The sequence below is a fragment of the Halomonas hibernica genome, assembly GCF_013183775.1.
GTDB lineage: Bacteria > Pseudomonadota > Gammaproteobacteria > Pseudomonadales > Halomonadaceae > Vreelandella > Vreelandella citrativorans.
On the sequence record NZ_VIFN01000001.1, the window covers coordinates 513,529 to 570,985 of the forward strand.

Here is a 57,457-nt window from a genome sequence, read left to right on the forward strand (position 1 = left end):
TCTGCTTTATTAGGAGCTCTTACATGAAGCGCTTGGTTCTTCCTTCCGCATTATGGCTATGCATGGCCACATTATTGATGATAGGCCAAAATGCCTATGCCTATAATTTACCCGATTTCACAGAGTTAGTTGAAGAGGCCGCGCCAGGCGTTGTCAATATTTCAACCAGCCGTACCGTGCAACGCAGTAGTGGCCCTTCAATGGGTGGGTTCGGTGGGCAAGAGATACCTGAGATTTTCCGGCATTTTTTCGGCGATAGTTTTCCAACCCCGCCAGGTAGTGGCGGACAAGGGCGTGGTGAAGAGCGTCAGTCGCTGGGGTCTGGGTTCGTGATTAGCGATGATGGCTATATCATGACTAACGCCCACGTTGTCCAGGATGCTGACGAGATATTGGTGCGCTTGAATGATCATCGAGAGCTTTCCGCTGAGTTGATCGGTAGCGATGCTCAGACCGACGTTGCACTTTTAAAAATTGATGCTTCTGAATTACCGGTCTTGAATCTTGGCAATTCTGACGATCTTAAAGTGGGTGAGTGGGTAGCTGCGATTGGCTCTCCGTTCGGGTTTGATCATTCCGTCACTGCAGGCATTATCAGCGCGATTAATCGCACATTGCCGCGTGATGCCTACGTTCCTTTTATTCAAACGGATGTGGCGATCAACCCAGGTAATTCCGGTGGGCCGCTGTTTAATCTTGACGGAGAAGTCGTTGGGATTAACTCGCAAATCTTTACCCGTAGCGGCGGCTTTATGGGGCTTTCGTTTGCGATACCCATTAATGTCGCCATGGACGTTGCTGATCAACTGCGTGAAGAGGGGCGCGTTGATCGCGGTTGGCTAGGCGTCATGATTCAACCTGTATCTCAGGATTTGGCCGAATCCTTTGGTATGGAAAACGCAAGTGGGGCGCTCATTGCTGACCTTGACCCGGAAGGTCCTGCAGCGCAAGGCGGCTTGCGTGCTGGCGACGTGATTACTGGCGTCAATGGCGAAGAGGTTGATCGCTCAAGCACGCTGCCGCGCTTAATTGGCCGTGTTACGCCTGGAAGTGATGTGGAGCTTACCTTAATGCGCGATGGCGAAGAGGTAACGGAGACGGTAGCGCTGGGGCATTGGCCCGATTCCGAAGCAGCCACACAGGGTGATGAAAGCAACAATCAGGTGCGTTTGGGCATTTCGGTTGCCGAGTTGGATGACGCGATGCGTGAGCGCCTAAATATTGAGGGGGGCGTTGCAGTGCGTCAGATTGAGCCGGATAGCGTTGCCGCTCAAGCGGGCCTCCATGTTGGCGATGTACTGGTAAGTGTTGATCACCGCAGCGTGTCTTCTCCGGATGAGTTGTTAGACATTGTTGAACAGCTACCCAGTGATCGGGCAATTCCAGTACGTGTTTACCGTGAGGGGCGCTCACTGTTTTTAGCTTTACGCCTGGAATAAGACCTTCTCTGCCTACCCAGTCCGGCGGTTCTCGCCGGACTGCTGTTCCTATCCCGCACATATCGCTACAATAGCGCTTATCTTTTTAACGGAAATAGGCAAAGTGGCCAACATGCCAGCTGTTTTCGGGCTTTAAACTCTCGAGGCGGCTGGTAATAAAGCCGCTTACGTACCACTAAGGCAGACCACTCTCGATGTCCCACGACGTTTCTAGCAGTAATTTAAAGAACATAAGAAACTTCTCAATTATCGCTCATATCGATCACGGGAAATCAACGCTCTCTGATCGCTTGATCCAAACCTGCGGTGGATTGACCCAGCGTGAGCTTAAAGAGCAAGTGCTCGACTCCATGGACATTGAGCGCGAGCGTGGTATCACCATTAAAGCGCAATCGGTGACGCTCGATTACACTGCGGCCGATGGCGAGGTGTATCAGCTTAATTTCATCGATACGCCAGGCCACGTGGATTTCTCCTATGAAGTATCGCGCTCACTGTATGCCTGCGAAGGGGCGCTGCTGGTCGTAGATGCGGGCCAAGGGGTTGAGGCGCAGTCGGTGGCTAACTGCTATACCGCCATCGAGCAGGGCCTGGAAGTATTGCCGGTCCTCAATAAAATCGATTTACCCCAGGCCGACCCGGACAAGGTGGCGCAAGAGGTTGAGGAAATCATTGGTCTCGACGCCACAGACGCTTGTCAGGTGTCCGCCAAAAGCGGTATCGGCATTGAAGGACTGCTTGAACGTTTGGTGCGTGATATTCCGCCGCCCAAAGGTGACCGGAATGCCCCCCTGCAAGCATTGATCATTGACTCCTGGTTTGATAACTATCTGGGCGTAGTCTCGCTGGTGCGCTTGTTTGATGGCACGCTGCGCAAGGGCGACAAGATCCGTATCAAGTCAACGGGCCGCGACTGGAACGCCACTGAAGTGGGCATTTTTACTCCGTTGCGCAAAGAGACCAATATCCTGCGCGCGGGTGAGGTGGGCTTTATTGTCGCAGGCATTAAAGAGATTCACGGTGCGCCGGTGGGTGACACTATCACGCATACCAAAACGCCCGACGTGCCGCGTCTGCCTGGTTTTCAGAAGGTGAAACCTCAGGTGTATGCCGGGATGTTCCCCGTCAGTGCTGATGACTACGAAGACTTCCGGGATGCGCTTGAAAAGCTCGCGCTTAACGATGCCTCTTTAGAGTATGAACCGGAAAACTCGGATGCTCTGGGCTTTGGTTTTCGCGTCGGTTTCCTGGGCACGCTCCACATGGAGATTATCCAGGAGCGGCTTGAGCGCGAATACAATATTGACCTGATTACCACGGCACCTACCGTGGTATACGAGCTTGCGATGAAGAATGGTGATGTCACTTACATCTCCAACCCCTCCAAACTGCCGGATATGGCAGACGTGGATGAGATGCGTGAGCCCATCGTGAGGGCCAGTATTCTGGTGCCTCAGGAGTTTGTGGGTAACGTCATTACCGAGTGTGAGCAGCGCCGCGGTACCCAGAAAGACATGCAGTTCCTGGGTAACCAGATTCAGTTAGCCTATGAGTTGCCGATGTCGGAAGTGGTCATGGATTTCTTCGACCGCCTGAAATCCATCTCACGCGGTTACGCGTCGCTTGAGTACAATTTCGAGCGTTTCGAAGCGGCCAAGTTGGTGCGCCTGGACGTGCTGATCAATAGCGAAAAGGTAGATGCCCTCGCGGTGATTATTCACCGTGATCATGCCCATAGCCGCGGCCGGCTGCTGGTCGAAAAAATGAAAGAGCTGATTCCGCGCCAGATGTTTGACGTGGCCATTCAGGCCGCTATCGGTGGTCAGGTAGTGGCGCGCTCTACCGTAAAAGCCCTGCGTAAAAACGTAACGGCAAAATGTTATGGCGGTGATGTAAGCCGTAAGAAAAAACTGCTGGAAAAACAGAAAGCCGGTAAAAAACGGATGAAGCAGGTGGGGCGCGTTGAAATTCCCCAGGATGCCTTCCTCGCTGTGCTCAAGGTTAACGACTAGGGAAGGTTTCCTTTATGGATTTTTCATTACTGCTGGTACTGGCCGTTGTAATTTCAGGGGTCGTTTATTTTATCGATGTGATTTGGCTGCGGCCTAAGCGTCGTGAGCGGTTGGCGAAAGCAGAGGAAGCCGCTGCTGGGAACATCGATGCACCAACACAGGAAAAACTTTTAAAAGAGCCTTGGCCGGTCGATTATGCGCGCTCTTTTTTCCCGGTACTTCTGGTGGTATTGGTAGTACGCAGTTTTATTGTCGAACCGTTTCAAATTCCATCGGGTTCAATGCGGCCTACGCTGGAAGTAGGCGATTTTATCCTGGTGAACAAGTTTGCCTACGGCTTGCGTTTGCCGGTGGTTCACAACCGTATTTTGGAGGTTGGTGAGCCTGAGCGTGGCGATGTGATGGTGTTTCGCTTCCCGGATGAGCCATCGGTCAACTTTATCAAACGGGTGGTAGGCCTTCCGGGCGACCGTATTCGCTACGAAGATAAACAGCTTTATGTGAACGGCGAACTGGTCACTAAAACGTTATTGGAAGAAGGCCCCGATGCCTCGCCACAAGAGCTATTATTAGAAGAGCAGTTGGGTAGCGTGCGCCATACTATCTACAACAACCCCCGCGACCCAGGACCGCAAATGCGCGAAGTTGAAGTGCCTGAAGGTCACTACTTCATGATGGGCGATAATCGCGATCACTCCAACGATAGCCGTTACTGGGGGTTTGTGCCGGAAGAGAATATCGTGGGTCGTGCATTTGCTGTTTGGATGCATTGGGACGGCGGGTTGCCCAGCTTTAATACGGTGCGACGCATTGAATGAATAAGTTTATGTCAGCCCTGGTTAGTCATGTCACTAATAGTTAACGTCAATGACGTAGGAGCCTTGTGAGTAATCCTTTAAACGCTTTTTGCCGACGAATCGGCCATACCTTTGGCGACGAGACGCTCTTGGAACTGGCCATGACGCACCGAAGCTACGGTGGTCGTAACAATGAGCGCCTGGAGTTTCTGGGTGATTCAATTGTTAATTTCGTTATCGCAGAAGCCTTGTTTCAACGTTTCCCTCAAGCGCGGGAAGGGCAGTTATCGCGCCTTCGCGCGCGTTTGGTGAAAGGCCAAACACTTGCTGAGCTCGCCCGTGAAATGACCTTTGGAGAATGCTTGCGCTTGGGGTCGGGGGAAATGAAAAGCGGAGGGCATCGCCGTGAGTCGATTCTCGCCGATGCGGTTGAAGCGATAATTGGTGCCATTTACCTGGACGCCGGCATGGATGTTGTCCGGGAGCGCGTGCTTTCCTGGTACGCCGAGCGTCTAGAGAATATCTCGTTACAAGATACCCAGAAAGACCCTAAAACACGCTTACAAGAGTTTTTGCAGTCGCGTCAGTCAGCGCTGCCGCGCTATGAAGTGGTCTCTGTAAAGGGCGAGGCGCATGCCCAGACCTTTACCGTGGAGTGCTACATTGAGCTACTAAGCAAGCATACCACCGGTAAAGGCCCTAGTCGCCGCCATGCTGAACAGCAAGCGGCAGAAGAAGCGCTTTCGTACCTTGAGAAAAAACCAGGAGACAAATCATGAGCCAATCCTGCGGCTTTGTGGCCATTGTTGGACGGCCTAACGTAGGCAAATCAACCCTCATGAATCGTATTCTGGGGCAAAAAATCTCGATTACCTCTCGGCGTCCGCAAACCACGCGCCATCAGGTAATGGGTATTAAAACGGTTGAAGATACGCAGTTTATTTACGTGGATACACCGGGCATGCACATCATGTCCAAAGACCGTAATAAAGCCATCAACCGCTTTATGAACCAGGCGGCTACCCAAGCACTTCGTGATGTTGACTGTGTGGTATTTATTATTGATCGTACCCGCTGGACTGACGAAGACCAGGCCGTGCTCAAGCGTCTTGAGCATGTTAAGGCACCGGTTATTCTGGCCGTCAATAAGGTGGATCGTCTACAGGATAAGGGCGACTTACTACCCTGGCTTGCTGAAGTGGGCGCGCGGCGTGAGTTTGCAGCCGTTGTACCTATTTCAGCCAAGCACGGCACCCAGGTAGAAACGCTGGAAGAGGAAGTGGCTAAACACCTGCCAGAAAGCGTGCACTTCTTTCCGGAAGACCAGATTACCGACAAGAGCCTGCGCTTTATGGCCGCTGAGCTGGTGCGTGAAAAAGTCATGCGTCAGTTGGGTGACGAGTTGCCCTACCAGATGACCGTTGAGATTGAAGAGTTCCGCGAAGCCGGGCGCGTCACGCATATCAGTGCGCTGATTCTGGTGGAACGCCAAGGGCAGAAAGTCATCCTGATCGGCGAAAACGGTGACCGGATCAAGAGCATCGGCCGCGAGGCGCGCCTGGATATGGAGCGCGTGCTGGGTACCAAGGTCATGCTTAATATGTGGGTCAAGGTGAAGCGCGGTTGGTCTGATGACGAGCGTGCCTTGAAAAGCCTGGGTTACGACCTCGATTGAGTGTCGCAATGTCAGCGGAGCCCGCTTTTTTACTGCATCGTAAACCCTACCGTGAAACCAGCGCGTTAGTCGATTTACTGACGCTTAATAATGGCCGTATTCGCGCTGTTGCCCACGGAGGGCAGCGGCCGGGGTCCAAGTCGCGTCAACGACTACAGCCGTTTACGCCGCTGTTTGTTAGCTGGCGCGGCGAACGCGATTTGAAACGCCTCACGTTGATGGAGTCGCGTGGACAAACGGCATTACTGGCAGGAGAGGGGCTCCTATGCGGTCTTTACGCGAATGAAATCGCCACCCGGCTGCTGCCCCTGGAACTTGCTGCGCCCGATGTTTTTGCCTTCTATACGGCGCTGCTTGAAGCGCTGCCAATGCCTTCCAAGCGCGCTCTTGCCTTGCGGCGGTATGAGTGGGCATTGCTGGATGCGCTTGAAGCTACCCCGCGTTTTTGTACGCCAGATAATAATGTGCTGGACCCGCAAGCCCGCTATCGGTTTGATGCACAAAGCCGTGCTTTTCTTCCCGCAGAGCAGGGGCTTGAAGGGCGTGCATTGCGTTATATTGAGCAGGGTGACTGGCAACATGCGGGGCTAGCAAGCGTTCTTAAGTCAGTCATGCGGGCGGCACTAGCACCGCATTTGGGGTCTGCTGCGCTGCGCTCTCGGGAGCTAATGATGGCACTGGCCCGCCGGCGTCAGCCATAGTTCATGCTTATGACTTTTTTGGAATGGAGATAGTTATGCATCCTCCGCGTATTCTACTGGGCGTTAATATCGACCATATCGCCACGCTGCGTCAGGCACGTGGTACCCGCTACCCGGACCCGGTACAGGCTGCTTTGTTGGCTGAAGAAGCGGGCGCAGATGGCATTACGGTGCATTTACGCGAAGACCGCCGCCATATACAGCTTCGCGATGTCAGGCTGTTGGCGGACGTGTTGAATACCCGTATGAATTTAGAGATGGCAGTGACCGAAGAGATGCTCGCGTTGGCTGAAGAGGTGCGCCCTGCACACGTATGCCTGGTACCTGAAAAACGCGAAGAACTTACCACAGAGGGCGGTCTGGATGTGGTCGGTAGTTTTGATGCGGTTGCCAAAGCGTGCGAGCGGCTGAAAAACGCAGGCTGTGACGTATCGCTGTTTATTGATCCTGATGAAGCGCAAATTGATGCGGCTCATCGCGCTGGTGCCCCAACGATTGAACTGCACACCGGTGCTTATGCAGAAGAGAAGCTGGGGAGTGACGCCGCAAATGCTGAGTATCAGCGTTTAACCGCAGCAGCGACTCAGGCCGTTTCCTTGGGGCTGGTGGTTAACGCTGGGCATGGCCTTCATTACCATAATGCAGAAGCGATAGCCGCACTACCTGGGGTGAATGAGCTGAATATCGGGCACGCCATTATTGCTCGCGCGCTGTTTGTTGGCCTCAAAGAGGCTGTTCAGGAAATGAAGCGGCTTATTATTGCAGGCCAGGAAGCGGGGTTGATGGCGGCTTTAGATGCTCACGATCATGAACATAGCCATGAGCATGCAGATGAGCATACGCATGGTCATCATGACTGCTGTGGTCACTAACAGATGATTGTGGGGATTGGTTCCGATATTGCCCGGGTGGCGCGTTTTACCCGGGCAGTTGAGCGTCATGGGCCACGTTTTGCTCAGCGTATTTTGGGAGCTGACGAATACGCGATATGGCAGCAAAAAGGCGAACCGGTGGCTTACTTGGCGAAAAGATTTGCCGCTAAAGAAGCGTTTGTAAAAGCACTAGGGCTTGGCCTTCGAGGCGGCATGCAGTGGGGGGACATCCAAGTGGTTAATGACCCCTTGGGGAAGCCCTTTTTGCAGTTGAGCCATGAGGCCAAGCGGCTAATGCAGGCATCCGGCGCGACGACCAGCCATATCACGCTAAGTGATGAAGCGGAGTACGCGGTTGCCTTTGTCATTCTGGAGCGTTAGACCCATCGGCCAGCCTGCTTCGATGAGTACGCAAGCGTGCCATTGCGGTGTACAACGCTTCCAGGAGGCTCTCCACATGACTGAGCCCGCTGGTGCGTAACCGCGTCTCAAGGGTTTCTACCAATAGGGCTAGCTCAGGTGCGCCGCAGTAACGGCTTGCTCCATTGAGCCCATGCACCCAGTCCAGCAGCATCGCCAGGTTTTTCTGGGCATAGGCGGCACGCATTTGCGTTTCTGTTTCATCCAGGCTGTCAATCAGGCGTATAAGCTGTGCATAGGCAACGCTCTCTTTGCCGCCCGCAAGCTGTGTGCCCATGGTTAAATCGACGGCCGCGAGTGCTTCACTGGCAAATTCAGTAGTGTCTTTTCGTTGCAAGGTTGCCGTTGATGTCACGGTAGGCAGAGAAGGGGGTACGGCCAAAAAACGCAGCAACAGCTGTTGTAGCTGCGCCTCATCAACAGGCTTTATCAGTACATCATCCAGCCCAGCCGCCAGCCACTGCTGACGTTCACTGTTTAAAGCATGAGCGGTTACCGCAATAATAGGGCAGCGTGACCAGTGATTATTGATACGGCGCAGTGCCTGACTGGTTTCAACGCCGTCCATACCCGGCATACGAATATCCATTAGCACCATGTCAGCCGTGTAATTAACTGCCAAGGCAAGCGCTTCATGCCCGCTATCGGCAAGCGTAATACGCAGTTGATCCGTTTCAAGCAGCGCCTTAAGCAGCTCACGGTTGGAGGCATTGTCGTCAACAATCAAAATATCAATGACGGAAGGGTCCGTAGGCGGAGGCGCTTTTGATTGAGCGGACGCTATTTCTTTATCTGCAGGCTGCAGTAAATGGCGCAATGTCGTGACCAGCTGAGCGCGAGTGAAAGGTTTGCAGAGCATTTCCCCGCCATGAGGAAGCTCCCAAGGCGGTAAGTCATAGCTGGTGGTGTTTGCCAGAATCAATACGGGGCAGGCGGCTTGCTCAATCAAATCTCGCCAGTAGTCTCTCCTCTCTATTTCGAACTCATCTTGATCCAGGCATAACATCAGTAGGTCTTCGGGCTCATTAGCGGTAAAGGCGACGGGAATAGCCCCCCAGCGCTCTAGCAAGTACTCAAGCGTATTGCGAGTAGGCGTATGGGTTTCATAAAGACGTACGACCGGGCTTTTCAGAGTAAGCTCTGCGGGGCGTTCGCCGCTTTGGTTAGCCAGTAGTGGAAGAGTAAATGAGAACGTTGAGCCGTGGCCTACCTCGCTTTCCACGCTGATAGTGCCGCCCATTCGCTCAATCAACTGGCGGCAAATCGATAAGCCCAGCCCGCTACCGCCAAATTGGCGTGAATGGCTGGGTTTTGCCTGGGAAAAAGCGCTAAAAAGCTGTTTTTGATGCTCTTCGCTCAAACCAATGCCGGTATCACTAACACTGATACGCAGTACCACGTGCTGGCCTTCCTGGGTGTCGAGCATCACACGAACAATAACGTCGCCTTCGTGGGTAAACTTGAGTGCATTGCCGACCAGGTTACTAAGCACCTGATGAATACGCAGCGGGTCGCCGCTAAGCGGCGTAGGCACATCATCGTAAATCATTGCCACCAAGTGCAGATGTTTACGTTGCGCCTCAGGCGCATGCAGGCCAATTACTTCATCCAAAAGCGATACAATATCAATGTCGACTTCTTCAAGTGTGAGGCGATTTGCTTCAAGCTTGGAAAAATCGAGCACGTCATTGACGAGCATTAGCAGGTTGTCGCAGGCACGGTGAACGTGCTCTAACCACCCCTGTTGGCGGTTATCCAACCTGGAGCGGCTCAGTAACCGGCAAAAACCGATAATGCCATTGAGTGGCGTGCGTATCTCATGGCTCATATTGGCTAAAAATTCGGATTTAACGGCATTCGCACGGAGCGCGCTGCGGTGGGCCAGGTCGAGCTTGATATTTTGCTCTTCAATGGTTTCCATTGATTCCTGCAATTCGCTGGTCGCCTGCTCAATCTGGGTCTGCATATCGCGCTGCGACTGCTGAAAGTGCTCAGCCAGGCTATTCACATGAACGGCTAGTTGGCGAAGTTCGCTTGGCCGTGCAGGCGTTAATTGCAGCCGATAGTCGCCACGAGATAAGCGATATAAGGCCTGGTTAGCTTCCTCAATAGGCCGGGAAATATACCGACTGACAGCAAAGGCACCCAGAAACAGCAGTAGCCCTAATAGCATGCCGCCCAGGCTTAAACTGGCCAACAGTTTGTAGCGTTCAAGCGTCAAAGGGCGGGCGTTTGCCTCGGCTTCAAGCCAGCCCACCCCGGTCGGGTTTATGTTGGGGAGCACGCTATCAAGAGGGACTAGAAGTCGCCAAATATGCTCTTCTTCTTCTATCAGGGGAGCGCTGGGCGCTGTTAAACGTAGCTGAGGCGGGGTGGAGCGGCCTAACACGAACAAACGGTTACCTTGCTCATCGAAGAGGCTGACAGAACTAAGCCCATAGCGGTCCAACAGCCGTCGAGAAAGCCTTTCCATACGCTGAAAGTCTGCGTCTGCCATGGCAAGCTGGAAACTGGGGGTTAATAGCTCACCGGCATCTTTAAGTCGCTCGTGAAGCGCCGCACGTTCAGCCGTATCACTTTGCACCATGAGCAAAATAGCCATCATGGCGTACACCAGAAGCGGAAAGCCAAGTAGCGCGAACAGCAAACGCGTGTTTAAAGACATGGAAGAAACTCGTTGATTCAATGTGGTTGCCTGTCCAGCGTACGACAGCACCGATATAATGCAGCATAACGGTAATGATAAGGAACGTGTGATGAATTATCCCATGCTAGAGGATGTGGTTGGCAACACTCCCTTGGTGCGTTTGAAGCGGATCACTGCTGGGCGCAACAATACGCTGTTGGCGAAGCTTGAAGGCAACAATCCCGCTGGTTCGGTAAAGGATCGTCCCGCGCTTTCGATGTTGAATGAAGCGGAAGCGCGTGGAGAAATAAAGCCAGGCGATACCCTGATCGAGGCAACCTCGGGAAATACCGGTATTGCGCTCGCCATGGCGGCGGCTATCAAAGGCTACACCATGGTCCTGGTGATGCCTGAAAATGCCTCCGAGGAGCGTAAGCAGGCCATGGTGGCTTACGGCGCCACGCTGATTTCTGCCAGTAAGGCCGGTGGTATGGAGGAGGCCCGGGATATTGCCGATGCCATGATTGAACGGGGCGAAGGCAAGCCGCTGAACCAGTTTTCCAATCCAGACAACCCCTTGGCGCACTACCGTACAACGGGGCCTGAAATATGGCAGCAAACCCAGGGGGAGGTTACCCATTTTGTAAGCTCCATGGGCACCACCGGCACTATCATGGGCGTATCTCGCTACCTTAAAGAGCAGAACGACGCTATTCAGATTGTCGGCTTGCAGCCCTCCGATGGCGCCAGCATTCCCGGTATTCGCCGTTGGCCGCAGGCGTACCTGCCCGAGATTTTTGAAGCTCCGCGAGTAGATATTACGCTGGATATTAGCCAGCAAGAGGCTGAAAGCAACATGCGCCGTTTGGCCCGTGAAGAGGGCATTCTAGCGGGTGTTTCATCGGGCGGCAGCCTGGCGGGTGCGTTGCGTATTGCGGAACAGGTCGAAAACGCGGTCATCGTGTTTGTTGTGTGTGATCGGGGGGATCGTTACCTCTCAATGGGCCTATTCGGCCCGGAGCTATAAATGGCCATGCTGGGTAAGCGGCGCCCATCGCGCGCTGCATCAGGCAAATCAGGGCTGGTACGCAAGCCCGCTGCTAAGTCAACAAGCGCTTCTGACACGAGTGATGCGCTGGTGGTTGAGCGATTGGCGCATGATGGCCGGGGAGTTGCGCATGACGCCACAGGTAAAACCGTGTTTATTGACCGGGCGCTTCCCGGCGAGCGTGTTGACGCTGCCGTGCATGTCAACCGCAAACGTTTTGATGAAGCGCATGTAAAAGCGCTACTGCACCGTTCGCAGCAGCGCGTTGAGCCCCCCTGCGTTTATTTTGGCCAGTGCGGTGGTTGCCAATTGCAACATATGGCGATTGAGGCACAGCGCACGCATAAACAAGACGTACTGTGCGAGCTGTTTGCTCGCCAGGGTATTGAGCTTGGCACTCCCCATCTGCTTCATGGCAGTACAGAGCACTATCGCCGCCGGGCGCGACTCGGCGTCAAAATAGATGGGCAGGGTAACGTGTTGCTGGGGTTTCGCGCAGCCCATAGTCATCGGTTAGTCGATATTCATCAGTGCCACGTATTGGTGGAGCCCTTGCAAGCGCTTTTGCCTCCCTTGAGGGCCTTGTTAGCAACGCTTGAGGCGCCGCGTCTGGTGGGCCACATCGAACTCTTGGCGACCGCGTCGGAATGCGTGCTGTTGGTTCGCCAGTTGAAAGCACATGCGCTGGATGCCGAGCGCTGGCAGGCGTTTGCCAGGCAGCAAGGGGTTGCGCTTGGCGCGTGGCTGGGTCGCGAGTCTGCCAGTCTACACTGGTACAGCGCTGAACCGGTGCTGGAAGAGACCCTGCAGATAGAAGGCCAACCACCGCTCACGCTCACCTTTGCTCCCGGTGATTTTTTACAGGTCAATGCTGACGTCAATCAACAAATGGTGGCGCACGTGGTGAAATGGCTGGCTCCTGCGCCTGGCCAGCATGTTATGGACCTGTTTGCCGGAATGGGCAACTTTAGCCTGCCCATCGCCTCGAGCGGTGCCAGGGTACATGCCGTTGAAGGCAGCGCTTCAATGGTGGCGCGCATCAGCAGCAATGCAGCGCGTAACCGGCTAGAGGTAAGTGCTCAACAGGCTGATTTAAGCGATAGCGCAGCGGTTGAAGCCTTGTTGAAAACTCAGCAGCACTTGGACGCACTGGTGCTGGACCCACCGCGTAACGGTGCAGAAACAGTGTGCAAGGCACTGGGCCGTTACCCCGTGCCCAGGCTTGCGTATGTGTCGTGTGACCCGGCAACGCTTGCTCGTGATGCGGCGCATCTGGTTCGTGCAGGCTATCGTATTAAGCAAGTAGCAGTGGCGGATATGTTCCTGCACACTGCACATATGGAATCGCTTATGCTTTTCGAGTACGAAGGCTAGTCCGCCTATCGCATCAAGCCACGGTATTCGCCGTCAAGATGAATACCCTGAAGGGATGAGTAAGAGTCATGGTGAAAGTGCGTGAAGACCAGCCGCTAATGGATAGCGGCAGGGTAGACATACAACAATGGTTAACGCGCCTGCAAGAAGATGTGCGTCTAAGTGATCCTGAGCGCCTTATTGAAGCCTGCGAACTGGCAGAGCAACTCGAACGTGAGGCGCCTCGTACTCATCGTGAATGGTTATCTCCTGGTTCAAGCTTTCGTATGGGGCTTGAAATGGCAGACATTTTGGCAGACCTAACGCTTGACCAGGCGACCCTGGAAGCGGCAGTGCTCTATCGCGCCGTGCGCGAAGGTCTGTTGAGTCTGGAGGCCGTCTCCAAGCGGTTTGGCAGTGAAGTTGCCAGGTTAATTGATGGCGTCCTGCAAATGGCCGCCATCAGCTATCCACTCGCGCCCAACCACGGTATGGCACAGCATAACCAGCAGGAAAACCTGCGTAAAATGCTGGTCAACATGGTGAGCGATGTTCGCGTTGCGCTTATTAAAATCGCCGAGCGCACCTGTGCGCTGCGTCAGGTCAAGGATGCTCCGCTTGAAAAATGTCTGCAGGTAGCCCGCGAAGTCGCCGACATTTATGCGCCCCTCGCGCATCGCTTAGGGGTGGGGCAAATCAAGTGGGAACTTGAAGACCTGTCGTTTCGCTATTTGCACGAAGATGAGTACAAGGCGATCGCCAAGCTGCTTGCTGAGAAGCGCTTGGATAGAGAGCACTATATCCGCGACGTGGTCGAAACGATTAAAACGTTGATGGAAGCCCAGCATATTACCCATCATGACGTGAGCGGCCGAGCCAAACATATTTACTCGATCTGGCGTAAAATGAAGCGCAAAGGGATCAATTTTTCTGACGTACACGACGTTCGTGCGGTGCGTATTTTGGTGCCAGAGGTCACCGACTGTTACACCGTATTAGGAATTGTGCATTCGCGCTGGCACCATGTTCCAGACGAATTTGACGACTATATCGCCAACCCTAAAAAGAACGGCTATCAATCGCTTCATACCGCAGTGGTCGGGCCTGAGAATAAAGTCCTCGAAATTCAAATCCGCACGTTCGCCATGCATGACGACGCAGAACTCGGGGTATGTGCCCACTGGCGTTATAAAGGGCACGATACCAACGCGAAAAGCCGTAGCTACGAAGAAAAAATTGCCTGGCTGCGTCAAGTGCTTGAGTGGCAGGACGAAGTGGGTGATTTTGGTGATCTGCGCGAAGGGCTTTCAAGTGACGTGGCCCCCGACCGCAACTATGTCTTTACGCCTGACGGTCATGTGATCGACTTGCCGCGTATTGCCACCCCGATTGATTTTGCGTATCGGGTTCATACCGAAATTGGCCACCGCTGCCGGGGCGCCAAAATTAACGGGCGCATTGTTCCGCTGACCTATGAGCTTAAAACGGGCCAGCAGGTGGAAATTCTTACCGCCACCAAAGCCGGGCCAAGCCGCGACTGGCTCAATCCTAATCTTGGCTATGTGCGCACGTCACGAGCGCGCGCCAAAATTCAGGCATGGTTTAAGCATCAGGCCAGAGGCCAAAACCTGGAAGAGGGCCGGGTACTTTTTGAGCGAGAAATGCGCCGTCTTGATGTCGACCAGTTGGATCTCCCCAAATTGGCCGACGCGGTTAATTATCAAAACGCTGATGATATGTATGCCGCTATCGGGGCAGGCGACCTGCGTATTGGGCAGGTACTACACCAGGCCCAGCAGTTATTTGGCGAGACTGACGATCAGGAACAGCTGGAACGTTTACTTGCCAAACCGCGCAAACAGCCGAGCAAGCCCTCTAAAAGTGACATTACCGTGCTTGGCGTGGGCAATCTTAAAACCAGCATGGCTAACTGCTGCCGCCCCGTTCCGGGTGAGCCGATTGTGGGGTTTATCACCCAAGGGCGAGGGGTTACCGTACACCGTCAGGACTGCAACAATATCCTCCAACTGCGTATGGAAGAGCCCCAACGTATCATCGAAGTAGAGTGGGGCGAGCGCGCCCATACGCGTTATCCGGTCACTATCGAAATCCAGGCCTGGGACCGCTCGGGCCTACTGCGCGATGTGACGGGCCTTCTAGGCAATGAGAAAGTCAATGTGCTGGCGGTGAATACGCTAACGGATACCAACGAAGGCATCGCTCGCCTGAGGATTACGTTAGAAGTGGATGGACTTGAATCTTTGGGGCGGCTCTTCTCACGTATTCAGCAACTGCCCAATGTGACCGAAGTGCGCCGCCTGCGAAACGCAGACCCTGAAAAAGGTGCCTAATATGGAGCGGCTTGATGCGCTATGATCTGGATGACCTGCTGACATTAATGCAGGTACTGCGCGACCCCGAGCAAGGGTGCCCGTGGGATATTAAGCAAGGCTGGGACAGTATCGTTCCCCATACGCTGGAAGAAGCCTACGAGGTTGCCGATGCCATTGAGCGGCGCGCCTTTGATGAGCTGCCGGGGGAGCTTGGCGATTTACTCTTTCAAGTCATCTATTACGCTCAGTTTGGTGCAGAAGAGCAGCGCTTTGATTTTCACGATATCGTACATACGTTGACGGCTAAAATGCTGCGCAGGCACCCGCATGTGTTTCCGGAGGGTACGCTTGGCTCGCGTAGGCCGCCAGGTGTTAGCGCTGAAGCGCTACAGACCCAACAGATTAATCAGCGCTGGGAGTCACTTAAGGCGGAAGAGCGCGCCCAACGTGTCATTGAGGCGCCTTCGGTACTTGATGACGTGCCTTGTACGTTGCCCGCGTTAAGCCGTGCGAACAAGCTTTCAAAGCGCGCGGCCCGGGCAGGTTTTGATTGGCCCGATACGCAGGGCGTTCTGGATAAAATCCGTGAAGAGCTGGATGAGGTAGAAGAAGCACTGGCGACAGGGGATACACGCCATGCTCAGGAAGAAGTAGGTGATTTATTGTTTGCGGTAACCAATTTAGCCCGTAGCCTGGGTGCTGATCCTGAACAGTGCTTGCGTGGCACCAATCGTAAATTTGAACGCCGTTTTCGCTATGTTGAGCATGCCTTAAACGCGGCCCATCGACCGATAACGGAAGCCTCGCTGGACGAGATGGAAGCTCACTGGCAGGCGGCTAAACATCAAGAATAAAGCATAAATTGATCATTAATAATGACGCGACCCCGCTAGGAGGCCTTGCCAATGAGTCACGACCTGCACGAATCGCTGCGCGATAACGTACGCATTTTAGGAGATAGCCTGGGACGCACCATAGCGGACGACCTGGGACAGGCATTTGTAGATAAAATTGAGACGATCCGAGCGCATGCCAAGCAAGGTCGTCAAGGTGACTCACTCCAGCAGCGCGCACTTATTGAGTATTTACGCCAGTTACCTGAGCGTGACCTGCTACCTGTTACGCGTGCTTTTAACCAGTTCTTGAATCTTGCCAATATTGCCGAGCAGCACTATCGCGCACGTTTTCGCCGTGTAGAAGACTACAAACCCGGCACCCAGCCGACCCTCAACGGACTGCTTGAGCGGGCCCAACTGGCGGGTAATTCACCGCGTAAGCTGGTCGAAACACTCGCCAATATGCGGGTGGAGCTGGTGCTTACTGCCCATCCGACAGAAGTTATTCGCCGTACGCTAATCCAAAAATACGACGCAATTGATGAGTGCCTAACCGCCATCGAAGGTTCTGGAGACTATCCAGAGCGTGGTAAGCGCGCGCACGGGCGGTTAGAAGAATTGATTAGCCAGGCATGGCATACCGATGAAATTCGCCATGAGCGGCCAACCCCGGTTGATGAAGCCAAATGGGGGTTTGCGGTTATCGAGAACTCGCTATGGCAAGCCGTGCCTGACTTCCATCGTGATCTGGATAATTTACTGCTGGATACTGCCGGTGAGCGCCTTCCGCTGGATGCCGCACCCATTCGCTATGCTTCATGGATGGGAGGCGACCGGGACGGCAACCCTAATGTTACTTCACGGATCACCCGGGAAGTGCTTCTTCTGGGGCGCTGGATGGCCGCAGACCTTTACCTGCGCGACCTGGAACAGCTTAAAACCGAGCTTTCCATGTGGAAAGCCAATAGCGCACTTAAAGCAGAAGTGGGAGATGTCGCCGAGCCGTATCGCGAACTGCTTAAACGCCTTTTAGCCAAGGTGGAAGCAACCCGGGACTGGGCCAAGGCGAAGCTGGATGGCCGCAATTACGACGGCGGGCCGATTATTGAAACCCGCGACCAACTTTATGCGCCGCTGCTGGCCTGCTACCGCTCTTTATGCGATGTGGGTTTGGACACCATTGCCAATGGTGCCTTGCTCGATACGCTGCGCCGTGTCGCCGTGTTTGGAGTCACGCTGACCAAGCTGGATTTACGTCAAGAAGCCAGCCGCCACGCCCAAGTGATCGAAGAACTCACCAGCACATTAGGCCTGGGACACTACCAGGAGTGGAACGAAGCTCAGCGCCAGGCATTCCTACTGGAAGAGCTGGCGTCTAGCCGACCCCTGATCCCACGCCGTTGGGAGTGTTCTGCCGAGTGTCGTGAAGTGCTGGATACCTTTAAGGTCATCGCCCAGGAGCATTCAGAGGCACTGGGTACCTACATTATTTCCATGGCGGGCGAACCGTCAGATGTGTTGACCGTTGCGCTGTTAATGAAAGAGGTGGGTGGCCAAGTCACGCTGCCCATTGCACCCCTGTTTGAAACCCTCAACGACCTGGATCACGCGGGTGCGGTTATCGAACAGCTCCTGTCGCTGCCTGGTTACCGAGCACTGATTAATGACCGTCAGGAAATCATGATCGGCTACTCCGACTCTGCCAAGGATGCCGGGCAACTGGCGGCGGCCTGGGCGCAGTATCGGGCTCAGGAAGCGCTGGTGAATGTGTGTGAAAAGCACGGTGTTGACCTGACCCTGTTCCACGGCCGCGGCGGCACCGTCGGCCGTGGGGGCGGCCCCGCTCACGCAGCGATCTTGTCGCAGCCGCCGGGCTCGGTAAACGGCAGTTTGCGGGTGACCGAGCAGGGGGAAATGATTCGCTTCAAGTTTGGCCAGCCGGATATCGCGCTGCGGTCAATGGAAATTTACGCTTGCGCGGTGCTTGAAGCCACCTTGCTACCGCCACCGGCGCCTGACCCCCGCTGGCGCGAAGAGATGGATAAGCTCGCCCACATTGCGCACGTCGGTTACGTGGGCGTGGTGCGCGAGGACCCTGACTTTGTGCCTTACTTCCGTGCGGTAACGCCAGAAGGGGCACTCGGTAGGTTGCCGCTGGGGTCACGCCCCACCAAGCGGCGCCAGGACGGTGGCGTTGAAACGCTGCGTGCGATTCCGTGGATTTTCGCCTGGACCCAAATTCGCCTAATGCTGCCCGCATGGCTAGGCAGCGGTGAAGCGTTCCTGCAGCGCCTGGAAGAGCCCGGCGGACGCGAGCTGCTCCAGGACATGCGCGATCAATGGCCATTTTTTGGCACTTATCTGGATATGTTGGAAATGTTACTGGCCAAAGCTGATGTGGCCATTGCGGCTTACTATGAGCACCGGCTAGTGGATGAGCCATCCTTAAAAGCCCTGGGCAAAAAGCTTCGCGAGCGTTTTGAGCGGTTGGAAAACGTGGTGCTGGAAATACTCGAGCAGGATGAGTTGCTTGAGAAGACGCCACTGATCCGCCAGGCCATTGATGTGCGTAACCCCTACATTGACCCGCTGCACGGGTTGCAGGCTGAGCTTTTACAGCGTAACCGCGACGCCGATGGTGCAATCAGCGGCGACCTTTCCCGGGCGTTAATGGTGACCATGGCAGGTATCTCGGCGGGGCTGCGCAATACGGGTTAATTAGCGGCAACATTAGAAATGCGTATACCGCCAGTACGGCTGGCGGCATTTATGTATGTTCTCAGGAGGCGGCAATGAATTTGGATGCTCAAGCGGTGTTGCAGTTCTGGTTTAATGAACTAACCCCGGCGCAGTGGTTTAAGAAAGACGCCGAGATGGACGCCGTTATCATGGCGCGTTTTGGAGAGCTGCACGGCCATGTTGCCCAGTGCGAATGTTATACATGGCGGGATACACCGCAGGGGCGCCTGGCCGAAATTATTGTGCTTGATCAGTTTTCGCGCAATATGTACCGCGATAATGCCCGCGCGTTTGCGTTTGATGCGCTCGCGCTTGCTCTCGCCCAGGAAGCCGTGGCAGCAGGTGCCGACATGGCGTTAACGCCTGAAGAGCGCAGCTTTTTATATATGCCCTATATGCATAGTGAATCGAAAACGATTCATGCCCAGGCAATGGTGCTGTTCGACCAGTCTGGGCTTGAAAACAATCTTGATTTTGAAGTTCGTCATAAGGCGATTATTGACCGCTTTGGTCGTTACCCTCATCGCAATATGCTATTGGGGAGAGCGTCCAGCGATGAAGAAATCGCCTTTCTAGAACAGCCTGGCTCCTCTTTCTAGCGGCGCTTTTATCCACTTTTAGCCTTACGGCGTGTTATGTCATTACGAAAATCGACTCGAATCAATAAATATATTAGTGAAAGCGGCCTTTGCTCGCGCCGTGAGGCAGACCGCTATGTAGAGCAGGGCAATGTCTGGATCAACGGCCGTCGTGCGACAACCGGTGACCAGGTAATGGCTGGTGACCGTGTAAAGGTGAACGGTCAGGAAATTGAGCCCCAGGAGGAAGAGGACTTTATTCTGATTGCGCTCAATAAGCCTGTCGGTATTGTGAGCACGACTGAATCGAGTGAAAAAGACAATATTGTTGAGTTTGTAAAGCATGGAGCACGTATTTTCCCCATTGGTCGGCTGGATAAAGACTCCCAAGGGCTGATCTTTTTAACCAATAATGGGGATCTGGTTAATAAAATTCTCCGTGCCAACAACAATCACGAAAAAGAGTACCAGGTAACGGTTAATAAGCCGATTACGGAGGAATTTGTTGAGGGGATGCAAAAGGGGGTGCCGATTCTTGGCCAGGTCACCAAGAAGTGCCAAGTGAAGAAAGTGTCCACTTTTGTGTTCACTGTCACGCTAGTGCAGGGGTTAAATCGCCAGATACGCCGGATGTGCGAATACTTCGGTTATGACGTTACCCAATTAATACGCACGCGGATCATGAATGTGTCTTTGAAGGGGTTGGCACTGGGTGACTGGCGTGATTTAACACCCAAAGAGGTGGAGACCATCGTTGCCCTGACGGAGAGCGCTGACGGTAGTGCAGCGCCGGCTAAGCCGAAAGGCAAGCCTCGGGCACCTACTGGGCAACGTCCACGTAAGGGAAAACCGGGAGCGGGGGCAAAATCCGCTAGTGCTGGCAAAGCGGCGGGCAGTAAAACGCGCTCAAACACCAAGGGCAAGCCCGGTACTTCCAAAGCGCACCCTAACGCAAAAACCGCAGCAGGGGGCAAACCTGCAGCCCAAGGCAAGCGTAGTAGTAAGTCTTTTGGTAAAGGGCAGCCCGGGGCAGGTAAACCTGCCGCGCGAGGAAAGGCGCCGCGTCCCAAAACGAAACGCTAGGCTTTTTAAGCGCTTGCATGGATTAGCCAGGAAACATTCAAAATAAGTGAAGGAGACTTGGGAATCAAAAAATTGCGATAAGGTAAAGTTGCTGAAAATACCTTGTCCCTTCGTGAAAGTGCCAACTAAGGTATTGATACTTGGATATCATTGGAGGACCTTATGATGGCAGAGCATAATCTTCAAGATGCCACCGTTTATACCCAGGACGGTAGTGCGCTAGGCACGGTTTCAGATGACAGTGCTGAAACAAAAGTTGAGATACTCAAGGCAGGGGGAAGCCGTATCTGGGTCGAACGGCATGACCTGAAAGAGTGTGATGGTCAGTGGACACTGGCTGAAAACTACACGGTTTACTCGGCTGATAACGTCAATGGCGACTGGACGGAAGGAGGGGTGGACGACACGGTTGATGACACCTTTCCAGCCAGTGATCCGCCCTCATTTACATTAGGCGATGAAGGTAAGGGGCGTTAAACCTCTCGCCAACATTAAAAAGCGGGAGACGTCATTAAACGGCCTCCCGCTTTTTTTGTGGCGTGTTTTAAGATGAATTATGCCAGCAAGAAGTTGGCAATCAGTTCTTTACCCCCTTCGGTGGCAAAGGATTCGGGGTGAAACTGAATGCCGTGGATCGGATAGTCGCGGTGCTTGACGCCCATCAGCTCGAACTCCCCAGTGGCTTCCCAGTGCTCTCGCTGTTCAAAGTGGATCGCCTCCAGACTACCCACCGCAGCGGTCACTTCCAGGCACTCGGGTAACGAGCCTGCATCAGCAATTAGCGAGTGGTAGCGCATCACCTCAAGCTGGTCCGGCACGCCTTTAAATACCGACTGCTGGGTATGCGTAACGGGGCTGATCTTGCCGTGCATGGGAAGCGGTGCTTTCACCACTTGGCCGCCAAACACATGAACAATTCCCTGCATCCCGAGGCAGACACCTAACAGCGGAGTGGTCTTCCCCAGCTCTTTGATGACCTCTGCGCAGACGCCGAAGTAGCGTGGGTCGTCTGGCGAGCCAGGCCCCGGCGAAATAATAATACGGTCCGGCGCCATCGCCACAATATCGGTAAATTGAATCTGGTCGTTGCGCTTTACCACAATCTCAAAATCATTGACCGCGCCACGGTTTTTTTCTGTGGTGAGAATCTCGCCAATAAATTGGTACAGGTTGTAGGTGAACGAATCGTAGTTATCGATGATTAACACTTTCATGCCAGGCTCTCCGAATCCATAAAGGGGGCTAAGGCTTTACGCGTGCCGGCAAATTTACGGCGTATTTCTTCATACTCATCGGCGGCGTTACTATCAAACACGTTGCCACCACAGGTCTGCACATAGGCCCGCTCGCCGTTGACAAACACGGTGCGAATCGGGATCGCAAAAGTGCAGTCACCGTTAAACGAAAACTGGCCAACCGCGCCGCCGTAAGGGCCTCGGCCATCGTTTTCCAGGTCATCGATAATTTTCATGGCTTCAATTTTGGGCGCACCGGTAAGCGTGCCCGCAGGGAAGTTGCTGGCCAAGGCGCTAAACATGTCTTCGCCCTCGGCAATAATGCCGACGATTTCGCTGGAAATATGCTGAACATGGCTAAAGCGCTTAATGTCCATCAGGCTGCGCACTTTTACGGTGCCAAACTGGGCAACCCGGCCAATATCATTGCGATGTAGATCAACGATCATATTGTGCTCGGCAATCTCTTTAGGATCGTTAAGCAGGGTACGGGCCAGCTGAGTATCTTCCTGGGGCGTTTGGCCTCGGGTGGTGGTGCCTGCCAGCGGGAAAGTTTCCATTTCACCCTGGCGCAAGCGGAAGAGAAGCTCGGGACTTGCACCGACCAGCTTCTGATCACCAAACTTCATGTAGTACATCTGAGGAGAAGGGTTAATCGTGCGCAGCTGGTCGTACAGAGCGACCGTATCGCCCTCGATACGAAAGCGCTTTTTAAACCCGACTTCACACTGGAACACCTTGCCGTCGATAATATCCTGCTTGACCTTGGCGACCGCTGCGGCGTGTTCTGCTTGGCTCATGGTGTCGCCAAGCGCGGTAATTTTCAGGTCGTCGCTCTCGATATCCTCAGCGTCGATAAGCGTTTGCAGGAAATCAGAGCGGCTATGGTCGTAATAGAAGTAGGTTACCTCGCCGGTCATCTTATCGAGGATAAGCCCATCTTTATAAAGCCCAAAGCGAAACGTATCGAAGTCATCATTGGCTTTTAAAGAAAGCGTAGGCTCAAAGTACTGCATCGCATCGTAGCCTAAATAGCCGCTTAGCCCACCGGCATATTTTCGCGAAATAATATTTTGCGGGATCAGGCTGCGCAGTAATTCATAAGGATTATCGCTTGGGTAGTGCTCGGCCTTGCCTGCACGATCCTCGATGGTCAGCGTTTGGCCATTCGCGTAAATGGTATATTCAGGATCAAATCCAATGATTGAATGACGGGCGATGTGGCTGTCTTCACCCAGCGATTCAAGCATGTAACAGGTATCGAACTGCTTCTCTATTTTTTTGAATAGGCCAAAAAAGTCACAGTCTGCGGCAAGCGTGACGTAGTGGGGCTTACGCGACAGAGTAAACGGACGCGGGCCAGCATCTGATTGAGCGTGGATAGTCATGATTCAGCGATCCAGTAATGAGTGAGAAGTGCCTAGCGCGCGCGAGCCGCGAGAAACCGTCGCAATGCCGACTCCCAGCAATTCAGCAATTTTGCGGTGTGGTACGCCATCACGCAGTAAATTAAAAATCTGCAGGCGTTTGCTGATTTCCTGGTACTCTGCAGGCGTCAGAAGGCTTTCAAGTGCTTCATTCATGGCCTCAGAGCTATGAATGGCCACAAGGAAATTAATCAATTCAGTTTGGTAAACATCATCGGTAGAACTGGATATAGACATGCGCGCACCAATGGTTGAATGCCGTACTAGCGTACTAGTACAATATATTGGTTGGCGAAGAAGTCAAGTTGAAGAAGCCCATGAAGACGAACTGTTTGAGGCTTGGAAAGAGATCGAAGGCGGCATCAGCTTTAGCCCGCGTTATGGTGAGCTATTTATGAAACTGGAGGAGTCACTTAATAGCGCGATGCAGCAGGACTGGCAAGAACCCAAACGTGAGGATGTGCCGATTTGGACAGCACCTGTAGAAGACCAGCGGTAGGTTAATAACGCAAACGTACTGAGAGGTAACGACTAAAACGGCAAATGCAGCGAGGCGCTGAGTTGATTGAGATGGCTTAGCGTCGGCGCATCTACGCGCTCATATTCCAAGCGCGTGACCATCTGGTTAAGCGTCATGGTGGCGCCAAAGCCTTGAAGCCAGGCGGTGCCGCCTTCGTCTGCACCCTGAAGCTCATGGGTGTCGCCGCGCCACTCGGTCAGGCCAGATTTAGCGTACATGCTAAAAGCGCCCATACGTACGCCCGCTACAATGGCACCGCCTAAACTAAGCGTATCCATAATCATTGGTGACATGCTGGAGGCAATCGGAACTTCTTCGCTTTCGCGGTAGGCGATTTCAGCGCCAAGGTCCAATTGAGGGAGTTGCCAAGGGCTAAAACCAGCGGTTACTCGAAAGCCTGATGTGTAGGTGTCCAGGCTGCTTAAGTCGCTGCCTTCCAGCACCACACCATTGTCCAGTTGCAGGAGTTCACTGTTGGGTGAGGCATACGCGATCACCGGCAACGTGTCATTGGCGGCAGCGGTGAGTAAAGGTAGGGTTGAACCAACAACGCTGTACAGGAGTACCCCAGCCAAGCGTTTCATTGATGTTCCTCATCCTTGGTCTTGATTGTTATCTTGGGGTTTGTACGAAAAGACGCTGAGCGAAGGCCAGACAAGGCAAAAATCAGCGAAAAAACGGAGTTTACATGAGTAAATGAGTATTTTGAGCTGATTTTTAACGCCGTATGGTCGAGCGCAAGCAGTTTTCGTACAAAGCCTAACCAGCATAGCAAGAGGCTTTAACTTCTACCAAATTAATTGCGCGGTTTTGGAGGTTAAACACCAGATTTTTGCCCATTTCCATAAAGCGCTCACCAAAGACCCATTGGGGGGACAAGACAGATGCCTGGGTCGTTTGCTCCTTTATTCTCTGGCGTTCACGCCACTCAAGCGCTCTATCACTCCAGTCAACGTTATGCTCGACAATAAAACCACAGCAGCTTAATTGCTCAATGAGCGTTTCATGGCTAAGCAGACAGGAGTGAACGGGCGTTGCCGCCCAGGGAACAGGGTAGCGCAAGGCTTCTGCATTTTGGCCGCTAACGACTTCGTGCATTACCAACTGCCCACCGGGGCGCAGTACGCGGTAGCTCTCGGTAAGTGCCTCGTTAACGTTGGGCATGTTCAACAGGCTGTGCTGAAACACAAGCGCATCAAAGCTGTTATCGGCAAAGGGAAGGGCGCAAGCATCACCGGTTACCCAATTTAGCGAGGCGCTCTGAGAAGATGCCAGTGTGCTAAGCGTTTTATTAAGTGCGTTAAAGCGGTGGGTGATGTCCAGGCCGGTCATTTGAAAACCTAACGCCGAACCTTGGCGCATTAATCCTCCCAGCCCCGCGCCAATATCCAATACCCGTAGATGAAGGGCTGGGTCCAGCAGGGCGAGCAGCCGGGCGGAGGCCGTTACGCCGCCTATATGAAGTTGGTCCAGCGGTGCTAACTGATGCAGAGTAGGCCCCGCAGGGTAATAGCGTTGAATCTGCGCTAGCACCTCGGCATCGCGTAACCCTTGCTGATAATGCGCCGCTAAAGACATTGTCACAATGATGACTCGTCGCCCAACCCCAATTCCTGAATCGAGATTTCGCGCATTTTGAATTTCTGGATTTTGCCCGTCACGGTCATGGGAAATTCATCGACGAATTTAAAGTAGCGGGGGATCTTGAAGTGGGTGATCTTGCCTTTACAGAACTCACGCAGATCTTCACCGCTAATCTCTCCCGCCGTGGTGTTGAGTTTTACCCAGGCAACCAGCTCCTCACCATACTTTTTGTCGGGCACGCCGGTGACCTGCACATCGGAAATCGCTGGGTGGGTATACAGAAACTCTTCGATTTCTTTGGGGTAGACGTTCTCGCCCCCGCGAATCACCATGTCTTTAATGCGCCCTACGATCTGGATATAACCCTCTTCATCCATGGTGGCCAGGTCGCCGGTATGCATCCAACCGGATTCGTCGATGGCCTCACGCGTAGCTTGCTCGTTGTTCCAGTATTTAAGCATGACGCTATAGCCCCGGGTACACAGCTCGCCGATTTCACCGCGAGGTAAGATGGCACCATTGCCGGGATCAACGATTTTGCTTTCCAGGTGTGGCTGGGTACGGCCCACGGTGGAAACCCGCTTTTCAATAGTGTCATTCGCACCCGTTTGGGTAGAGACCGGGCTGGTTTCCGTCATTCCGTAGGCGATCTGTACGCCCTTCATGTTCATCTTGTTGATGACTTGTTTCATGATTTCGGCCGGGCAAATCGAGCCTGCCATGATGCCGGTACGCAGTGAAGAGAGGTTGGTGTTGGCAAACTCGGGGTGGTCCAGCTCGGCGATAAACATGGTGGGCACGCCATAAAGCGCAGTGGCTTTTTGCTCGTGTACGGCTTTGAGTACTTTACCGGGGTCAAAGCCTTCATCGGGATAAATCATCGCCGCGCCATGGGTCATACAGCCCAGATTGCCCATGACCATGCCAAAGCAGTGATAAAGCGGCACCGGGATGACCAGACGATCTTCGCTGGTAAAGCCCATGCTTTCAGCCACAAAAAAGCCGTTATTAAGAATATTGTGGTGAGAAAGCGTGGCGCCTTTAGGAAAGCCGGTGGTGCCCGAGGTGTATTGAATATTAATCGGGTCATCAAACTGAAGCGTGCTTTGCAGGTCGTTGACGTCGGTTTGGCTAACCTTGGCCGACTCTAGCATCAAATCTGACCAGCGCCACATGCCGGGATGCTTGTCGACGCTTAAGTTAATCACGCACTCAAGCTGGGGCAGCTTTAGCGATTTAAGCGCGCCTTCCGTACTGGTTTTAAGCTCCGGCGCCAGTTCATAGAGCATGTCGCGATAGTTAGAGTTTTTAAAGCTATCCGCGCTGACCAAAAAGCGCGCGCCGGATTGGTTAAGTGCATACTCAAGCTCATGAGTGCGGTAGGCCGGGTTGATGTTGACTAAAATAGCGCCGATTTTGGCTGTGGCGAACTGGGTTAATGTCCACTCGCTGCAGTTAGGCGCCCACATACCGACCCGATCACCACACTTCACGCCAATGGCAAGCAACGCGCGGGCGCAGCGGTTCACCTCTTCATGAAGCTCGCGATATCGCCAATGAATGTTCTGGTGCAGCACAATCAGAGCGTCATTTTCGGGATACTGCGCGGCGATTTGGTCAAATTTATCACCGATAGTCATGCCAATCAGCGGTTTGTCAGCGGTACTGCTGGCATAGCTGGGCAGGGCTTGGGTAGATAGGCTGGGGTCATGTAGCGCCATAATGTCTCTCCGTATTTTTTATTGTCTGATCGAACAGGCCGCGTTGATTGGCGTTAGGTTGAGTGTCCGCCTCTGGCCAGGGCAACGTTTGAGGTCGGCTTGCGGCCCAGGGCCTGGGTAATCCAGTTGCCGGTATCCAGCACGGCTTGCAAATCAATCCCCGTTTCAATACCTAAACCTTCCAGCAGGTAGAGCACGTCTTCAGTGGCGACGTTGCCGGAGGCACCTTTGGCATAAGGGCATCCGCCCAAACCGCCGGTCGCGGCATCAATCACGCTAATGCCTTCTTCCATGACCGCGTAAAGGTTGGCTATAGCCATACCGTAGGTATCGTGAAAATGCGCTGCCAGCCGATCAATCGGCACCTGCACGGATACGGCTTCAATCATTCGTTTGGCCGCCAGCGGCGTACCCACCCCGATGGTGTCGCCGAGGGAAATTTCATAGCAGCCCATGTCATAAAGGGCCTTGGCTACCTGAGCGACTTTCTCAGCAGGAATATCGCCTTCATAAGGGCAGCCCAGCACACAGGACACGTAGCCACGCACGCGCACATTGGCTTCCTGGGCACGCTTGAGCACAGGCTCGAATCGCTCAAGGGATTCAGCAATCGAGCAGTTGATGTTCTTCTGCGAAAACGCCTCCGAAGCCGCGCCAAATACCGCGACTTCATCGGCGCCTGCAGCCAGCGCATTTTCAAGCCCCTTGAGATTAGGGGTAAGGGCCGAGTACACCACGCCGGGAGTGCGGGTAATGCCGTGCATGACCTCGGCCGCATCGCCCATTTGCGGCACCCATTTGGGCGATACAAAGCTTGCCGCTTCAATATGGCGGATACCGGCATTGGCAAGCCGATGAATCAGCTCGATTTTAGTTGCGGTAGGCACCATGGCCCCCGGCTCGTTTTGCAGACCGTCTCTGGGGGCCATTTCGAACAGGCGTACGCGCTGGGGTAGGCTGGATGGGCGCAGTGCCATGGTAAAGCTCCTTATTCGCCAAGGGCGAAGTCGAGTAATACATCGCCCTGGCTAACGGTATCGCCTGCCTGAAAGCGGAAACCTTCCACGCGGCCGGTAGTCGGCGCGGTTATGGTGTGTTCCATCTTCATGGCTTCCATGACCATCAAGGGAATGCCTTTTTCAACGCTCGTACCGGCTTCAACCAATAGCGCTACCACCGTGCCATGCATGGGGGCGGTAAAGCTCGCCTGCACTTCATGCTGGCCGTGATCAATCGCATCGATGCGCTGCCAGTAAAGGCGGGTCTCGCCCTGCGGGTCGACCATGATTAACACATTGCCATCGCGCTGGGCCTGCAGGCGGCGGCGGTGTCCGTTAAGAGTAATCGCCACGGCATTGCCGGTAAGCGGTTGAAGGCTGGCGCTAAAGGTTTGCCCATTAATGGTTAGGTGCCACTCTGAGTCGCCCGGGTGTCGCTTGCCTTCTACTACCACCAGAGGGCTTGCGTCCTCCGATGCCTGAGAATGCTTGGGATCATGCAAGGCAATACGCACCGTGCGCGGCGCGTTAAGCCGAAACCCATCGTGGCGATCCCAGGGCGAGTTGCTTTCGCACTCCTGGGCCAGCTGATGTAACGCCAGTAACGCGGCGCTGGCATACTCTTCAGACTGATAGTGGTGCGCGGCAAACAGGGTGGCCTCGTGGCGCTCGATAAACCGCGTATCCAGCTCTACGTTCTTAAACGCGGGGTGAGTCGCCAGGCGCTGCAAAAAAGCCCGGTTGGTGACCACGCCCTGTATGTCGAGGGCCGCTAGCGCACGGTTAAGCGTAGCCAGGGCGGCATCCCGGTCACTGCCATGCACAATCAGCTTGGCAAGCATGGGGTCGTAGTGCATGGAAACCGTATCACCGCTTTCCACACCGCTATCCAGACGCACCTGCTCGGCTTTCAGGTCGGTACCCGCTAAATCGAGCGCAAAGCGAGTAAGCGTGCCCGTGGCGGGTAAAAAGTCCTGATCAGGGTCTTCGGCATAAAGCCGTGCTTCAAAGCTATGCCCGGTGATCGTTAAATCTTCCTGTGTGTTAGGCAGCGATTCACCCATTGCCACCCGCAGCTGCCACTCGACCAGATCCTGGCCGGTGATCATTTCGGTCACCGGGTGCTCGACCTGCAGGCGGGTGTTCATCTCCATAAAGTAGAACGCCTCGCCTTGGCCTGGCGAAGCATCCAATAGAAACTCAACCGTGCCCGCGCCCACGTAGCCAATTTCCTGAGCGGCACGTACGGCTGCATTACCCATCGCCGCACGTAGTTCCGGCGTCATGCCCGGGGCGGGGGCTTCTTCGAGGACTTTTTGGTGGCGGCGCTGAACACTGCAGTCGCGCTCGAACAGGTACACGCCGTGGCCTTGGTGATCACAAAACACCTGTACTTCCACGTGACGTGGCTGGACCAGGTATTTTTCAATCAGCATACGATCATCGCCGAAGGCGGCTTTAGACTCGCGGCGACAGCCTTCCAACGCCGCCTGAAAGGCCTCGCTATTTTCGACCACGCGCATGCCTTTGCCGCCACCACCGGCGCTGGCTTTGAGCATGACTGGGTAACCGATGTTATCGGCCTCGGCCCGGAGCAGGTCATCATCCTGGTTATCGCCGTGGTAGCCTGGCACCAGCGGCACATCGGCATTAGCCATGCGCGCTTTGGCGGCCGATTTATCCCCCATGGCAGCAATGGCTGACGCGGGCGGTCCGATAAAGGTAATGCCCGCTTCTTCGAGCGCTTTTACAAACGCACCGTTTTCCGAAAGAAAGCCGTAGCCAGGGTGGATGGCGCCACTTCCGGTGCTCTTGGCGGCGTCAATCACCGCCTCGATATTCAAATAGCTTTCCCGCGCAGCGGCGGGGCCAATACGAATGGCTTCATCGGCTTCGCGCACGTGGCGGGCGTTGGCGTCGGCATCGGAATACACGGCAACGGTTTTAAGCCCCATACGGCGTGCGGTGCGCATTACCCGACAGGCAATTTCACCGCGGTTGGCGATCAGCAGCGTGTCAAAATGCGTGGTACGCAGGTTAGATTCAGACGACGTTAGATGGCTCATGAGCGGCGCTCCTTGGCATTGCCGGATAGAGGCGTTTCAGCCCAGGCGGGGCGACGCTTTTCAAAAAATCCAGCCAGACCTTCCTGGCCTTCCTCACTAACCCGCAGTTTGGCGATTACCTGGCAGGTTTGTTCGCGCGTGGCGTCAGAATCAGGCGACTGGCTGACCGTTTGGAGCAGCGCTTTGGTAGCCTGCTGTGCCTGCGGTGAACCAGCGAGCAACGTTTCCAGCATGGCATCTACCGCGCTATCCAGTGCGCTGTGTTCAACGACCTGATGGGCCAGGCCCAGGCTGAGCGCCGTAGACGCATCGATGACTTCAGCGCTCAACGCGTAGCGGCGCATCTGGCGCGCGCCGAGTGCACGCTGCACATAGGGGCTGATGACTGCAGGCGAGAGGCCAATTTTGACTTCTGAAAGGCAGAACCGGGCTTTATCGGAAGCAATAACGATATCGCAGCAGGCGGCCAAACCTACGGCGCCGCCAAAGGCTGCACCTTGAACCCGGCACAGCGTGGGGCAGGGCAGCGTATCCAGGCTGTGCATTAGGGCGGCGAGTTTGCGCGAATCGGCCAGATTGTCGTCAACGTCGTAGTCGACCATGCGCTTCATCCAGTTCAAATCCGCGCCCGCTGAGAAGCTGTTGCCTTCAGAGCCCAGCACCACCACGCGTACCTCACCGCTTTTAATCAGCGGCTGAAGCTTGTCGAGGTGTGCGTTCAGCTCGGCAATTAGCTGGTCATCAAAGGCGTTGTGAACGTCCGGGCGATTAAGGGTTAAGCGGGCAACACCTGCATCTATGGTTAACGTTGAATTCGTCATGATAGGCCCCTTACATCCGGAACACGCCGAAGCGTGTCTCTTCAATCTCAGCATTCATGGCCGCGGCCAGCGCTAAACCCAGCACATCACGGGTTTGTAGCGGGTCGATCACGCCGTCATCCCAGAGCCGGGCACTGGCGTAGTAAGGGTGGCCCTGGTGCTCATACTGTTCGCGGGTTGGCTGCTTGAACGCCTCTTCGGCCTCTTTAGTCCATTCGCTGCCTTCGCGCTCATACTGCTCGCGCTTAACCTGGGCCAGTACGCCGGCGGCCTGCTCGCCACCCATCACGGAAATACGCGCGTTGGGCCACATGAATAGCAGGTTAGGGTCATAAGCGCGGCCGCACATACCGTAGTTGCCCGCCCCGAAGCTTCCGCCAATCAGCACGGTGAACTTGGGCACCTTGGCACACGCCACGGCGGTGACCAGCTTGGCGCCATGCTTGGCGATGCCTTCGTGCTCGTACCTGGAGCCCACCATAAAGCCGGTGATGTTCTGCAGGAAAACCAACGGAATCTTGCGCTGGGCGCACAGCTCAATAAAGTGGGCGCCTTTGACGGCGCTCTCTGAAAACAGCACGCCGTTATTGGCCACAATACCTACTGGGTGGCCATGGATATGCGCAAATCCGGTGACTAAGGTGTCGCCGTAGTAGCGTTTGAATTCATCAAAATCAGAGCCGTCGACGATGCGCCCGATAACTTCGCGAACATCAAAGGGCTTTTTAAGGTCGGTGCCCACAATGCCGTAAAGCTCCAACGGGTCGAGCTTGGGCGGCTCGGGCGCCTGCATGGCAAGCTTGCCGCGCTTTTGCCAGTTCAGGCGCGAGACACAGGCGCGGGCAAGCTGCAGGGCATGCATATCGTTTTCGGCATAATGGTCGGCCACGCCGCTGACTTTGGCATGCACATCAGCGCCGCCCAACGCCTCGGCACTGATGCTTTCACCGGTGGCCGCTTTGACCAGCGGCGGGCCACCCAGAAAGATAGTGCCTTGCTCTTTAACGATGATCGATTCATCGGCCATGGCGGGCACATACGCGCCGCCTGCCGTACAAGAGCCCATCACCACGGCAATTTGCGGGATGCCTTCGGCCGACAGGGTGGCCTGGTTATAGAAAATGCGCCCGAAGTGGTCGCGGTCAGGGAAGACTTCATCCTGACGGGGTAGAAAGGCACCGCCGGAGTCGACCAGATAAAGGCACGGCAGGCGATGCTTGCGGGCGATTTCCTGGGCGCGAATATGTTTTTTGACCGTCAGCGGAAAGTAGGTGCCGCCTTTCACAGTGGCATCGTTGGCCACAATGACGCATTCAACGCCCGAAACGCGCCCAATGCCGGTTACCACACCGGCGGCCGGTACGTCGCTTTCATAGACCTTGTGGGCGGCAAGCGCTGAAAATTCTAAAAAGGGTGAGCCTTCGTCAATCAGGTGATCGATGCGGTCACGCACAAACAGCTTGCCACGGCGCTCATGACGCTCACGAGATTTGGTGCCGCCGCCCTGGGCAACGGCGGCGGTGAGTTCATGTAGCTGGGTAACCACGCCACGCATCGACTGCTCATTGGTCTGGAAGAGCTCGCTACGCGGATTAATCTGAGTGCTGAGAATGCTCATGGCGCGCCTCTACTGGCTTTCGGTGAAGAGTTCGCGGCCAATCAACATCCGCCGAATTTCACTGGTGCCCGCGCCGATTTCATACAGCTTCGCATCGCGCAGCAGGCGCCCGGTGGGGTATTCGTTGATATAACCGTTACCGCCCAACAACTGAATGGAATCGAGCGCTACCTGGGTGGCTTTCTCGGCACAGTAGAGAATGACGCCAGCGGCATCCTTGCGCGAGGTCTGGTCGCGATCACACGCGGCCGCGACGGCATACAGGTAGGCGCGGCAGGCGTTCAGCGTGGTGTACATATCCGCGACTTTGCCCTGCACCAGCTGGAACTCGCCAATCGACTGATTAAACTGTTTGCGCTCATGGATATACGGCATTACGACATCCATAGCGGCCTGCATAATGCCGACCGGCCCGGCAGCCAGCACGGTGCGTTCGTAGTCCAGCCCGCTCATCAATACGCGCACACCTTTGCCTTCTTCGCCCAGCACGTTTTCAGCGGGGACCTCGCAATCCTGAAACACCAGCTCGCAGGTGTTGGAGCCGCGCATGCCCAGCTTGTCGAGCTTCTGCGCCGTGGAAAACCCCGGCATGCCTTTTTCGATCAAGAAAGTGGTAATACCTTTGGAGCCAGCATCTGGATCCGTCTTGGCGTAGACCACCAGCACATCGGCATCGGGGCCGTTGGTGATCCACATTTTGTTGCCGTTTAAAATGTAGTTATCGCCGACTTTTTTAGCCCGCAGCTGCATGGAGACTACATCGGAGCCAGCGCCGGGTTCGGACATGGCTAGCGCGCCGACGTGCTCGCCACTGATCAGTTTGGGCAGATACTTGGCCTTCTGTTCGGCGGAGGCGTTGCGCTTGATCTGGTTCACACACAAGTTGGAGTGCGCGCCGTAAGACAGCGCGACAGAGGCGCTCGCCCGGGAGATTTCTTCCATGGCGATACAGTGGGCAAGGTAGCCCATGCCGCTGCCGCCATCCTCTTCAGACACCGTGATGCCTAAAAGGCCCATGTCGCCAAATTTCTTCCATAAGTCGTTGGGGAATTCATTATTGCGGTCGATTTCCGCGGCGCGCGGGGCAATTTCGTTGGCGGCGAAGGCATTGACCTGCTCGCGCAGCATGTTCATTTCGTCATCAAGACCGAAATTCAGTTCTGAGTAGAGAGAATGCATGGTCAATCACCTGTTTATTAGAAATTGTTGGTTAGAAACGTTTATTGAAAAGATTGTTGGGCAGGTAATGAGGCGCCACTAAATCTTAAGTAGACGATGAAGCCTGATTGCGTTCTTCATCGGCTTGTTTTTCGTGTAACTCCTCAAGCGCCTGGCGGCAGCGAATCTCGGCACTTTCAAGCTCCAGCTGTACCATGGTGATATCTTTCATCTGCTGTTCAAGCGCTGCCCGGCGCTCGCCGATCTTGTTCAACATAAGCTGCAGCTGTTTTTCACTACCGCTGCGGGTCTCATCCCAAAGCTCAAATAATTCTCGGATCTCTGCTAGTGAAAGCCCCAGCCGTTTGCCCCGTAGGGTCAATTTAAGCCGTACTCGATCCTTACTGCTGTAAATGCGTGTTTGGCCCCGTCGTGCCGGGTGAAGCAGTTCCTGATCTTCGTAAAACCGAATGCTACGGGTGGTGACGTCAAACTCGCTGGCCAGTTCACTGATCGAGTAGGTTTTGCTCATGGGTTTAATTCTCTTCAAAAGGGGCTGTTCCTATGGAACACTGCTGATGAGGCTAAAACAAGTTTACGTTAACGTAAAGAAGTCATTGCCTAGGTCAATAGTCTAATAACATGTTATAACTCTATGTAAAATAATCATTTATTGTTTTATTGGCATTTGACGTTATTTTTTGTAGACCAAAGTTGCAATTGTAATTGCCTGCTAGAGGTTGCTAGTTTGCACTTAAACCTTACGTATAGGTAAAGATGCATTACCAGCTAACAATAATAACGAACCTACCTCATTAAAGCGGTAAGGAGCTGGTGAAACGTCAGCACGAGAATCGCTCAGCATAAGAACAACAAGAGGCTTATTGCTCTATGAGTGCAGACAGTACTTCCGCAAACAGTACTTCGACAACAAGCACTTCCCAAGCGCCAGTTCTCGAAACGCGAGGGCTGACAAAAGCGTTCCGTGGCTTTACGGCGGTGGATAACGTTAATCTCAGCGTTCAGGAAGGCCATATTCATGCCCTAATCGGGCCTAACGGTGCCGGTAAGACCACCGTATTTAACTTACTCACCAAGTTTCTTCCCCCCACGCGGGGCGAGATTCTGTATCGCGGTAAACCGATTACCGCGCTTAAATCCAACCAGATTGCCCGGCTGGGTTTAGTGCGTTCATTTCAGATTTCTGCGGTGTTTGCCCATATGACGGCGCTTGAGAACGTACGCGTTGCGCTTCAGCGCCAGCTCGGCACATCCTTTCATTTCTGGAAATCGGAAAAATCCCTGGATCACCTTAACGAGCGTGCCTTGGCACTGCTTGAAGAAGTGGGGCTGCGCGAGTATGCCGACACGTTAACGGTGGAGATGCCCTACGGGCGCAAACGGGCGCTGGAAGTCGCGACGACGCTGGCGCTAGACCCTGTGATGATGCTGCTGGATGAGCCAACCCAGGGCATGGGCGCTGAAGACGTTGACCGCATCGTGGCGCTGATCAAACGCGTTTCCAAAGGGCGGACGGTCCTTATGGTCGAGCACAATCTGAGCGTGGTGAGCCGCCTGTGCGATCAAATCACGGTGCTTGCCCGAGGCGCTGTACTTGCCGAAGGCGATTATCAAAGTGTGTCGCGTAATCCACTGGTGCGTGAGGCGTATATGGGCAGTGACGCCGCTGAACAAGAGAGGGCCAGCGCATGAGTATTGCCGATGCCGCAGCCATTGATACGCAAGCCACCACACCCAGCACCCACGCGCAGTCGCGCGAGATACTTAGGATAAAAGACCTACACGCCTTTTATGGCGAATCGCACATTCTTCACGGGGTGAATGTTGACGTAAAGCAGGGCGAGCTTGTCACCCTGTTAGGCCGCAACGGCGCCGGGCGAAGCACCACGCTCAAGGCCATTATGAACATGGTAGGGCGGCGGACTGGCTCTATCGTCATTAATGGCCAGGAAACGCTGGCGATGAAGCCACACCATATTCCTCGCCTGGGTATTGGCTATTGCCCTGAAGAGCGGGGGATTTTCTCAAGCCTGGATGTCCATGAAAACCTGCTGCTGCCGCCCACGGTCAGTTCGGGCGGCATGAGCCTGGACGATATTTACGCCATGTTTCCCAACTTGTATGAACGGCGCAAAAGTCAGGGAACGCGGCTTTCTGGCGGCGAGCAGCAGATGCTGGCCATGGCGCGTATTTTACGTACCGGCGCACGCCTTTTGCTGCTGGATGAAATTACCGAAGGGCTGGCACCGGTCATTGTGCAAAAACTTGGCGAGGTATTGGTACTGCTCAAGGCCCAGGGAATGACCATTGTGCTGGTAGAGCAGAATTTCCGCTTTGCCGCACCGCTTGCCGACCGCCACTTTGTGATGGATCACGGCCAAATTGTAGAAGAGATTAGCGCGGCACAGCTGCCCGCGCGGCGGGAGCATCTCAATTCGATGTTAGGGGTATAACCAGGTTACGTCGCAACACAACAACAAAGGCTTAAGGGCCAGGAGACGAACATGACGTTGATGAAAAAAACATTGGCTGCCAGCATTGCCGTAGCAGCTGCCTCCAGTATGGCAATAGCGACAGCGCAGGCCGAGATCAGTGACGGCGAAGTACGGATTGGCTACTTGGCCGATATGTCGGGGACCTACCGCGACCTGGCCGGCCCCGGTGGCTTAGCAGCGCTTGAGATGGCGATTGAGGACTTCGGCGGCAGCGTTAATGGCTCGCCCATTGTGGTATTCAGCGCCGACGACCGTAACAGCGCAGACGTCGGTGCCAATACGGTGCGTGAATGGATCGACCAGCGCAACGTGGATATGGTGGCGGGTCTGGTGGCATCCTCCGTCACTATTGCCGTTACCAAAGTGCTCGAAGAGAACAATAGCCTAGGCCTTGTGTCGGGTTCCGCCGCCTCAAGCGTTACCAATGAACACTGCACGCCCAACCATATCCACTGGGTTTACGATACCTACCCGCTGGCCAACGGTACCGCGAAAGCGGTCGTTGAACAGGGCGGCGACAGCTGGTTCTTGCTCACCGCTGATTATGCGTTCGGCCATGCGCTGGAAGCGGATGTCACCAGTGTAGTGGAAGCCAACGGCGGTGAAATTGTGGACGGTGTTCGTCACCCATTCCCTACCAACGATTTTTCCTCGTATATTCTCCAGGCTCAGGGGTCTGGCGCCAAAATTGTCGGCCTGGCCAATGCCGGCGCAGATACGGTTAACGCGATTACCACCGCCAGCCAGTTTGGTTTGACGCAAAGCGGCCAACAGCTGGCGGGCCTGCTGATATTTTTGAATGACGTGCATGCGCTGGGCCTTGAAGCCACCCAAAGCCTGCTGTTAACCACCGGCTGGTACTGGGATATGGACGACCAGGCTCGCGAGTGGTCTGAGCGCTACTTTGAAGAAGTTGGCCGCATGCCCACCATGGTGCAGGCGGGTATCTATTCGAGCACCATGCATTACCTGAAAGCGGTGGAAGCGGCGGGTACCGATGACCCTGAAACCGTGCGTGCCCAGATGGCTGAAGCGCCCATCAATGACTTCTTCGCCCGTAACGGTCGCATCCGCGAAGATGGCCGCATGGTGCACGATATGTACCTGGCGCAGGTGAAAACCCCGGAAGAGTCCACCGGTGAGTGGGATCTTTACGAAATCCTCAGCACCATTCCTGCCGAAGAAGCCTACCGCCCGCTGTCTGAAAGCCAGTGCAAACTGGTACAGAACTAAGCCCCGACTTGGTCATTATTAAGCGTTACCGCTTGGTCGCCGGGTAAGGCGGCTCACGCGGCGAGGAGATTCGTGCTATGACGATGATATTCGGTGTGCCCATGGCGGTGTTCATGGGGCAGCTTACCCTGGGGCTGGTCAACGGTGCGTTTTACGCACTGTTAAGCCTGGGGCTTGCCGTCATTTTTGGCCTTTTAAAAATCGTCAACTTTGCGCATGGTGCCCAGTACATGCTGGGCGCATTTACGGCCCTTTTGGGGTTTCGCTATCTGGGGATTAACTACTGGCTGGCGCTGATTCTGGTGCCGTTGGTGATTGGTGGGCTAGGCATGCTGGTAGAACGTTTTCTACTACGCCGTATTGCCCATTTGGATCACCTATACGGGCTTTTATTAACCTTCGGGCTGGCGCTTATTTTTGAGGGCACGCTGGTTAACTTCTTTGGCGTGTCAGGTGCCCGCTATGCGACGCCTGAAATACTCCAGGGAGGGTTGGATCTGGGCTTTATGTTCCTGCCCACATACCGAGCATGGGTCTTGGTGGCCGCGCTCAGCATGTGCCTGTTTACCTGGTTTATGATCGAGCGCACTCGGCTAGGCGCATACTTGCGCGCGGGTACCGAGAACTCGCAGCTGATGCAGGCATTCGGCGTCAATGTGCCGCTGTTGATCACTCTTACCTATGGCTTTGGCGTAGGGCTGGCGGCATTTGCCGGGGTATTGGCGGCACCGCTTTATCCGGTTTCGCCGACCATGGGGTCAAGTCTTTTGATTGTGGTGTTTGCCGTGGTCGTTATCGGTGGGATGGGGTCAATTCTGGGCGCTATTCTCACCGGGCTAGGGATGGGCATTATTGAAGGGTTAACCAAGGTCTACTATCCGGAAGCTGCCAACACGGTGATTTTCCTGGTAATGATTTTAGTGCTCATGTTGCGCCCAGCAGGGCTGTTCGGGAAGGAGGCATAGCTATGACCGAATCACACACCTTGAAAGTGCCTTCCGTGGTGGCAAAACGCCAGCGCCGGGCCAGCCAGCGTCGCACGCTCTTCTATATTGCACTGATAGTGGTGGGATTGGTGGCGCCGTTTCTGGCTTACCCCGTTTTCTTGATGAAAATACTCTGCTTTGCGCTGTTTGCCTGCGCCTTCAACCTGCTGCTGGGTTACGCCGGGTTGCTGTCGTTTGGTCATGCGGCGTTTTTGGCAACCGGTGGCTATGTAACGGGGTATTTGCTGGCAAGCTACCCGGGGCTTACTCCTGAGCTTGGAATTATTGCCGGTACGCTAGTGGCAACACTGCTAGGCGTGCTGTTCGGCGTGTTGTCTATTCGCCGCCAAGGCATCTACTTTGCCATGGTGACGCTGGCGCTGGCGCAGCTGATGTTCTTTGTGTTTATCCAGGCACCGTTTACCGGTGGAGAAGATGGCCTGCACGGCGTGCCGCGGGGCAATCTGTTTGGGTTTATCAGCCTGAGCAATAACCTGACGATGTACTACTTTGTGTTTGCGGTTTTTCTGTTGGGGTATGCGCTTATCCAGCGCACCGTACATTCGCCGTTTGGCCAAGTACTTAAAGCCATTCGTGAGAACGAGCCGCGGGCCATTTCGCTGGGTTACAACGTGGATGCCTATAAGCTGGTGGCGTTTGTTATCTCCGCGGCGTTGGCGGGGCTTGCTGGTTCAACCAAAACCGTGGTGTTCCAGTTGGCGTCCCTTACCGATGCCCACTGGCATATGTCGGGCGAGGTCATCCTGATGACGCTGTTAGGCGGGGTGGGCACGTTGCTGGGGCCGGTCATGGGCGCCGGGCTGGTTGTCAGCTTGCAGCATATTCTGTCCCAGTCGCCGCTGGGTAACTGGGTGAGCGTGTTGCTGGGGCTGATCTTTGTGGTCTGCGTACTAAGCTTTCGAAGCGGTATCGTGGGGGCGCTTAGCAATATGTATCGTAAAAACTTCAAGTAACTTCAGGCGGTGTAAAGCCGCGCTGTTTTGGTTGAGCAGGCCTTTGAATAGGGCGCCCTTGAGGTGCCTTTTTTGTACATATAAACGTGCCACTCTACACCGAAGGTCGAGGGCGCCAAATGGTTGCGCAGCACTGGCTTAGGCGATAAGTTAACGTAAACGTCAATTACAACGACAACATCTAATGTGTGCGCACATTAGCGGAGATTGGCCATGAACTTTGAGTTGAGTGAAGACCAGGTAGCCTTTGCCGATATGGCGCGAGCCTTCGCCCAAAATGAGCTTGAGCCCCATGCTGCAAAATGGGGCGCCGAAGCTATTTTTCCCGTAGACGTTATTCGTAAGGCTGGCGAGCTGGGCTTCTGCTCGCTTTACGCGCCGGAAAGCGTCGGAGGGCTTGGTCTCTCACGGCTGGATGCCAGCATTATCTTCGAGCAGCTTGCAATGGGCTGTACCTCCACCACGGCGTATCTCACCATCCATAACATGGTGACCTGGATGCTCGCGGACTTCGGCCAGCCAGAGGCGGTTAAGCAGTGGGGCGCAAAGCTTGCGACCGGCGAGCTGCTGGGGTCGTACTGTTTAACAGAGCCCAATGCGGGCTCCGATGCGGCCTCGCTTAAAACCTCGGCCAGGCGTGAGGGCGATGCGTATGTACTCAACGGCAGCAAAATATTTATTTCTGGCGCGGGCAGCACCGATTTTCTGGTGGTGATGGCGCGTACCGGTAGCGAAGGCGCGGGTGGAGTCTCGGCATTTGCAGTAGATGCCAAGGCCGAAGGCATCAGCTATGGGCGCAAGGAAGACAAGATGGGTTGGAACAGCCAGCCCACCCGAATGATTACCTTTGAAGACGTGCGCGTGCCCGCGAATCATCTGCTGGGTAACGAAGGCGATGGCTTTAAAATTGCCATGAAGGGGCTGGACGGTGGACGAATCAATATCGCCACCTGTTCTATTGGCACCGCCCAGCAGGCGCTGAATAAAGCGCGTGATTACCTGCTGGAACGCCAGCAGTTCGGCAAGCGTTTAGCGGATTTTCAAGCGTTACAATTTCGCCTGGCGGATATGGTCACCGAGCTGGTCGCCGCCCGCCAACTGGTGAGAATGGCCGCGACCAAACTGGATGCCGGTCATGCTGACGCTACCACCTACTGCGCCATGGCCAAGCGCTTTGCCACCGATGTAGGCTTTAAAGTATGCGATGAGGCGCTACAGCTTTATGGCGGCAATGGCTACATTAAGGAGTACCCCATGGAACGCTATGTGCGCGATACCCGCGTACACCGCATTCTGGAAGGCACCAATGAAATCATGCGCCTGATCATTTCGCGCCGGGTACTCGCCGAAGGTGCCGCTGAGCTGTAAAAAAACAGGGTTGCCGACATGATCGCGGTCGCCATTCGAGTCGATACGTAAGGATGCTGAATGAGTAGCGTACTGTTTACCGAACACGCCACCCAGGACGGCCACACGGTGGTTGAAATCAAGCTTAACGCTGAGCGTTCGCTCAACGCGTTAACGCTGGGCATGATCGACGCCATTCTGCCGCAGCTGGATGCCTGGGAGGCGGACGAGCGGGTTGTCGCCATACTGCTGGATAGCGCTGGTGAAAAAGCCTTTTGCGCCGGTGGCGATGTGGTCACGCTGTATAAAGCGATTAACGGGGAAGCTGACCCGAGCTTTCCCGAGCGCTTTTTTGAAAGAGAGTACCGCCTGGATTATCGGCTGCACACTTACCGCAAACCAATTATTTGCTGGGGCAGCGGCATTGTAATGGGCGGCGGTATGGGCCTGCTCAGCGCCAGTAGCCATCGTGTGGTGACTGAAACCTCTCGGCTGGCCATGCCGGAAGTGACGATTGGCCTTTATCCGGATGTGGGTGCCAGCTGGTTTTTAAACCGTCTGCCGAACGGCATGGGGCGTTTTCTGGCCATGACCGGCGCGCAGATCAATGCATCAGATGCCCTTTACCTGGGCCTTGCCGACCGTGGCATTGCCAGCCATCGCCGGGAAGAATTGCTTCAGCAACTGACCAGTGCCACTTGGGGAAGCGGTGAAAAGACCGATGCCCACGGCGTGGTCAATCAAGCGCTGCGCGAGCTTGAACAAGCCTCTAAAGCAGAGTTTGCCGCGCTGGAAACCCCCATACAACACTTCGCGCCATTAATACGCGAGCTGATGGACCACGATACCATCGAGCAAAGGGTGGCCGCCGTTCTGGCGGTAGAAAGCGAGGATAAATGGTTCAGCAAAGCGCAAAAGACGCTGGCGCATGGTAGTCCTGTCTCCATTCGGCTTATCCATGAGCAGCTAACGCGTGCCAAGCACATGTCGCTTGCTGAGGTGTTCCAGGCAGAGCTGGCGCTTTCTGTGCAGTGCTGTCGCCACCGGGAGTTTCCAGAAGGCGTACGCGCATTACTGGTGGATAAAGATGGCTTGCCAGGCTGGACGTATTCAGCGGTAGGGGAAGTGGAAGATCACTTTATGGATGCGCTGTTAGCATCGCCGTGGCCCGATAGCCCACTCGCGGACCTGAAGTAAGTAAGCCGTACCGCCGGGGTGCTAAAACGGACACTGCCAACATTTCATGATCAACGGTTATTACCAGCAGCTCGTTACTCGCCGTTTGTTATTAGCTGCTTTTATTAACTGTTTGTTATTAACCGTTTGTTATTAACAACAAGGACAATCGTTATGGCTACTGTGGCATTTATTGGTTTAGGCAATATGGGTGGCCCGATGGCGGCTAACCTGGCGAAAGAGGGGTATACCGTGCGTGCGTATGACCTTTCTGAACAAGCGCTTGAAGCCGCTAAAGATCACGGCTGTGAAGTGGCAGGCTCGGCGCGTGAAGCCGCCGCCGAGGCTGACTTTGTTATCTCCATGTTGCCTGCAGGCAAGCACGTGAAGGCGCTTTACGTTGATGGCGATGAGGCGTTGTTCGAGGTGACCAAACCAGGCGCTTTGGTGATTGACTGCTCCACCATTGATGCCGACACGGCGCGCAGCGTCGCGGCCATTGGCGAACAGCGCGGGATCGACTTTGTCGATGCTCCGGTATCGGGCGGGGTTAGCGGTGCGCTGGCGGGTACGCTGACGTTTATTGTCGGCGGGTCAAAGGCCCAGTTTGAAAAAGTGACGCCTGTGCTAGGCGTAATGGGCAGAAACATTTTCCACGCGGGCGACCATGGGGCAGGGCAAGTGGCCAAGGCGTGTAACAACATGCTGCTTTCGGTGTTGATGGCGGGTACCTGCGAAGCGATCAACATGGGCGTCAAAAATGGCCTCGACCCTGCGGTGCTTTCTGACATTATGCGAAAAAGCTCCGGCGGCAACTGGGTGCTCAATGTTTACAACCCCTACCCAGGCGTAATGGAGAACGTACCCGCTGCCAACGCGTATCAGGGCGGGTTCCTGGTGGACCTGATGATGAAAGACTTGGGCCTTGCCATGGATATCAGCCAGCAAAGCGCTTCCCCCGTGCCGATGGGTTCCGCCGCCCGCACGCTGTTTACTCAGCACAAGGCAAACGGCAACGGCCAGCTCGACTTCTCAAGCCTGATACAGTTCTATCAGGATAAAGAGGGTGAGGGGTGAAGCCGCCCCCGCACCCAAGCTACCTTTATCTCATGGCGTGATCAGGTAAACTCTTAAAAAACCAACCAATAAGGAACATTATGATTACGCTTTGGGGCCGCGATAACTCTACCAATGTTAAAAAAGTGCGCTGGGTGCTTAACGAGCTGGAAGTGCCGTTTGAACAAATTCAGGCGGGGCTCCAGTTCGGGGTCAACAACACACCCGAATACCAGGCCATGAACCCCAATGGGTTGGTGCCGTTACTCAAGGACGACGCCACCGACAGCCTGTTGTGGGAATCCAACACCATCATCCGCTACCTGGCCGCGCAGTATGGTCAAGGCAATTTGTGGATTGAGCAGCCTGCCAAGCGCGCCCAGGCAGAAAAATGGATGGACTGGGCCAACAGCACGCTTTCCCCTGCGCACCGAGTAATTTTAATGGGCTATGTGAGAACGCCCGAAGCGCAGCGCGATAACGCCGCCATTGAAGCAGGCATGCAAGCCTGTGAAAAGCTGTTTGAACTGCTGGATAACGCACTCGCCAACCAGGCATGGTTTTCAGGCGAAGCGTTTGGCCTGGGCGACATTGCCGTTGCGCCCTTCGTTTATAACCTTTGGAATATCGGCCTCACCTGGCAACCGCGCCCCCACTTGGAACGCTGGTATCAGCAGCTAACCGAGCGCCCCGTGTTCCGCGACGTGGTAATGATCCCGGTTACCTAAACCGCCTCATACGAATAGCCGCACCCTTCGCGGGTGCGCTAACGCTTACACCGCGCTACAAAATCTGAAATATGTGAAATTTCAAACCTGTAGCGCGTAGTAACAAGTAGCGAGCGCAGCGAGAAACGCGACACCCGCAGCGGCGGCCCGGCGCGAAAGGGCGGCGCAGCCGCCCCAAGCCTAAAACCCCGCCTCCAACACCGCCAACTCACCATCCAGCCCGAGCAACACTTCACAACCCACCCCATACCGTTCGCCACTCTCAATCAACGGCCCCAAAATCGCACCACGCTCGGTAAGCCGCTTACCCTCAACATCCTGCAGCATCGATGCCTTGTTATTCGACGTCTTCTCAATAACATTCCACACCAACGCCAACCACGCCTCCAAACAGCTACCACCATCGGGCGCTTGAATACCCTCGGCCACCATAATCGCCGCCACTTCCTCAACAACCGCCTCAACCCGGCCTGCGTAAGCAGCGCCACACAACTCGCCATTACGAATCCCATTTAACGCCACCAATGGATTAATCGCCGCATTCACCGCCAGCTTTTGCCACAGGCGGCTACGAATATCATCCACCGCCGTGGCCGCAAGCCCCGCTTGGCTTAGCTGATGCGCTAACTGCTGTGCCAACGCACCGTGGCGATTCTCCAGATCCCCGACAAATGTATGCCCGCGCCCCGCATGAAACACGCCATCATCACCAGTTAGGTAAGCACCTTCTGTGGTGGACGCACACAACACTGGCCCCGGCCAACGTTCAGTCAGCCTCGGCTGAGCCAGAAAACCGTTCTGCCACAACACCAGTGGAGTAGTCGCAGGAATAGCGCCCGCCACGCTTTCCAACGCCGCTTCAGCAGCCATCGCCTTGGTGGTGATATGTACAAAAGCAGGCGGCGCTGGCGCATTGGCTACTAGTTGATAGGAGGCTATCCCGTTTAAATGCTGGCTACGCGCCTCGCCTTCGGGGGCTGTTATTGTTTGCTGCTCAGGTAGCGCACGGCGGCCGACTAAGGTGATGTCAGCAAGAGGAGAGAGCGAATGGGCTAACAGGCGACCGATGGCGCCAGGGCCGAGAATCCAGTGTGAGGTCATCAAGTGCGTACTCAGGAGCGGTGTTGCTGTTCAGCTTACCCTTTTTGTTGCAAGGAAATGAAGGCGAGTAAAAGTGATGGTATGTAAGGCTAATTTCTAGTGACGTGAGGACGTGCAATCTGCTAGCGTTAGGGCTAATTAGATTTGGTCCTTGTGGCGTGTTGAGTGGGTTAATTGTGGTTTTTTGATGCTGCAGTGAATAGCTGCTGACTGCCTGCTTTCGACCCTGAGCGGACATTCGCCGAGGGAGCGTATTCACAGGAACCTTAAAAAACACTAATTTAGCCGAGCGGCATAAGGTATCCCTTGAATTACTTGTTCAGCTTGTAGAAGGAAAAGCCAATGCCTAACAATTACTGGGATTGAGATAAAATCCTCTGCTATGCATTATTACTCTTAGCTTGAGCGTTAAACTTATTAAGGATCTTGGGTCCAATGTATAACCTGCTAGTAACAGCGATTGAAGGCGCTTGGGATGAGGGGGTCTATGAATTCGACAAGAGCCGGTTTCTCGAATATACAAATGAAGGGATTGCTTCTGCTCTAAAAGAGTTGAACAGTTCCCATATTGAAAACTTGAAAAATTACCCAAGCTTGTTCGCATATGAGGGTGAAAATTCTGATGTTCGTATCGGTTATCTCACATCAATCAAACAGCGAGGCCGCAATTTACTAATTGAATTCGAATTTCAGCAAGATATCGAACCAATCCCGTTTAACAAAATAAAGCCAATTGCGCCCTTGCTGGATATCCGTAGTTGGGAAATGAACAGAACCCACTGGGCAGTAAAAGACGAAGACTTGTTCGAAAGACTGCGAGCAAGAGGGATTGTGGGGGCAGAGAAAGAATCAAGAAAAACCAAACAGGGACGCCCATCTGTAGAAAAATCTAAACAACCTAGAATCTCCACAGTAAAGGGTTTTATCGACAAGGTTCTGTCGATAGAAGAACGAAATGAAATTGAGGTTTTTTACCGTGGTCACTCCAGCAAGAAAAACTATAAGCTGGAGCCATCTTTGTCTCGTAGAGATAAAGATGGCAATTATCTTTATAAGTACAACGAGCATATTTTATACCGAGAGTTACTAGTTTCAAACTCAGCTGATTTTCAAACAGACGTTTATACCCTCGATAGTCTTGTGCGCATGCAACATTACTCTTTGCCCACACGGCTACTTGACATTACTTCTAACCCGTTAATTGCACTTTATTTTGCATGTAAATCAGATGCCAATGAAGAGGGAGAAGTAATTCTCTTCTCAATGAAACGAAAAGATGTGAAGTACTTTGATTCAGATATGGCTAGCTGCATTGCGAATCTGGCTCGTTTACCTCAATCAGAAAAAGATAAGATAGATTTTGACGAGATCGAATTTAATGAACAGCCTCCAGTAAAGCGCCTCCTTCATTTAATAAGACAAGAAAAGCCATTTTTCGAAGCGTCTATAATTCCAAATGATTTAAGGAAAGTCATTTGTGTTAAAGGAAAGCGCAGTAATGATCGTATATCTTCCCAACCTGGTGCATTCCTTCTATTCGGCTTAGATTCTGTTTTCGATGAGGAAGGTACGCCTGAAATTAAAGTGTCCAGAATCATTGTATCTGATAAGGGGTCTATATTAAGAGAGCTAGACCTGTTAAACATCAACGAGAGCACGGTGTTTCCATACATCGAGAACTCTGCGAAGTATGTCGCCGAGAAGTTCAAATTTAACAAATTAATTCAATCCGCCGATGCAAGCAGCGGCGGATCAATGCGTTATAGCGAAAAGAAGGAATAGCTAGTGCCTCAGTCATTATCAAGCTTATTAGCTATCGATAACTCCGAGTTTACTGATAGGGATGCGTTCGACCCTATTCTTGACTTGGATACTCGCCTTTTTATTGATCCTCATTTATTGAAGCACTGTGACATTCCAGAGTTCAAAGAAAGTTATGGAAAACTCCAGAAACATTTTCTCTCGATAGGAAAGCTACTCGCCGCATCTGATAAAGAGGGAGATGTTTTCTGGAATAGGGCCGATCATATGATGCAGTGGAGAGAAGTTAAAGGATTGTGTATTGGATACTCCAGCAGTGGAACGTCAGGAAGCGGAATCGGCCCAGCACTTCGCCGTCGATTGCTTTCGACTGCTAAGTTGATAATCTTGAAAGGAAGGAATGATCCCGAGCTTTTCGAGCTAGTTGGTATGTTTGAAGAAGACTTTGGACCTGATCGCATTAGCGATATGACCGCGAACATCATAAGAGATGATATAGCAATTTTTACAAAGCGCGTCCTCAATGACATTGATGTAGATTTAGAAAGTTATTTAGACTTTGATGAAGAAAAAGAACTTCCGATTAACCCATATACTGGTGAGTTGCTATATCTGGTACCAAACTTCCTTCTAAGGGACCTTCCTGTTGCTTTGGATTGGAGTCACTATGACACAATCGCCGCAAATAATAAGATACTTCGTAACAACTTGAATGCTTTAATTGGTTATACTTGGAGGGAAGCAACGCATTCTTTGAAAAAAGATGAGTTGAAGACTTATATTCTCAAATATCCTGAGCTCATAGATGATCTAGTAAGGCAGTATGCGGCCAAGGATGCTAAACCCTATGATTTTTTATCAGATCGATCAGGCGAATATATATGGTATCCGGTGACGCGGAAAATCACGAAAGAGAATCCACTTGAGTTAAATCTTCCAAGCCATCCGATGATTAGTGATGTCGAGAAAATGGTCTTAAAGATATGCGAAAAATTTAAGTCACTAGTTGAATACAATGGTCTCTCAGAACTGTTGTATAGTTCAGATGGCAGCGCTAAGCATGAAAAAGCGGCCCAATTATTATTCTACGGTGTTGCCGAATCTTATTGTGAATCTAATAATGTATTGATTTCGAGGGAGTCAGACTCTGGTCGCGGGCCTGTAGACTTCAAATTTGGGACAAACATGGAGAATAGTGTTTTAGTAGAATTAAAGAAGTCAACAAACACTTCAGGTTTGAAAAAGGGGATAGAAAAGCAGCTTCCTGAATATATGAAGTCTGAGAAATCGAAAGTGGGGATATATCTCGTTATAGACGTAGGATTTACGAAAGCCGCTATCGATAGGCTGAATGAAATTAATGGGATGATAAGCGGTGCGGCAATAAAAATACTGCATGTTGATGGTAATCCAAAAGCCAGTGCAAGCAGGCTCTAACAATGCGCTACTGGCGGACAACTTATTTTCTTCGTTCGCAATTTGCCGTAGAGCACGGGGCTATATCAGCATTGTCTTAGTATCTGCTTCTTGGCCGAATGCAGAGCTTTAAGCTACGCTGATGATAATATAGCAGTTGACGACCCATTGCGGACTTTTTGGCAGCATAATTACGGCTTTTTATTATTTATTCTGTTATTTATAAAACTCGATAAGATGGGAAATTTAATCAGTATATTGAAATATTTCTAGACATTGATTTTTTAAGCTAATTTTATTCAATGAGGCAGGGGGAATGGAAAGGTTATGAACGCCGAGCTATTTTGGTTAAATTTTTTGTACAGTTTCCTGGCTACTGTTACTGGTGGTGGAGTTCTCACTCTTCTTTTCTTTTGGTTAAGAGAAATAATATTCCCTCTTCCTAATGTAATCGGGCGTTGGTATTTTGAAATGCATACGGTAAATTCTGCATATAACCCCTATAAAGGTATGGTTTTGCGATACGTGGCTATGCTCTGGCGTGAAGGAAGTCGCATCGAAGGAACAGTAGAGAAGGTGTACGAAAATTCTGCTACGGGAGAAAGGGAATACGAAGGAAAAAATAGAACTAGAGGCTTGGTAGTAGGCTATATTGAAAAAAATTATTTCTCTAAAGATCGAATTGTATTACATGTCATTGAAGATGGTCATGGAAGAGAGTCAACTAATTTCTATGAACTTACGTTCAGTTCCAAAGAAAAAATGACTGGTTGCTTTAGCTCTATGGTCGCAAAGCAAGATGGTAGCGTTACATGGCAAAGGAGTGAGTTTTGATATTTTTTCTTTGGACTCTATCGCTCCCGCTTCTGTGTGCTTCCCTGCTTCTAGAAGTTTTTATGACGAAAAAGATGCGCGAGGATCTAAATCGCTGCTTGGCTATAGTGGAAAACAGCGAAATAATTCCCGGAGTTATTATTGAGGCGCTAGTCATTGCCGAAGATCACCGAAGCGATTTTCATCCAGGAATTGATCCGATAGCGATAGGTAGGATGTTTTTGGCTAGACTTAACAAAAATCAACCCCATGGTGGCGCAAGCACTATAGAGCAGCAGTATGTCCGAGTGGTTACAGGTCGATACGAGAGAACTATGTTTCGTAAATTTAGAGAGCAAATGCTAGCAATCATGATTTCTCGTCGCGCAAGCAAGACGTCAATTGCTTCTGCTTATCTTGCAATCGCATTTTATGGAACTGAATTTGTAGGCATTATCGGCTTAAAAGCTCTTTTTGGTGGGAATTTGAAAAACGTATCTTTTCAACAAGCATTACAGATGGTTGTTTATCTTAAATACCCACGGCCTCGCAACCCTACTGAAGAATGGAATGATAAAATTTCGAGACGAACTGGTGTTATTTTGAGTCGTCTCGAGAGCGGTTGCTACTATTCTTCAAAGCAAAATTTATCTTCTTCGTCGGATCTATAATTTAATATTTTTTACTAATTATTTAATAGAATTATTGCTAATAACGGCTGAGTATAAAAGATTGAATAACAAAATCTCTTTGCGATGCTGTCGCTTAACTCTCCAAGGCATGGTTTTACTCAGGTATAGAGGAAAGTTTTGCTCTATCATATGGTAAATTCGAAATCAGAATAAAATTACACTTTGTCAGGTGCGCTTTTCGTACTTACGAATCTTTTAAAAGTCTGATTATGGCCTTAGGGCAATTTCATGAACCTTTAAACTGAAGATAAAATATGACATATGGATACCGGCTGAATGTTGAGCAGCTCATGTTTAGAAGAGCAAACAATAATTTTGATGAGGCTAAGAAGAAGATGGTTGAGGTTCCTGATTCTGTGCCAGAGTCTGGAAAGCCTTATTCATTTAAAGGCCCAGGGTTTGAAGATGATGAAACCATAGCACTCTGTATTGAAGCGGTTCTTGGCTGGGCAATTTCATTTGAGGCATTTGTAAATTTGGTGTGGAATACTCACCCAATAGCTAAAGAAGAGGATGAGAAAAGCTATGGAAGCACAATAGCCAAGCTAAAAAAACTGTACAAAATCTCTCAATTGCCTTATGGAGATTTAAGTTGGAGAGCTGGCATTCAGGATCTATTTGATATGCGAAACTATCTTGTTCACTATAAGGATCCGGTGGTTTATATAGGATTCAGTTTTGCAGCTAAGTTCCAGCACGATTTCTCAGAAAAAAGCATGCAGAGTATTCAGCAAGACGTTCTCTGTGCGTTAAAAGAAATTGGAGGCCTGTTTGGTGTTGAAGCTGGATTTGTTGATGGTAATTATGATCACTTGGTGTATAGATATTAATTCAGTATGGGAGCATGGCTACGCAGGCCAAGATCGGAGATAGCGGGCGAACGGCCTAGTGAGCGACTGCGATTTGGGCCTAGCTGAAAATTTCAGTTAACGGTTTCGCTGTGGTTTTATTACCTGTTATTTCAGTTGTCTGAATGACCGCTTCTGGCCGATACCAGAAGCCAGGCAGAATCCCTGCCTGGCTTCCATCCAACCTAAACCCCTATACAGCTCACCCCGCAGGCAACACCGGCAACCAAAGCGCCAAAGCAACCAGCGTTGCCAATAGCACCGGCGGCGTAATCAGCAGGCCGATTTTCATATACTGGCCCCAGCCAATTTTGTATCCCTTGCCCGCTAGCACGTGTAGCCAGAGCAGGGTGGCGAGGCTGCCAATGGGGGTGAACTTGGGTCCCAAGTCATTACCAATCACGTTGGCGTAGACCATCAATTCCTGAGTGACGGCAGGCACGTTTGCTTGGTCGATTGCCAGCGCGCCGACCAGTGTCGAGGGCATGTTGTTCATTACCGAGGCGACGATGGCGGAAAGGAAACCGGTGCCCAGCGTGGCGATAAAATTACCCTGTTGTGCCAGCCACTCAAGCGCCAGCGCGCCATAATTTGTCAGCCCTGCATTACCCAGCCCGTAAACGACGAGATACATGCCGATTGAGAACAGCACTATCTGCCAAGGGGCGCCACGTAACGCATCTGATACGGAGACGATGGCACCGCGGCCTGCTTGCCACCACCGCCCGGCAATTGCCATTAGCAGCACGGCGGCTGTTCCCGTTACAAAGGCGATGGGAATGCCCAGCGGGGCGGTCACGAAGTAAGCGATCAGCAGCGTTGCCAGCAGCGGAAACGCCATTCGAAATATCAGCGGGTCCTTTATGGCTGAGCGCGGTGGGTCGAGGTTTTCGACGGCGTAGTGTTTAGGGATGCGGCGGCCAAAGGCTATCCATAGCACGGCCAGCGTGGCCGTTATTGATACCAGGTTCACCGGCACCATAACCGCCGCATAGCGATCAAAGCCAATATCAAAATAATTAGCACTGACGATATTAACGAGGTTAGAGATCACCAGTGGCAGGCTTGCGGTATCGGCGATGAAGCCCGTCGCGATGATAAAGGCCAGCGCCGCAGGCGGCTCAAACTTTAGGCGCAGCAGAATAGCGATCACAATGGGCGTTAGCAGTAGGGCGGCGCCATCGTTAGCGAAGAAGGCGGCAATGACCGCGCCGAGTAACACGACCAGCGGGAACAGCAGATGCCCGCGTCCGTTGCCCCAGCGCGCCACGTGCAGCGCGGCCCAGGCGAAGAACCCTGCTTCGTCTAAAATCAGCGAAATAATGATCAGGGCAACGAACGTAAAGGTGGCGTCCCAGACGATGTCCCACACCACAACGATATCAGCCAAGTGCACCACGCCCATAAGCAGTGCCACTAACGCGCCGCCCAGCGCGCTCCATCCGATACCCAAACCTTTAGGTTGCCAGATCACCAGAACCAGGGTGACGACAAAAATGGCCAGTGCCAACATGAAAGGACCTTACGTCAGTGAGTGTTTTGGTTAACGCGGCGAGAGAGCTCTTCAGCACTCTCGACACGCTCTGAATAGCGGTCGGTAAGATAGGCGGACTTGTCGCGCGTCAACCAGGTGAATTTCACCAGTTCCTCACACACATCGACGAGACGCATATAGAGAGGTGAGGGCTTCATGCGCCCGGCATCGTCAAATTCGGTGAACGCTTTAGGTACAGAGGATTGGTTAGGGATGGTGATCATGCGCATCCAACGCCCGAGGATTCGCATCTGGTTAACGGCGTTAAAACTTTGGCTGCCGCCAGACACTTCCATCACCGCCAGCGTTTTACCCTGAGTAGGGCGAACACCGCCGAGCGATAGCGGTATCCAGTCGATTTGCGTTTTCATAATGCCCGTCATTGCACCATGCCGTTCGGGGCTGACCCAGAGCATGCCTTCGGACCACTGGGCAAGGTCGCGCAGCTCTTTCACCTTCGGGTGATCGGCCTCTGAGTCATCTGGCAGCGGTAAGCCTGATGGGTTAAAGGTACGTACTTCACAGCCGTACCAGCGCAGCAACCGCGCCGCTTCTTCGGAGGCCAAGCGTGAAAAAGAGCGTTCGCGCAGAGAGCCGTAAAGCACCAGAATCCTGGGGGAATGACGCGGCGCATCGGGGCCGGCCAATACGTCCACGTCTATCGGCTGGAGCTTTTGAAGATCAATGTTGGGCAGGTCGTTGAAACTGATAGGTTCGCTCACGGGTGGCTGCCCTTAAGGTGCACTACCTCACCATCTTCTTTGGTAAACGTCGTTACTGGGTTGGCCAATAAGTCGAGTACACGCTCTGAAGGGCGGCACAGGCGTGCGCCTTTCTCCGTTACCACAATGGGGCGATTGATCAGGATGGGGTGCGCCATCATGGCATCTATCAGTTGATCATCGCTTAATGCTGGATCATCGAGATTGAGCTCTTCAAAGGGCGTGCCTTTGCGGCGCAGTAACTCTCTTGGGGTAATCGCCATCATCGAGATCAGCTCGACCAGCCGCTCGCGACTGGGTGGTGTTTTTAGATATTCGATGACGTGCGGTGTCTCACCGGATGCTTCGATAATCGCTAACGTATTGCGCGAGGTGCCGCAGGCGGGGTTGTGATAAATCGTCGTTTTCAAAGTCGTTTTCAAAAGGGTTATTCCTTCTCGGTAGTGAGAGAACAGTCAGTAAAGGCCGTCAGAAGCGGCTCGCAAATCTCTGGGTGTCCCGCACAACAATCGCGAACCATAAAGCCCAGGATTTGTTGCATATGGCTGAGATTGGCGCGATAGATAATGGAACGGCTCTGCCGATGAGAGCTGACCCATCCTGCCCGTGAAAGCACTGAAAGGTGCGCCGACATCGTGTTATGGGGCACCGATAACTGGCGCGCAATTTCCCCCGCAGGAAGACCTTCAGGCTCATGGCGTACCAGAAGCCGAAAGGCTTCAAGACGCGTTTCCTGAGAAAGAGCACTAAAACTGGCCGTGACGTTTTTAATTTCCATATGTCCAGTATTATAGACATGTTGGAAAATAGCAATCACATTAGGTTATGTACATTGCTTGGAATGTTAGATCTAAGCGTTGATCGTCAGGCGTTGCCACCGAAGGTTTTGCGCCAATCGCGTGGACTAACTTGATGGCGTTGCCGGAAATGTTGGCGGAAAGACGTCGCTGTGTGAAAGCCCGCCTTTTCTGCAATCGCTTCTACCGACAACGAGGTGGTTTCCAAAAGCTCACGCCCACGCCGTAACCGTTCGCTCACCAGCCACGCCACGACGGTCATGCCGGTGGCTTTTTGGAAGTTTCGCGTAAAGGTACGGCGGCTCATGGCGGTGCGCTCAGCAAGCTCGTCAATCGTGTGCGATGCCGATAAATTTTCGCGCAGGTAGTCGAGCAGGCGATTGATATGCGCATCTTGGGTTGAGGCGGCAACCGGCTGCTCTATGAACTGCGCTTGCCCACCTTCCCGATGGGGCGGAACGATCATGGCCCGGGCCACCTTGTTGGCAACCTGCGCGCCATAGCATTCGCGCACCAGGAATAAGCAACAATCCAGACCAGCAGCGGTACCGGCCGACGTCACTAGACGGTCTTCCTCCACATAGAGCGCATTGGTGTCCAGCGTAACGTTGGGAAAGCGGCCACTAAAATCTTGCTCGGCCATCCAGTGGGTCGACGCCCGCCTGCCATCCAACAGCCCGGCGTAAGCCAGCGCATAGGTGCCGTAACACAGCCCCACGACGTGAGCGCCACGCTCATGACAGCGGACGAGCGCCTCACACAACTCTGGCGGCGGTGCTTCATTCAGGTCGTGCCATCCAGGCACTATCGCAATATCCATGTTATCCAACAGTTCTAAACCGCCATCGGGCTTCACCGTCATTGCCCGTTCGCCTTCGATGGAATTTCCCCCAGGCGCCACAATGGAAAGATTGAACAGCGTGCGATCAGACAATGCTATACCAAACACCATATAGGGCACGGAGAAATGGAAGGGGCTGAAGTGTGGGTGAAGGATCAGGCCGACATTGGGTAGAGACAAAGCGCGACTCCTGCTATGCGTTTTATAAACAGTAGCATCATGGCCCAAAAGTTTCGATAAATGTCTTCCAGGCCAATTCTTTTGTTGATTGAGCCTCTCTAAACTACTTGCCATCACCCGTAACGAATTTAAGGAAGTACACAGATGCTCATCAAGACCCTCGCTAGTTCTCTTGCCATCGCCACGGCTCTTATCGCCCATAGCGCATCCGCGGACTCGCTCTCTCAGGAGGCAACGCAGCAGGTGCAGCAGATCCGCAATGCGACTGTGAAAATCACCTATGGGGACACTACTTTCCTGATTGACCCTATGCTGGCCGAGCAGGGCGCCTATCCGGGATTTGAAGATACCTACCGTAGCGAGTTGCGTAATCCGCTGGTTGGGCTGCCAATGCCGGTGGAAGATGTGATCGGCGATATAGACGCTGTCATCGTCACTCACACGCACCTCGACCACTGGGATGCCGCCGCGCAGGAGCAATTGCCAAAGGACATTCCCTTGTTCGCTCAGAATACCGCTGATGCCGAGCTGATTCGCGCTCAGGGATTCAGCGATGTGCGCATTCTGGAGGCCAGCACCGAGTTTGGCGGCGTGCAGCTTCACAAGACGGGCGGCCAGCATGGCTCCGATGCTCTCTATGCTGTTCCTGAGCTGGCGCAATCACTAGGTGACATCATGGGTGTCGTCTTCGAAGCTCCGGGGCAGAAAACGACGTATTTAGTCGGCGATAGCGTATGGCGCGATGAGGTCGAACAGGCAATGGAGCGCTACAACCCAGAGATGATCGTGCTGAATACCGGTGCTGCCGAGGTAGACGGTTTCGAAGGTGATCCCATCATTATGGGTAAAGAAGATACCCTGCGTACCCACCAGAAAGCCCCGAATGCCACCATCATCGCGGTGCATATGGATGCCGTAAACCATATGACGCTAAGCCGTGACGAACTGGCCGATTACGTGCAGCAAGAGGGAATTCAGGAACACGTACTTATTCCCGCCGATGGTGAGGTCATTTCCTTCTAATCCCAAGGGCCGCTTCTTTATATAGCGGCCTACTTCTTCTTGCCAGCCTATTGGCAAACGCTACTGAAAAGGATTGATAATATGAGTCATCGCGCAATCATTGTCGTCGATATCCAAAATGAGTATTTCCCCGGCGGCAAGCTGCTGTTGAACGGTATTGAAGAGGCTGCCACGAACGCAGCTAATGTCATTGAACATGCCCGGTCGGCAAACGATCTTGTCCTCTATTTTCAGCATGAATCTGCCGATCCAGACATTCCTTTTTTCACCCCTGGTACGCAAGGGGTAGCCATTCACCCCATAGTCGCGCCGTTGGGCGAGGAAACGGTACTAGTGAAGCATTTTCCTAACTCGTTTCGTGAGACCGGTTTGCAAGAGCTGTTGGACCAGCAAAATATTGAGGAGGTCGTCATTATTGGCGCAATGAGCCACATGTGCATCGATGCCACCAGCCGTGCAGCGTCGGATTTGGGTTACAAGACGACGATTATCCACGATGCCTGCGCCACGCTGGATCTTGAATTCGATGGCGTGACGGTGCCAGCGCCTCAGGTTCACGCAACGATAATGGCAGCCTTGGCCTTTGCTTACGGTACGGTCACTACAACAAAGCAGTATATTGGCTAACGCCATCGCTCTACGTGGCCGCCCGCCGCCTTCGAAGCCTTACGGGTGGAAGGCGGCACCCTCGGTTTCTGATCCTTGCTCGTCATAAAAGCGGGCGACTAGCAAGTTCAAGGCCCAGCACTATCAAAAAGAGCAAAAAGCACTGACGAAACCGCTGAGGGCTAATCCGCATCCGCACATACTGGCCCGCCCACATTCCGATCAGCGCAGGAATAATCGCCAAGGCGGACGTGCCTAGTTGCGAGACCTGGAAAGCATCATGGGCGAACAGTCCTAATGCTAGTGCAAGCGTGGAAATGGTGAACGATAAGCCCAGGGCTTGCACGAATTCTTCCCGGCTCATATTAAGCGAGGCAAGGTACGGCACTGCTGGCATCACGAATACACCTGTTGCGCCAGTGACGACTCCCGTTATCAAGCCGATAACCGGAGAAAGCCACCGCTCCAGGAACGTGGAAACGGAGAAGGCGGGGGCAAGCAGCGTATAACCGGCGTAGACAATCAAAGCGATGCCGAGCCCAAACCCAGACCAGAGTGGGTCTACGCGGACTAATAAGGCAGCACCAGCGATGGTGCCCAAGCAGATACACAGCATCATTGGCCAGAGCCGCTGCATCAGCTGTGTAATCGATGGGCCAGAAAACAGCTGCCAGACATTGGTCACTAAAGAGGGAAGAACGAGAAGGGCAGCAGCGCTCGCCGGTGGCATCGCTATAACAAGTAAACCCATCGCGACGGTTGGCAGCCCCATTCCAGTGACACCTTTCACCACGCCAGCAATCAAAAAAGTGCCAATCAGGAGCAAAAGATACAGCATGAGATCGTGCATAGAAGGCTCGTGTTAAGGAACGGCTGAGAGCTAAACTGAAGCTCAGGATAATACCCGGCACAATGCGGAATTATTAGCTCACCTTTCGGATAACCCGACTGACTGAGTTTCTGCCAAGCAGGCTTGGCTTAGGGGAGAGTTCACTACAGGATCATATTAACGAACAGGCATGTGCCGCAGGTCGCCTGCTTGATCTGCGAATTCGCATGAAAACATACGAAGGTGTGTGCGAGATGGTTTTTCACAGGGTGGGCATCGACCTATTGCACGGTTCTCCTGCTAACTGTCCAGCACCTGTTAACCGTGCGGGTTAACCAGACTTGCCCGCTAACGTCGATAACACATTTGGCGCAAGAATCTGTGAAAGGACTTCAGGCTCGTTTTGGTCTGGTGTGTACCATAAGTAGAGAGGTACCCCTGAGCGGCCGTGTTGTTCCAAAAAAGCGGTGATGGCTGGGTCACCATTGGTCCAGTCACCTTTCATGGTGATCACATCCGCCTGCGCAAATGCTTGTTGCGTGCTGGCTGTATCAATGGCTCGCTGTTCGTTCATATGGCAAGTGACGCACCAGTCTGCAGAAAAGTAGACAAAGATGG

General features: G+C 53.3%; 54 protein-coding genes (1 of these 54 cut by a window edge). 33 read left to right on the plus strand and 21 right to left on the minus strand.

What is annotated here, in order from left to right; translation table 11 throughout:
* The first annotated feature begins 23 nt into the window (after positions 1-23).
* From FKN99_RS02425 to acpS, 8 genes are all read left to right on the plus strand, one after another.
* Entirely contained in the window at positions 24-1,439 is a 1,416-nt protein-coding gene (locus FKN99_RS02425; RefSeq protein ID WP_172116404.1) for a DegQ family serine endoprotease, read from the plus strand.
* Between the two features lie 194 nt (positions 1,440-1,633).
* Entirely contained in the window at positions 1,634-3,451 is a 1,818-nt protein-coding gene (gene lepA / locus FKN99_RS02430; protein ID WP_172116405.1) for a translation elongation factor 4, read from the plus strand.
* Between the two features lie 14 nt (positions 3,452-3,465).
* Entirely contained in the window at positions 3,466-4,269 is an 804-nt protein-coding gene (gene lepB / locus FKN99_RS02435) for a signal peptidase I (protein WP_172116406.1), read from the plus strand.
* A 65-nt stretch (positions 4,270-4,334) separates the two neighbouring features.
* Positions 4,335-5,027, plus strand: coding sequence for a ribonuclease III (gene rnc, locus FKN99_RS02440; RefSeq protein ID WP_087109215.1), 693 nt, complete (start codon positions 4,335-4,337; stop codon positions 5,025-5,027).
* Positions 5,024-5,923 carry a GTPase Era gene (era, locus tag FKN99_RS02445; RefSeq protein WP_172116407.1) on the plus strand — a complete coding sequence of 300 codons (900 nt, stop codon included), beginning with the start codon at positions 5,024-5,026 and terminating at the stop codon, positions 5,921-5,923. The genes rnc and era overlap by 4 nt, the downstream gene beginning before the upstream one ends.
* 8 nt (positions 5,924-5,931) lie before the next feature.
* Positions 5,932-6,624 (plus strand): DNA repair protein RecO, encoded by a 693-nt coding sequence (gene recO / locus FKN99_RS02450; protein WP_172116408.1) that lies wholly within the window; start codon positions 5,932-5,934, stop codon positions 6,622-6,624.
* 35 nt (positions 6,625-6,659) lie between these two features.
* Positions 6,660-7,496: a pyridoxine 5'-phosphate synthase gene (gene pdxJ, locus FKN99_RS02455; RefSeq protein WP_172116409.1), complete on the plus strand. Its 837-nt coding sequence runs from the start codon at positions 6,660-6,662 to the stop codon at positions 7,494-7,496.
* A 3-nt stretch (positions 7,497-7,499) separates the two neighbouring features.
* Positions 7,500-7,877, plus strand: coding sequence for a holo-ACP synthase (acpS, locus tag FKN99_RS02460; RefSeq protein ID WP_172116410.1), 378 nt, complete (start codon positions 7,500-7,502; stop codon positions 7,875-7,877).
* On the opposite strand, the gene FKN99_RS02465 is transcribed toward acpS, so the two are convergent.
* A complete protein-coding gene (locus FKN99_RS02465) occupies positions 7,861-10,581 on the minus strand; it encodes an ATP-binding protein (RefSeq protein WP_172116411.1) in 2,721 nt (906 codons plus the stop codon). The genes acpS and FKN99_RS02465 overlap by 17 nt on opposite strands.
* A gap of 91 nt (positions 10,582-10,672) precedes the next feature.
* Between FKN99_RS02465 and cysM the strand changes: the two genes are divergently transcribed.
* The 8 genes from cysM (at position 10,673) to FKN99_RS02505 (ending at position 20,989) form a co-directional block, all read left to right on the plus strand.
* A complete protein-coding gene (cysM, locus tag FKN99_RS02470) occupies positions 10,673-11,569 on the plus strand; it encodes a cysteine synthase CysM (RefSeq protein WP_172116412.1) in 897 nt (298 codons plus the stop codon).
* A complete protein-coding gene (gene rlmD, locus FKN99_RS02475; RefSeq protein WP_172116413.1) occupies positions 11,570-12,964 on the plus strand; it encodes a 23S rRNA (uracil(1939)-C(5))-methyltransferase RlmD in 1,395 nt (464 codons plus the stop codon).
* A 68-nt stretch (positions 12,965-13,032) separates the two neighbouring features.
* Complete coding sequence (gene relA / locus FKN99_RS02480; protein WP_172116414.1) at positions 13,033-15,294, plus strand: GTP diphosphokinase; 2,262 nt, start codon at positions 13,033-13,035, stop codon at positions 15,292-15,294.
* A 14-nt stretch (positions 15,295-15,308) separates the two neighbouring features.
* Entirely contained in the window at positions 15,309-16,130 is an 822-nt protein-coding gene (mazG, locus tag FKN99_RS02485; protein WP_172116415.1) for a nucleoside triphosphate pyrophosphohydrolase, read from the plus strand.
* A 51-nt stretch (positions 16,131-16,181) separates the two neighbouring features.
* Positions 16,182-18,830, plus strand: a complete 2,649-nt coding sequence (gene ppc / locus FKN99_RS02490; protein ID WP_172116416.1) for a phosphoenolpyruvate carboxylase — start codon at positions 16,182-16,184, stop codon at positions 18,828-18,830.
* 74 nt (positions 18,831-18,904) lie between these two features.
* Complete coding sequence (locus FKN99_RS02495; protein ID WP_172116417.1) at positions 18,905-19,450, plus strand: DUF924 family protein; 546 nt, start codon at positions 18,905-18,907, stop codon at positions 19,448-19,450.
* A 36-nt stretch (positions 19,451-19,486) separates the two neighbouring features.
* Positions 19,487-20,512 (plus strand): 23S rRNA pseudouridine(2604) synthase RluF, encoded by a 1,026-nt coding sequence (gene rluF, locus FKN99_RS02500; protein WP_172116418.1) that lies wholly within the window; start codon positions 19,487-19,489, stop codon positions 20,510-20,512.
* 162 nt (positions 20,513-20,674) lie between these two features.
* Positions 20,675-20,989: a hypothetical protein gene (locus FKN99_RS02505; RefSeq protein ID WP_172116419.1), complete on the plus strand. Its 315-nt coding sequence runs from the start codon at positions 20,675-20,677 to the stop codon at positions 20,987-20,989.
* A 77-nt stretch (positions 20,990-21,066) separates the two neighbouring features.
* Here FKN99_RS02505 and FKN99_RS02510 read toward each other — a convergent pair whose 3' ends face one another.
* Genes FKN99_RS02510 through FKN99_RS02520 form a run of 3 tightly spaced genes read right to left on the minus strand, consistent with a single transcriptional unit; the run spans position 21,067 to position 23,411 of the window.
* On the minus strand, positions 21,067-21,726 hold the full coding sequence (locus FKN99_RS02510) for an anthranilate synthase component II (protein WP_172116420.1): 660 nt from the start codon (positions 21,724-21,726) through the stop codon (positions 21,067-21,069).
* Positions 21,723-23,135 carry an anthranilate synthase component I family protein gene (locus FKN99_RS02515; protein WP_172116421.1) on the minus strand — a complete coding sequence of 471 codons (1,413 nt, stop codon included), beginning with the start codon at positions 23,133-23,135 and terminating at the stop codon, positions 21,723-21,725. The genes FKN99_RS02510 and FKN99_RS02515 overlap by 4 nt, the downstream gene beginning before the upstream one ends.
* Positions 23,136-23,138: 3 nt before the next feature.
* On the minus strand, positions 23,139-23,411 hold the full coding sequence (locus FKN99_RS02520) for a Trp family transcriptional regulator (RefSeq protein ID WP_172116422.1): 273 nt from the start codon (positions 23,409-23,411) through the stop codon (positions 23,139-23,141).
* Between FKN99_RS02520 and FKN99_RS02525 the strand changes: the two genes are divergently transcribed.
* Positions 23,410-23,673, plus strand: a complete 264-nt coding sequence (locus FKN99_RS02525; protein WP_253926943.1) for a hypothetical protein — start codon at positions 23,410-23,412, stop codon at positions 23,671-23,673. The genes FKN99_RS02520 and FKN99_RS02525 overlap by 2 nt on opposite strands.
* 32 nt (positions 23,674-23,705) lie before the next feature.
* Here the strand turns inward: FKN99_RS02525 and FKN99_RS02530 are convergent, their stop codons facing one another.
* The 9 genes from FKN99_RS02530 to FKN99_RS02570 all read right to left on the minus strand — a co-directional run bounded on the left by FKN99_RS02530 (position 23,706) and on the right by FKN99_RS02570 (position 34,192).
* On the minus strand, positions 23,706-24,278 hold the full coding sequence (locus FKN99_RS02530) for a hypothetical protein (RefSeq protein WP_172116423.1): 573 nt from the start codon (positions 24,276-24,278) through the stop codon (positions 23,706-23,708).
* Between the two features lie 175 nt (positions 24,279-24,453).
* Positions 24,454-25,272, minus strand: a complete 819-nt coding sequence (locus tag FKN99_RS02535) for a class I SAM-dependent methyltransferase (RefSeq protein ID WP_172116758.1) — start codon at positions 25,270-25,272, stop codon at positions 24,454-24,456.
* 2 nt (positions 25,273-25,274) lie between these two features.
* A complete protein-coding gene (locus FKN99_RS02540; protein ID WP_172116424.1) occupies positions 25,275-26,999 on the minus strand; it encodes an AMP-binding protein in 1,725 nt (574 codons plus the stop codon).
* A 53-nt stretch (positions 27,000-27,052) separates the two neighbouring features.
* Complete coding sequence (locus FKN99_RS02545; protein WP_172116425.1) at positions 27,053-27,976, minus strand: hydroxymethylglutaryl-CoA lyase; 924 nt, start codon at positions 27,974-27,976, stop codon at positions 27,053-27,055.
* 11 nt (positions 27,977-27,987) lie between these two features.
* Complete coding sequence (locus FKN99_RS02550; protein WP_172116426.1) at positions 27,988-30,063, minus strand: acetyl/propionyl/methylcrotonyl-CoA carboxylase subunit alpha; 2,076 nt, start codon at positions 30,061-30,063, stop codon at positions 27,988-27,990.
* On the minus strand, positions 30,060-30,884 hold the full coding sequence (locus FKN99_RS02555; protein ID WP_172116427.1) for an enoyl-CoA hydratase/isomerase family protein: 825 nt from the start codon (positions 30,882-30,884) through the stop codon (positions 30,060-30,062). Before FKN99_RS02555 ends, FKN99_RS02550 begins: the two co-directional genes overlap by 4 nt.
* A 10-nt stretch (positions 30,885-30,894) precedes the next feature.
* Positions 30,895-32,502 carry a carboxyl transferase domain-containing protein gene (locus tag FKN99_RS02560; protein WP_172116428.1) on the minus strand — a complete coding sequence of 536 codons (1,608 nt, stop codon included), beginning with the start codon at positions 32,500-32,502 and terminating at the stop codon, positions 30,895-30,897.
* 9 nt (positions 32,503-32,511) lie between these two features.
* Entirely contained in the window at positions 32,512-33,681 is a 1,170-nt protein-coding gene (locus FKN99_RS02565) for an isovaleryl-CoA dehydrogenase (RefSeq protein ID WP_172116429.1), read from the minus strand.
* 85 nt (positions 33,682-33,766) lie between these two features.
* Positions 33,767-34,192, minus strand: coding sequence for a MerR family transcriptional regulator (locus FKN99_RS02570; RefSeq protein ID WP_172116430.1), 426 nt, complete (start codon positions 34,190-34,192; stop codon positions 33,767-33,769).
* A gap of 359 nt (positions 34,193-34,551) precedes the next feature.
* Here FKN99_RS02570 and FKN99_RS02575 point away from each other — a divergent pair, with 359 nt between their 5' ends.
* From FKN99_RS02575 to FKN99_RS02615, 9 genes are all read left to right on the plus strand, one after another.
* Positions 34,552-35,373 carry an ABC transporter ATP-binding protein gene (locus FKN99_RS02575; RefSeq protein ID WP_172116431.1) on the plus strand — a complete coding sequence of 274 codons (822 nt, stop codon included), beginning with the start codon at positions 34,552-34,554 and terminating at the stop codon, positions 35,371-35,373.
* Positions 35,370-36,134: an ABC transporter ATP-binding protein gene (locus tag FKN99_RS02580; RefSeq protein ID WP_216657930.1), complete on the plus strand. Its 765-nt coding sequence runs from the start codon at positions 35,370-35,372 to the stop codon at positions 36,132-36,134. The genes FKN99_RS02575 and FKN99_RS02580 overlap by 4 nt, the downstream gene beginning before the upstream one ends.
* Positions 36,135-36,185: 51 nt before the next feature.
* A complete protein-coding gene (locus tag FKN99_RS02585; protein WP_172116432.1) occupies positions 36,186-37,409 on the plus strand; it encodes an ABC transporter substrate-binding protein in 1,224 nt (407 codons plus the stop codon).
* 77 nt (positions 37,410-37,486) lie between these two features.
* Positions 37,487-38,374, plus strand: coding sequence for a branched-chain amino acid ABC transporter permease (locus FKN99_RS02590; RefSeq protein WP_172116433.1), 888 nt, complete (start codon positions 37,487-37,489; stop codon positions 38,372-38,374).
* A 2-nt stretch (positions 38,375-38,376) separates the two neighbouring features.
* Positions 38,377-39,369 carry a branched-chain amino acid ABC transporter permease gene (locus tag FKN99_RS02595; RefSeq protein WP_172116434.1) on the plus strand — a complete coding sequence of 331 codons (993 nt, stop codon included), beginning with the start codon at positions 38,377-38,379 and terminating at the stop codon, positions 39,367-39,369.
* Positions 39,370-39,582: 213 nt separating this feature from the next.
* Positions 39,583-40,737 (plus strand): acyl-CoA dehydrogenase family protein, encoded by a 1,155-nt coding sequence (locus FKN99_RS02600; protein WP_172116435.1) that lies wholly within the window; start codon positions 39,583-39,585, stop codon positions 40,735-40,737.
* Between the two features lie 60 nt (positions 40,738-40,797).
* Entirely contained in the window at positions 40,798-41,913 is a 1,116-nt protein-coding gene (locus FKN99_RS02605; RefSeq protein ID WP_172116436.1) for an enoyl-CoA hydratase/isomerase family protein, read from the plus strand.
* 153 nt (positions 41,914-42,066) lie between these two features.
* On the plus strand, positions 42,067-42,969 hold the full coding sequence (gene mmsB, locus FKN99_RS02610; protein WP_172116437.1) for a 3-hydroxyisobutyrate dehydrogenase: 903 nt from the start codon (positions 42,067-42,069) through the stop codon (positions 42,967-42,969).
* An 80-nt stretch (positions 42,970-43,049) separates the two neighbouring features.
* Positions 43,050-43,676, plus strand: coding sequence for a glutathione S-transferase family protein (locus FKN99_RS02615; protein ID WP_172116438.1), 627 nt, complete (start codon positions 43,050-43,052; stop codon positions 43,674-43,676).
* Positions 43,677-43,856: 180 nt separating this feature from the next.
* Here the strand turns inward: FKN99_RS02615 and FKN99_RS02620 are convergent, their stop codons facing one another.
* Positions 43,857-44,777 carry a ketopantoate reductase family protein gene (locus FKN99_RS02620; RefSeq protein WP_172116439.1) on the minus strand — a complete coding sequence of 307 codons (921 nt, stop codon included), beginning with the start codon at positions 44,775-44,777 and terminating at the stop codon, positions 43,857-43,859.
* Positions 44,778-45,212: 435 nt separating this feature from the next.
* On the opposite strand from FKN99_RS02620, the gene FKN99_RS02625 reads away from it, so the two are divergent.
* From FKN99_RS02625 to FKN99_RS02645, 5 genes are all read left to right on the plus strand, one after another.
* Entirely contained in the window at positions 45,213-46,559 is a 1,347-nt protein-coding gene (locus tag FKN99_RS02625) for an FRG domain-containing protein (RefSeq protein WP_172116440.1), read from the plus strand.
* Between the two features lie 3 nt (positions 46,560-46,562).
* A complete protein-coding gene (locus tag FKN99_RS02630; protein WP_172116441.1) occupies positions 46,563-47,975 on the plus strand; it encodes a hypothetical protein in 1,413 nt (470 codons plus the stop codon).
* A 306-nt stretch (positions 47,976-48,281) separates the two neighbouring features.
* Entirely contained in the window at positions 48,282-48,788 is a 507-nt protein-coding gene (locus tag FKN99_RS02635) for a hypothetical protein (protein WP_172116442.1), read from the plus strand.
* 62 nt (positions 48,789-48,850) lie between these two features.
* A complete protein-coding gene (locus FKN99_RS02640) occupies positions 48,851-49,438 on the plus strand; it encodes a biosynthetic peptidoglycan transglycosylase (protein ID WP_172116443.1) in 588 nt (195 codons plus the stop codon).
* Positions 49,439-49,713: 275 nt separating this feature from the next.
* The gene (locus tag FKN99_RS02645) at positions 49,714-50,289 is read left to right on the plus strand and encodes a hypothetical protein (protein ID WP_172116444.1); all 576 of its coding nucleotides are present in this window, start codon (positions 49,714-49,716) and stop codon (positions 50,287-50,289) included.
* Between the two features lie 220 nt (positions 50,290-50,509).
* Here the strand turns inward: FKN99_RS02645 and FKN99_RS02650 are convergent, their stop codons facing one another.
* The 5 genes from FKN99_RS02650 to FKN99_RS02670 form a co-directional block, all read right to left on the minus strand.
* The gene (locus FKN99_RS02650; protein WP_172116445.1) at positions 50,510-51,820 is read right to left on the minus strand and encodes an arsenic transporter; all 1,311 of its coding nucleotides are present in this window, start codon (positions 51,818-51,820) and stop codon (positions 50,510-50,512) included.
* Between the two features lie 14 nt (positions 51,821-51,834).
* On the minus strand, positions 51,835-52,563 hold the full coding sequence (gene arsH / locus FKN99_RS02655; RefSeq protein ID WP_172116446.1) for an arsenical resistance protein ArsH: 729 nt from the start codon (positions 52,561-52,563) through the stop codon (positions 51,835-51,837).
* On the minus strand, positions 52,560-52,973 hold the full coding sequence (arsC, locus tag FKN99_RS02660) for an arsenate reductase (glutaredoxin) (RefSeq protein WP_172116760.1): 414 nt from the start codon (positions 52,971-52,973) through the stop codon (positions 52,560-52,562). The genes arsH and arsC overlap by 4 nt, the downstream gene beginning before the upstream one ends.
* A 17-nt stretch (positions 52,974-52,990) precedes the next feature.
* Positions 52,991-53,341, minus strand: a complete 351-nt coding sequence (locus tag FKN99_RS02665; protein WP_172116447.1) for an ArsR/SmtB family transcription factor — start codon at positions 53,339-53,341, stop codon at positions 52,991-52,993.
* A gap of 86 nt (positions 53,342-53,427) precedes the next feature.
* Positions 53,428-54,381 (minus strand): GlxA family transcriptional regulator, encoded by a 954-nt coding sequence (locus FKN99_RS02670; protein ID WP_172116448.1) that lies wholly within the window; start codon positions 54,379-54,381, stop codon positions 53,428-53,430.
* Positions 54,382-54,525: 144 nt separating this feature from the next.
* Between FKN99_RS02670 and FKN99_RS02675 the strand changes: the two genes are divergently transcribed.
* The gene (locus FKN99_RS02675) at positions 54,526-55,404 is read left to right on the plus strand and encodes an MBL fold metallo-hydrolase (RefSeq protein WP_172116449.1); all 879 of its coding nucleotides are present in this window, start codon (positions 54,526-54,528) and stop codon (positions 55,402-55,404) included.
* Positions 55,405-55,485: 81 nt separating this feature from the next.
* Positions 55,486-56,031: a cysteine hydrolase family protein gene (locus FKN99_RS02680; protein WP_172116450.1), complete on the plus strand. Its 546-nt coding sequence runs from the start codon at positions 55,486-55,488 to the stop codon at positions 56,029-56,031.
* 82 nt (positions 56,032-56,113) lie between these two features.
* Here FKN99_RS02680 and FKN99_RS02685 read toward each other — a convergent pair whose 3' ends face one another.
* On the minus strand, positions 56,114-56,860 hold the full coding sequence (locus FKN99_RS02685; protein WP_172116451.1) for a sulfite exporter TauE/SafE family protein: 747 nt from the start codon (positions 56,858-56,860) through the stop codon (positions 56,114-56,116).
* 310 nt (positions 56,861-57,170) lie between these two features.
* Positions 57,171-57,457, minus strand: the 3' portion of a protein-coding gene (locus tag FKN99_RS02690) for a protein-disulfide reductase DsbD family protein (RefSeq protein WP_216657931.1). Its footprint extends 1,819 nt past the window's final position; 287 of the gene's 2,106 nt are visible here — the last part of the coding sequence; its start codon lies beyond the right edge, outside the window — the gene reads right to left on this strand; its stop codon occupies positions 57,171-57,173.

What these genes read in the sequence shown, in the direction of transcription:
- FKN99_RS02685 (WP_172116451.1), bottom strand. Translation starts at nt 56,860, where the DNA reads ATGCACGATCTCATGCTGTATCTTTTGCTCCTGATTGGCACTTTTTTG.
- FKN99_RS02650 (WP_172116445.1), bottom strand. Translation starts at nt 51,820, where the DNA reads ATGTTGGCACTGGCCATTTTTGTCGTCACCCTGGTTCTGGTGATCTGG.
- FKN99_RS02595 (WP_172116434.1), top strand. Translation starts at nt 38,377, where the DNA reads ATGACCGAATCACACACCTTGAAAGTGCCTTCCGTGGTGGCAAAACGC.
- ppc (WP_172116416.1), top strand. Translation starts at nt 16,182, where the DNA reads ATGAGTCACGACCTGCACGAATCGCTGCGCGATAACGTACGCATTTTA.
- FKN99_RS02525 (WP_253926943.1), top strand. Translation starts at nt 23,410, where the DNA reads ATGCGCGCACCAATGGTTGAATGCCGTACTAGCGTACTAGTACAATAT.
- acpS (WP_172116410.1), top strand. Translation starts at nt 7,500, where the DNA reads ATGATTGTGGGGATTGGTTCCGATATTGCCCGGGTGGCGCGTTTTACC.
- recO (WP_172116408.1), top strand. Translation starts at nt 5,932, where the DNA reads ATGTCAGCGGAGCCCGCTTTTTTACTGCATCGTAAACCCTACCGTGAA.
- relA (WP_172116414.1), top strand. Translation starts at nt 13,033, where the DNA reads ATGGTGAAAGTGCGTGAAGACCAGCCGCTAATGGATAGCGGCAGGGTA.
- FKN99_RS02665 (WP_172116447.1), bottom strand. Translation starts at nt 53,341, where the DNA reads ATGGAAATTAAAAACGTCACGGCCAGTTTTAGTGCTCTTTCTCAGGAA.
- rlmD (WP_172116413.1), top strand. Translation starts at nt 11,570, where the DNA reads ATGGCCATGCTGGGTAAGCGGCGCCCATCGCGCGCTGCATCAGGCAAA.
- FKN99_RS02580 (WP_216657930.1), top strand. Translation starts at nt 35,370, where the DNA reads ATGAGTATTGCCGATGCCGCAGCCATTGATACGCAAGCCACCACACCC.
- FKN99_RS02555 (WP_172116427.1), bottom strand. Translation starts at nt 30,884, where the DNA reads ATGACGAATTCAACGTTAACCATAGATGCAGGTGTTGCCCGCTTAACC.
- FKN99_RS02635 (WP_172116442.1), top strand. Translation starts at nt 48,282, where the DNA reads ATGAACGCCGAGCTATTTTGGTTAAATTTTTTGTACAGTTTCCTGGCT.
- FKN99_RS02495 (WP_172116417.1), top strand. Translation starts at nt 18,905, where the DNA reads ATGAATTTGGATGCTCAAGCGGTGTTGCAGTTCTGGTTTAATGAACTA.
- FKN99_RS02465 (WP_172116411.1), bottom strand. Translation starts at nt 10,581, where the DNA reads ATGTCTTTAAACACGCGTTTGCTGTTCGCGCTACTTGGCTTTCCGCTT.
- cysM (WP_172116412.1), top strand. Translation starts at nt 10,673, where the DNA reads ATGAATTATCCCATGCTAGAGGATGTGGTTGGCAACACTCCCTTGGTG.
- FKN99_RS02645 (WP_172116444.1), top strand. Translation starts at nt 49,714, where the DNA reads ATGACATATGGATACCGGCTGAATGTTGAGCAGCTCATGTTTAGAAGA.
- FKN99_RS02550 (WP_172116426.1), bottom strand. Translation starts at nt 30,063, where the DNA reads ATGAGCCATCTAACGTCGTCTGAATCTAACCTGCGTACCACGCATTTT.
- FKN99_RS02605 (WP_172116436.1), top strand. Translation starts at nt 40,798, where the DNA reads ATGAGTAGCGTACTGTTTACCGAACACGCCACCCAGGACGGCCACACG.
- FKN99_RS02505 (WP_172116419.1), top strand. Translation starts at nt 20,675, where the DNA reads ATGATGGCAGAGCATAATCTTCAAGATGCCACCGTTTATACCCAGGAC.
- lepA (WP_172116405.1), top strand. Translation starts at nt 1,634, where the DNA reads ATGTCCCACGACGTTTCTAGCAGTAATTTAAAGAACATAAGAAACTTC.
- FKN99_RS02570 (WP_172116430.1), bottom strand. Translation starts at nt 34,192, where the DNA reads ATGAGCAAAACCTACTCGATCAGTGAACTGGCCAGCGAGTTTGACGTC.
- era (WP_172116407.1), top strand. Translation starts at nt 5,024, where the DNA reads ATGAGCCAATCCTGCGGCTTTGTGGCCATTGTTGGACGGCCTAACGTA.
- mmsB (WP_172116437.1), top strand. Translation starts at nt 42,067, where the DNA reads ATGGCTACTGTGGCATTTATTGGTTTAGGCAATATGGGTGGCCCGATG.
- FKN99_RS02575 (WP_172116431.1), top strand. Translation starts at nt 34,552, where the DNA reads ATGAGTGCAGACAGTACTTCCGCAAACAGTACTTCGACAACAAGCACT.
- FKN99_RS02540 (WP_172116424.1), bottom strand. Translation starts at nt 26,999, where the DNA reads ATGGCGCTACATGACCCCAGCCTATCTACCCAAGCCCTGCCCAGCTAT.
- FKN99_RS02520 (WP_172116422.1), bottom strand. Translation starts at nt 23,411, where the DNA reads ATGTCTATATCCAGTTCTACCGATGATGTTTACCAAACTGAATTGATT.
- FKN99_RS02615 (WP_172116438.1), top strand. Translation starts at nt 43,050, where the DNA reads ATGATTACGCTTTGGGGCCGCGATAACTCTACCAATGTTAAAAAAGTG.
- FKN99_RS02565 (WP_172116429.1), bottom strand. Translation starts at nt 33,681, where the DNA reads ATGCATTCTCTCTACTCAGAACTGAATTTCGGTCTTGATGACGAAATG.
- rluF (WP_172116418.1), top strand. Translation starts at nt 19,487, where the DNA reads ATGTCATTACGAAAATCGACTCGAATCAATAAATATATTAGTGAAAGC.
- FKN99_RS02560 (WP_172116428.1), bottom strand. Translation starts at nt 32,502, where the DNA reads ATGAGCATTCTCAGCACTCAGATTAATCCGCGTAGCGAGCTCTTCCAG.
- FKN99_RS02530 (WP_172116423.1), bottom strand. Translation starts at nt 24,278, where the DNA reads ATGAAACGCTTGGCTGGGGTACTCCTGTACAGCGTTGTTGGTTCAACC.
- FKN99_RS02640 (WP_172116443.1), top strand. Translation starts at nt 48,851, where the DNA reads ATGACGAAAAAGATGCGCGAGGATCTAAATCGCTGCTTGGCTATAGTG.
- FKN99_RS02585 (WP_172116432.1), top strand. Translation starts at nt 36,186, where the DNA reads ATGACGTTGATGAAAAAAACATTGGCTGCCAGCATTGCCGTAGCAGCT.
- FKN99_RS02620 (WP_172116439.1), bottom strand. Translation starts at nt 44,777, where the DNA reads ATGACCTCACACTGGATTCTCGGCCCTGGCGCCATCGGTCGCCTGTTA.
- FKN99_RS02590 (WP_172116433.1), top strand. Translation starts at nt 37,487, where the DNA reads ATGACGATGATATTCGGTGTGCCCATGGCGGTGTTCATGGGGCAGCTT.
- FKN99_RS02510 (WP_172116420.1), bottom strand. Translation starts at nt 21,726, where the DNA reads ATGAAAGTGTTAATCATCGATAACTACGATTCGTTCACCTACAACCTG.
- FKN99_RS02515 (WP_172116421.1), bottom strand. Translation starts at nt 23,135, where the DNA reads ATGACTATCCACGCTCAATCAGATGCTGGCCCGCGTCCGTTTACTCTG.
- FKN99_RS02545 (WP_172116425.1), bottom strand. Translation starts at nt 27,976, where the DNA reads ATGGCACTGCGCCCATCCAGCCTACCCCAGCGCGTACGCCTGTTCGAA.
- FKN99_RS02425 (WP_172116404.1), top strand. Translation starts at nt 24, where the DNA reads ATGAAGCGCTTGGTTCTTCCTTCCGCATTATGGCTATGCATGGCCACA.
- FKN99_RS02680 (WP_172116450.1), top strand. Translation starts at nt 55,486, where the DNA reads ATGAGTCATCGCGCAATCATTGTCGTCGATATCCAAAATGAGTATTTC.
- pdxJ (WP_172116409.1), top strand. Translation starts at nt 6,660, where the DNA reads ATGCATCCTCCGCGTATTCTACTGGGCGTTAATATCGACCATATCGCC.
- lepB (WP_172116406.1), top strand. Translation starts at nt 3,466, where the DNA reads ATGGATTTTTCATTACTGCTGGTACTGGCCGTTGTAATTTCAGGGGTC.
- FKN99_RS02600 (WP_172116435.1), top strand. Translation starts at nt 39,583, where the DNA reads ATGAACTTTGAGTTGAGTGAAGACCAGGTAGCCTTTGCCGATATGGCG.
- mazG (WP_172116415.1), top strand. Translation starts at nt 15,309, where the DNA reads ATGCGCTATGATCTGGATGACCTGCTGACATTAATGCAGGTACTGCGC.
- FKN99_RS02625 (WP_172116440.1), top strand. Translation starts at nt 45,213, where the DNA reads ATGTATAACCTGCTAGTAACAGCGATTGAAGGCGCTTGGGATGAGGGG.
- FKN99_RS02535 (WP_172116758.1), bottom strand. Translation starts at nt 25,272, where the DNA reads ATGTCTTTAGCGGCGCATTATCAGCAAGGGTTACGCGATGCCGAGGTG.
- FKN99_RS02675 (WP_172116449.1), top strand. Translation starts at nt 54,526, where the DNA reads ATGCTCATCAAGACCCTCGCTAGTTCTCTTGCCATCGCCACGGCTCTT.